Source organism: Streptomyces sp. NPDC051576, from assembly GCF_040681835.1.
Classification (GTDB): Bacteria; Actinomycetota; Actinomycetes; order Streptomycetales; family Streptomycetaceae; genus Streptomyces.
Map to the genome: position 1 here is coordinate 674,935 of NZ_JBFAZO010000004.1, position 55,450 is coordinate 730,384.

At 70.2% G+C, this 55,450-nt stretch carries 58 protein-coding genes (1 of these 58 cut by a window edge); 27 read left to right on the plus strand and 31 right to left on the minus strand.

The genetic code is table 11. From position 1 onward, the window contains the following. Positions 1-64 precede the first annotated feature (64 nt). Together AB0M63_RS16790 and AB0M63_RS16795 are read right to left on the minus strand one after the other, a co-directional pair. Entirely contained in the window at positions 65-1,324 is a 1,260-nt protein-coding gene (locus tag AB0M63_RS16790) for a GNAT family N-acetyltransferase (protein WP_366019867.1), read from the minus strand. A 123-nt stretch (positions 1,325-1,447) separates the two neighbouring features. Further along, positions 1,448-2,044 (minus strand): aerial mycelium formation protein, encoded by a 597-nt coding sequence (locus AB0M63_RS16795; protein WP_355910000.1) that lies wholly within the window; start codon positions 2,042-2,044, stop codon positions 1,448-1,450. A gap of 168 nt (positions 2,045-2,212) precedes the next feature. Here AB0M63_RS16795 and dtd point away from each other — a divergent pair, with 168 nt between their 5' ends. Beyond that, positions 2,213-2,638, plus strand: coding sequence for a D-aminoacyl-tRNA deacylase (gene dtd / locus AB0M63_RS16800; protein ID WP_355909997.1), 426 nt, complete (start codon positions 2,213-2,215; stop codon positions 2,636-2,638). A gap of 7 nt (positions 2,639-2,645) precedes the next feature. Here dtd and AB0M63_RS16805 read toward each other — a convergent pair whose 3' ends face one another. The 6 genes from AB0M63_RS16805 to AB0M63_RS16830 form a co-directional block, all read right to left on the minus strand. Then, positions 2,646-3,611: a folate-binding protein gene (locus AB0M63_RS16805; protein ID WP_355909995.1), complete on the minus strand. Its 966-nt coding sequence runs from the start codon at positions 3,609-3,611 to the stop codon at positions 2,646-2,648. A gap of 10 nt (positions 3,612-3,621) precedes the next feature. Then, a complete protein-coding gene (locus AB0M63_RS16810; protein ID WP_355909992.1) occupies positions 3,622-4,059 on the minus strand; it encodes a transcriptional repressor in 438 nt (145 codons plus the stop codon). 15 nt (positions 4,060-4,074) lie between these two features. Further along, positions 4,075-4,650, minus strand: a complete 576-nt coding sequence (locus AB0M63_RS16815) for an FABP family protein (RefSeq protein WP_355909989.1) — start codon at positions 4,648-4,650, stop codon at positions 4,075-4,077. Between the two features lie 182 nt (positions 4,651-4,832). Beyond that, entirely contained in the window at positions 4,833-5,681 is an 849-nt protein-coding gene (locus AB0M63_RS16820) for a hypothetical protein (RefSeq protein ID WP_366019868.1), read from the minus strand. Then, positions 5,678-6,484 carry a hypothetical protein gene (locus tag AB0M63_RS16825; protein WP_366019869.1) on the minus strand — a complete coding sequence of 269 codons (807 nt, stop codon included), beginning with the start codon at positions 6,482-6,484 and terminating at the stop codon, positions 5,678-5,680. Before AB0M63_RS16825 ends, AB0M63_RS16820 begins: the two co-directional genes overlap by 4 nt. Then, positions 6,481-7,257, minus strand: coding sequence for a hypothetical protein (locus AB0M63_RS16830; protein ID WP_366019870.1), 777 nt, complete (start codon positions 7,255-7,257; stop codon positions 6,481-6,483). Before AB0M63_RS16830 ends, AB0M63_RS16825 begins: the two co-directional genes overlap by 4 nt. Before the next feature lie 101 nt (positions 7,258-7,358). Here AB0M63_RS16830 and AB0M63_RS16835 point away from each other — a divergent pair, with 101 nt between their 5' ends. Continuing rightward, a complete protein-coding gene (locus AB0M63_RS16835; protein WP_355909977.1) occupies positions 7,359-7,721 on the plus strand; it encodes a DsrE family protein in 363 nt (120 codons plus the stop codon). On the opposite strand, the gene AB0M63_RS16840 is transcribed toward AB0M63_RS16835, so the two are convergent. Together AB0M63_RS16840 and AB0M63_RS16845 are read right to left on the minus strand one after the other, a co-directional pair. Next, positions 7,715-7,912, minus strand: coding sequence for a DUF397 domain-containing protein (locus AB0M63_RS16840; RefSeq protein WP_366019871.1), 198 nt, complete (start codon positions 7,910-7,912; stop codon positions 7,715-7,717). The genes AB0M63_RS16835 and AB0M63_RS16840 overlap by 7 nt on opposite strands. Then, positions 7,894-8,739 carry a helix-turn-helix transcriptional regulator gene (locus tag AB0M63_RS16845; protein WP_366019872.1) on the minus strand — a complete coding sequence of 282 codons (846 nt, stop codon included), beginning with the start codon at positions 8,737-8,739 and terminating at the stop codon, positions 7,894-7,896. The genes AB0M63_RS16840 and AB0M63_RS16845 overlap by 19 nt, the downstream gene beginning before the upstream one ends. Before the next feature lie 168 nt (positions 8,740-8,907). On the opposite strand from AB0M63_RS16845, the gene AB0M63_RS16850 reads away from it, so the two are divergent. The 3 genes from AB0M63_RS16850 (at position 8,908) to AB0M63_RS16860 (ending at position 10,819) form a co-directional block, all read left to right on the plus strand. Continuing rightward, positions 8,908-9,273, plus strand: coding sequence for a hypothetical protein (locus tag AB0M63_RS16850; RefSeq protein ID WP_355909971.1), 366 nt, complete (start codon positions 8,908-8,910; stop codon positions 9,271-9,273). After that, on the plus strand, positions 9,270-9,518 hold the full coding sequence (locus AB0M63_RS16855; protein WP_355909968.1) for a hypothetical protein: 249 nt from the start codon (positions 9,270-9,272) through the stop codon (positions 9,516-9,518). Before AB0M63_RS16850 ends, AB0M63_RS16855 begins: the two co-directional genes overlap by 4 nt. A 182-nt stretch (positions 9,519-9,700) precedes the next feature. After that, the gene (locus tag AB0M63_RS16860; RefSeq protein WP_366019873.1) at positions 9,701-10,819 is read left to right on the plus strand and encodes a class I SAM-dependent methyltransferase; all 1,119 of its coding nucleotides are present in this window, start codon (positions 9,701-9,703) and stop codon (positions 10,817-10,819) included. Here the strand turns inward: AB0M63_RS16860 and AB0M63_RS16865 are convergent. Then, positions 10,788-11,189 carry a VOC family protein gene (locus AB0M63_RS16865; protein WP_366019874.1) on the minus strand — a complete coding sequence of 134 codons (402 nt, stop codon included), beginning with the start codon at positions 11,187-11,189 and terminating at the stop codon, positions 10,788-10,790. The genes AB0M63_RS16860 and AB0M63_RS16865 overlap by 32 nt on opposite strands. Before the next feature lie 317 nt (positions 11,190-11,506). Here AB0M63_RS16865 and AB0M63_RS16870 point away from each other — a divergent pair, with 317 nt between their 5' ends. Then, a complete protein-coding gene (locus AB0M63_RS16870; RefSeq protein WP_366019876.1) occupies positions 11,507-12,244 on the plus strand; it encodes a hypothetical protein in 738 nt (245 codons plus the stop codon). Positions 12,245-12,257: 13 nt separating this feature from the next. Here AB0M63_RS16870 and AB0M63_RS16875 read toward each other — a convergent pair whose 3' ends face one another. From AB0M63_RS16875 to AB0M63_RS16905, 7 genes are all read right to left on the minus strand, one after another. Next, the gene (locus tag AB0M63_RS16875) at positions 12,258-12,518 is read right to left on the minus strand and encodes a DUF3099 domain-containing protein (protein WP_355909956.1); all 261 of its coding nucleotides are present in this window, start codon (positions 12,516-12,518) and stop codon (positions 12,258-12,260) included. A gap of 77 nt (positions 12,519-12,595) precedes the next feature. Continuing rightward, complete coding sequence (locus tag AB0M63_RS16880; protein ID WP_149509380.1) at positions 12,596-12,883, minus strand: DUF1416 domain-containing protein; 288 nt, start codon at positions 12,881-12,883, stop codon at positions 12,596-12,598. Between the two features lie 33 nt (positions 12,884-12,916). Beyond that, on the minus strand, positions 12,917-13,756 hold the full coding sequence (locus AB0M63_RS16885; protein ID WP_366019877.1) for a sulfurtransferase: 840 nt from the start codon (positions 13,754-13,756) through the stop codon (positions 12,917-12,919). A 406-nt stretch (positions 13,757-14,162) separates the two neighbouring features. Beyond that, a complete protein-coding gene (locus AB0M63_RS16890; protein ID WP_355910281.1) occupies positions 14,163-14,903 on the minus strand; it encodes a DUF2993 domain-containing protein in 741 nt (246 codons plus the stop codon). Between the two features lie 129 nt (positions 14,904-15,032). Continuing rightward, the gene (locus AB0M63_RS16895; protein ID WP_366019878.1) at positions 15,033-16,133 is read right to left on the minus strand and encodes a hypothetical protein; all 1,101 of its coding nucleotides are present in this window, start codon (positions 16,131-16,133) and stop codon (positions 15,033-15,035) included. An 8-nt stretch (positions 16,134-16,141) separates the two neighbouring features. Continuing rightward, positions 16,142-16,396: a MoaD/ThiS family protein gene (locus AB0M63_RS16900; protein WP_355909946.1), complete on the minus strand. Its 255-nt coding sequence runs from the start codon at positions 16,394-16,396 to the stop codon at positions 16,142-16,144. Between the two features lie 54 nt (positions 16,397-16,450). Further along, positions 16,451-17,335, minus strand: coding sequence for an alpha/beta fold hydrolase (locus tag AB0M63_RS16905; RefSeq protein WP_366019879.1), 885 nt, complete (start codon positions 17,333-17,335; stop codon positions 16,451-16,453). 204 nt (positions 17,336-17,539) lie between these two features. Between AB0M63_RS16905 and AB0M63_RS16910 the strand changes: the two genes are divergently transcribed. From AB0M63_RS16910 to AB0M63_RS16950, 9 genes are all read left to right on the plus strand, one after another. Further along, complete coding sequence (locus tag AB0M63_RS16910) at positions 17,540-18,340, plus strand: response regulator transcription factor (RefSeq protein WP_355909940.1); 801 nt, start codon at positions 17,540-17,542, stop codon at positions 18,338-18,340. Between the two features lie 96 nt (positions 18,341-18,436). After that, on the plus strand, positions 18,437-19,465 hold the full coding sequence (locus AB0M63_RS16915; protein WP_355909937.1) for a LacI family DNA-binding transcriptional regulator: 1,029 nt from the start codon (positions 18,437-18,439) through the stop codon (positions 19,463-19,465). 162 nt (positions 19,466-19,627) lie between these two features. After that, positions 19,628-20,821 (plus strand): trypsin-like peptidase domain-containing protein, encoded by a 1,194-nt coding sequence (locus tag AB0M63_RS16920; protein ID WP_355909934.1) that lies wholly within the window; start codon positions 19,628-19,630, stop codon positions 20,819-20,821. 50 nt (positions 20,822-20,871) lie between these two features. Continuing rightward, complete coding sequence (locus tag AB0M63_RS16925; protein WP_355909931.1) at positions 20,872-21,078, plus strand: hypothetical protein; 207 nt, start codon at positions 20,872-20,874, stop codon at positions 21,076-21,078. A gap of 113 nt (positions 21,079-21,191) precedes the next feature. Next, positions 21,192-21,929: a response regulator gene (locus AB0M63_RS16930; protein ID WP_019073726.1), complete on the plus strand. Its 738-nt coding sequence runs from the start codon at positions 21,192-21,194 to the stop codon at positions 21,927-21,929. Then, positions 21,926-23,377: a HAMP domain-containing sensor histidine kinase gene (locus AB0M63_RS16935; protein ID WP_366019880.1), complete on the plus strand. Its 1,452-nt coding sequence runs from the start codon at positions 21,926-21,928 to the stop codon at positions 23,375-23,377. The genes AB0M63_RS16930 and AB0M63_RS16935 overlap by 4 nt, the downstream gene beginning before the upstream one ends. A gap of 98 nt (positions 23,378-23,475) precedes the next feature. After that, positions 23,476-25,530 carry a pectinesterase family protein gene (locus tag AB0M63_RS16940; protein ID WP_366019881.1) on the plus strand — a complete coding sequence of 685 codons (2,055 nt, stop codon included), beginning with the start codon at positions 23,476-23,478 and terminating at the stop codon, positions 25,528-25,530. Positions 25,531-25,587: 57 nt separating this feature from the next. Continuing rightward, a complete protein-coding gene (locus tag AB0M63_RS16945; RefSeq protein WP_366019882.1) occupies positions 25,588-26,307 on the plus strand; it encodes a hypothetical protein in 720 nt (239 codons plus the stop codon). A 44-nt stretch (positions 26,308-26,351) separates the two neighbouring features. Next, the gene (locus AB0M63_RS16950; RefSeq protein WP_366019883.1) at positions 26,352-27,074 is read left to right on the plus strand and encodes a response regulator transcription factor; all 723 of its coding nucleotides are present in this window, start codon (positions 26,352-26,354) and stop codon (positions 27,072-27,074) included. On the opposite strand, the gene AB0M63_RS16955 is transcribed toward AB0M63_RS16950, so the two are convergent. The 3 genes from AB0M63_RS16955 to AB0M63_RS16965 form a co-directional block, all read right to left on the minus strand. Beyond that, complete coding sequence (locus tag AB0M63_RS16955; protein ID WP_366019884.1) at positions 27,067-28,905, minus strand: ABC transporter ATP-binding protein; 1,839 nt, start codon at positions 28,903-28,905, stop codon at positions 27,067-27,069. The two genes, AB0M63_RS16950 and AB0M63_RS16955, sit on opposite strands and share 8 nt — an antisense overlap. 1,078 nt (positions 28,906-29,983) lie before the next feature. After that, the gene (locus AB0M63_RS16960; protein ID WP_355909913.1) at positions 29,984-30,112 is read right to left on the minus strand and encodes a hypothetical protein; all 129 of its coding nucleotides are present in this window, start codon (positions 30,110-30,112) and stop codon (positions 29,984-29,986) included. Between the two features lie 241 nt (positions 30,113-30,353). After that, on the minus strand, positions 30,354-32,159 hold the full coding sequence (locus AB0M63_RS16965) for a bifunctional metallophosphatase/5'-nucleotidase (RefSeq protein ID WP_366019885.1): 1,806 nt from the start codon (positions 32,157-32,159) through the stop codon (positions 30,354-30,356). 156 nt (positions 32,160-32,315) lie between these two features. Here AB0M63_RS16965 and mshD point away from each other — a divergent pair, with 156 nt between their 5' ends. Beyond that, positions 32,316-33,245, plus strand: a complete 930-nt coding sequence (gene mshD / locus AB0M63_RS16970; RefSeq protein ID WP_355909908.1) for a mycothiol synthase — start codon at positions 32,316-32,318, stop codon at positions 33,243-33,245. A gap of 67 nt (positions 33,246-33,312) precedes the next feature. Here the strand turns inward: mshD and AB0M63_RS16975 are convergent, their stop codons facing one another. Then, a complete protein-coding gene (locus AB0M63_RS16975; RefSeq protein WP_366019886.1) occupies positions 33,313-34,740 on the minus strand; it encodes a DUF2079 domain-containing protein in 1,428 nt (475 codons plus the stop codon). A 150-nt stretch (positions 34,741-34,890) separates the two neighbouring features. On the opposite strand from AB0M63_RS16975, the gene AB0M63_RS16980 reads away from it, so the two are divergent. Together AB0M63_RS16980 and AB0M63_RS16985 are read left to right on the plus strand one after the other, a co-directional pair. Then, positions 34,891-35,586, plus strand: a complete 696-nt coding sequence (locus AB0M63_RS16980; protein ID WP_366019887.1) for a response regulator transcription factor — start codon at positions 34,891-34,893, stop codon at positions 35,584-35,586. Continuing rightward, entirely contained in the window at positions 35,579-37,132 is a 1,554-nt protein-coding gene (locus AB0M63_RS16985) for an ATP-binding protein (protein ID WP_366019888.1), read from the plus strand. The genes AB0M63_RS16980 and AB0M63_RS16985 overlap by 8 nt, the downstream gene beginning before the upstream one ends. Before the next feature lie 1,171 nt (positions 37,133-38,303). On the opposite strand, the gene AB0M63_RS16990 is transcribed toward AB0M63_RS16985, so the two are convergent. The 9 genes from AB0M63_RS16990 to AB0M63_RS17030 all read right to left on the minus strand — a co-directional run bounded on the left by AB0M63_RS16990 (position 38,304) and on the right by AB0M63_RS17030 (position 45,278). Further along, positions 38,304-38,969, minus strand: a complete 666-nt coding sequence (locus AB0M63_RS16990) for a contact-dependent growth inhibition system immunity protein (protein WP_355909896.1) — start codon at positions 38,967-38,969, stop codon at positions 38,304-38,306. 27 nt (positions 38,970-38,996) lie between these two features. Continuing rightward, positions 38,997-39,653 carry an RNase A-like domain-containing protein gene (locus AB0M63_RS16995; protein ID WP_366019889.1) on the minus strand — a complete coding sequence of 219 codons (657 nt, stop codon included), beginning with the start codon at positions 39,651-39,653 and terminating at the stop codon, positions 38,997-38,999. Between the two features lie 6 nt (positions 39,654-39,659). Continuing rightward, positions 39,660-40,286 carry a hypothetical protein gene (locus AB0M63_RS17000; protein WP_366019890.1) on the minus strand — a complete coding sequence of 209 codons (627 nt, stop codon included), beginning with the start codon at positions 40,284-40,286 and terminating at the stop codon, positions 39,660-39,662. Then, entirely contained in the window at positions 40,283-40,624 is a 342-nt protein-coding gene (locus AB0M63_RS17005; RefSeq protein WP_366019891.1) for a hypothetical protein, read from the minus strand. Before AB0M63_RS17005 ends, AB0M63_RS17000 begins: the two co-directional genes overlap by 4 nt. Positions 40,625-40,741: 117 nt before the next feature. Continuing rightward, entirely contained in the window at positions 40,742-41,410 is a 669-nt protein-coding gene (locus tag AB0M63_RS17010) for an ABC transporter (RefSeq protein WP_355910276.1), read from the minus strand. Positions 41,411-41,418: 8 nt separating this feature from the next. Further along, positions 41,419-42,945 carry an ABC transporter permease gene (locus AB0M63_RS17015; protein WP_366019892.1) on the minus strand — a complete coding sequence of 509 codons (1,527 nt, stop codon included), beginning with the start codon at positions 42,943-42,945 and terminating at the stop codon, positions 41,419-41,421. Beyond that, the gene (locus AB0M63_RS17020; RefSeq protein WP_366019894.1) at positions 42,942-43,802 is read right to left on the minus strand and encodes an ABC transporter ATP-binding protein; all 861 of its coding nucleotides are present in this window, start codon (positions 43,800-43,802) and stop codon (positions 42,942-42,944) included. The genes AB0M63_RS17015 and AB0M63_RS17020 overlap by 4 nt, the downstream gene beginning before the upstream one ends. Positions 43,803-43,884: 82 nt before the next feature. Then, positions 43,885-44,721, minus strand: a complete 837-nt coding sequence (locus AB0M63_RS17025) for a zf-HC2 domain-containing protein (RefSeq protein ID WP_355909881.1) — start codon at positions 44,719-44,721, stop codon at positions 43,885-43,887. Further along, a complete protein-coding gene (locus AB0M63_RS17030; RefSeq protein ID WP_355909878.1) occupies positions 44,718-45,278 on the minus strand; it encodes an RNA polymerase sigma factor in 561 nt (186 codons plus the stop codon). Before AB0M63_RS17030 ends, AB0M63_RS17025 begins: the two co-directional genes overlap by 4 nt. 124 nt (positions 45,279-45,402) lie before the next feature. Between AB0M63_RS17030 and AB0M63_RS17035 the strand changes: the two genes are divergently transcribed. The 9 genes from AB0M63_RS17035 to pstC all read left to right on the plus strand — a co-directional run. Continuing rightward, positions 45,403-45,789, plus strand: coding sequence for a GntR family transcriptional regulator (locus tag AB0M63_RS17035; RefSeq protein ID WP_355909875.1), 387 nt, complete (start codon positions 45,403-45,405; stop codon positions 45,787-45,789). After that, positions 45,786-46,679 carry an ABC transporter ATP-binding protein gene (locus AB0M63_RS17040; protein WP_355909872.1) on the plus strand — a complete coding sequence of 298 codons (894 nt, stop codon included), beginning with the start codon at positions 45,786-45,788 and terminating at the stop codon, positions 46,677-46,679. The genes AB0M63_RS17035 and AB0M63_RS17040 overlap by 4 nt, the downstream gene beginning before the upstream one ends. 427 nt (positions 46,680-47,106) lie before the next feature. Continuing rightward, a complete protein-coding gene (locus tag AB0M63_RS17045; RefSeq protein WP_366019895.1) occupies positions 47,107-48,135 on the plus strand; it encodes an ABC transporter permease in 1,029 nt (342 codons plus the stop codon). Beyond that, a complete protein-coding gene (locus AB0M63_RS17050) occupies positions 48,132-49,085 on the plus strand; it encodes a hypothetical protein (RefSeq protein ID WP_366019896.1) in 954 nt (317 codons plus the stop codon). The genes AB0M63_RS17045 and AB0M63_RS17050 overlap by 4 nt, the downstream gene beginning before the upstream one ends. 149 nt (positions 49,086-49,234) lie before the next feature. Beyond that, positions 49,235-51,604, plus strand: a complete 2,370-nt coding sequence (locus tag AB0M63_RS17055) for an RNA degradosome polyphosphate kinase (RefSeq protein ID WP_355909863.1) — start codon at positions 49,235-49,237, stop codon at positions 51,602-51,604. Beyond that, positions 51,585-52,676 (plus strand): CHAD domain-containing protein, encoded by a 1,092-nt coding sequence (locus tag AB0M63_RS17060; protein ID WP_366019897.1) that lies wholly within the window; start codon positions 51,585-51,587, stop codon positions 52,674-52,676. The genes AB0M63_RS17055 and AB0M63_RS17060 overlap by 20 nt, the downstream gene beginning before the upstream one ends. Positions 52,677-52,729: 53 nt before the next feature. Then, entirely contained in the window at positions 52,730-53,143 is a 414-nt protein-coding gene (locus AB0M63_RS17065; protein WP_355909857.1) for an NUDIX hydrolase, read from the plus strand. Positions 53,144-53,372: 229 nt separating this feature from the next. Continuing rightward, a complete protein-coding gene (gene pstS, locus AB0M63_RS17070) occupies positions 53,373-54,503 on the plus strand; it encodes a phosphate ABC transporter substrate-binding protein PstS (protein WP_355909854.1) in 1,131 nt (376 codons plus the stop codon). Between the two features lie 108 nt (positions 54,504-54,611). Further along, positions 54,612-55,450: the 5' portion of a phosphate ABC transporter permease subunit PstC gene (gene pstC / locus AB0M63_RS17075; RefSeq protein WP_355909851.1), read on the plus strand. It continues 172 nt past the right edge of the window; the window shows 839 of its 1,011 coding nt (coding positions 1-839); the start codon lies at positions 54,612-54,614; its stop codon lies off the right edge, out of view.

The window sequence follows — 55,450 nt, forward strand, 5'->3', positions numbered from 1 at the left end:
GAGCCCGGTCAGCCGGCACCACCACAACTGAACAGCTACAGCTACGGATGACAGGAAGGAACGTTCAGAAGATGTCCGGGCACCATGGCCGCCTGGACGTACGCAGCAGGGCGTCGGCCACTCGGGCGGCGCCCGCTCGTTCTTCCCGGACCCGGCCCAGCGCCGCGAGCCGTACGGCCGACTCGCCCCCGAGCCACAGTGTCCCCAACTCCCCCACATCCAGCGTGAGTTCCGCGCTCTGTGTGGTCGGCGCACAGGACGCCCCCTGCGCCGAGGCCTCCAACCGGTAGCGCCCGCCCGCCAGTCCGGCCCCGTCGGCCACCTCGAACACCAAGGTGCCCTCCCCCTCGTACGACCGCGCCTCCATGGCCCGTACGACATCCAGGATCCGCACCCACAGCCAGTCCGCCTGAGTCGTGATGGTGGCCGCGCGCGGGTCCGGGAGCAGGAGGGGCAGCAGGTCGTCGGGGGCACGCCAGCCCGACTTGACCTTCGCCACCCAGTCGATCGAGCAGATGTAATGCCACAGAGCGCGTTCGGCGGCCGGTGTGGTGGCGATCAGGCTCTTCACCGTGGCCGTGTCGAGCGGCTGCTTGGCGTCGTTCCAGGTGTCGTCGCAGACGTAGGTGGCCAGGCCCTGCACCTCGCCGTCGGCCGCGCGGTAGAGGGCGTAGAACGGCTCGGTCCATGGGGAGCGGTCCAGGTTCAGCACTCCGGTGGTGACCTGCCACCAGCGGTCGTCCCTGGTGACCGCGCCGGGCTGGGCACGGCGCAGCCGTTCGTACAGTTCGGGGCCGAGCTTGCGTACGTCCTCGCCGTCCACCAGGTCGATACGGCCGCCGTCCGCCGGGGCCGACCAGCGGGGGTCGAGGCCGGTCCGCGTGACGTCGATCTGCCACTCGGTCGCGGTGGTGGCGGGGCCGAAGCCGTAGCGGCCGTAGATGCGGTACTCGGCGGCGATGAGGGTGGCCACGACGTCGCCGCGTTCCTTCGCCGCGGCCAGGTCCTGGGCCATCATGCGGGTCAGGATGCCTCGGCGGCGGTGGGTGGCCGTGACGCTGACGTTCGTGATGGCGTCGGCGGGGACGAGGGTGCCGCCGACTGCCGTCAGCTCCTGGGGGAAGGAGCGGAAGGTCGCCACACAGCGGCCGTCGTCGAAGGCGCCCAGGGTGCGGGGCGGGTCGATGTAGGTGCTGCGGTCGGCGATCTCCTCTTCGGAGACGGCCGGGGTTCGCAGGAAGCCGGTGTTCAGGGCGCGGATCCAGTCGGGGATCTCGGGGGTGGTGATGGGGCGTACGGCGAGGTCGTCTTGGGCGCGGGTCATGGGGTCACGGTAGGTCGGTGGGGGTGGGGGTCGCGCGGGGATTTTTTTCGCCCGAACGCCGGACGGGCTGGATGATGCCGGCTCTCCACGAAGCCGGAGCGGACGACCTCGGCACCCCTCGCCTCACACCAGCAGGTCGTCCACCTGTGCCTCTCCCTCACGGTACCGGCGGGCGATCTCCGAGCTGCAGCCGTCGGCCGTGTGCTGCAGGAGTTGACGGCGCCGGGACACCTGCTGTTCGTACCGCACGAGCCGGCCCATCGCGGTGGTCAGCTCCAGGTCGGTGCGCGCCTCCAGGTCCGAGAGCTCGACCTCGGCGAGCATCTCGGCGGCCAGCAGCCGGGACTCCTCGCTCTGCGGGGTGCCCAGCGTGACGTGCCGGGCCGAGGAGCGGTGCCGGGCCGGCGCGTCGGTGAGGATCTCCGACAGCCGGTCGACCAGGTCGGCCCCGGACAGGTCGACCGCGGAGGCCGCGCCCGCCGGGGAGCGGCGCGCCAGCTCCGACCGCAGGATGTCGATCCGCCCCTGGAGGAGCCGTCGTACGTAACTGAGGTCGGCCTCGTCGCGCTGCGCGTCGCGGCGCAGCGCGCGCAGCTCCGGGAGCCGCAGCGCGGTCAGCTCGGGCGCGGTCGGTTCGGCGGCCAGCAGCGGGCCGCCGGTCTCCGTGCGCTGCACGGGCGGCCGGTGAAATCCCAGCCGCCCGGTGTTCGGTGTGCTCATGTGCTCTACCGTCCCCTCGACCGGCTTGTGGAAGCATCGTGCCACCCCAAGTGGCCCGTATGTGACCGAGTGCCCCCGAACGGCCCCAGATGGGGGGTTAAGGAACAAAAATGGGCTACCCTACGGCCCCTTCCGAGCCACTCCCGCCCGCACGGCATCATGGGTCCCATGCGTGCGGTGGTGCAGAGAGTGGACGGCGCGAGCGTCGTCGTCGAGGGCGAGACGGTCGGGTCGATCGACGGCGAGGGCCTGTGTGTCCTCGTCGGCGTCACCCACGAGGACACCAAGGAGAAGGCGGCCCAACTGGCCCGCAAACTCTGGTCGATCCGCATGCTGCACGAGGAGAGGTCGTGCAGTGACATCGACGCGCCCCTGCTCGTCATCAGCCAGTTCACGCTCTACGGCGACGCCCGCAAGGGCCGCCGCCCCACCTGGAACGCGGCTGCCCCCGGCGATGTGGCGGAGCCCCTGGTCGACGAGGTCGTCGCCCGACTCCGCGCCCTGGGCGCCACGGTGGCCACGGGCCGCTTCGGCGCCCAGATGCGCGTCTCCCTGACGAACGACGGACCGTTCACCGTCGTCATCGACCTCTGACAGACCTCTACGGTTCTACGACCGTCTCCTGCGCCGCCGCCGTCGAGTCGGCCAGCAAACGCGCGTCCAGGGGTACGTTCCGCTTCACCAGGGCCAGGGCGATCGGGCCCAGTTCGTGGTGTCGTACGGACGTCGTGATGAAGCCGATCTTCCGGCCGTCCGGCCCTTCGTCGGCGAGGCGCAACTCGACGCCGTGGCCCGGGAGATGGACCTCGCTGCCGTCCAGGTGGAGGAAGACGAGGCGGCGCGGCGGCTTGCCCAGGTTCTGGACGCGGGCGACGGTCTCCTGTCCCCGGTAGCAGCCCTTCTGGAGATGTACGGCCGTGCCGATCCAGCCCAGTTCGTGCGGGATGGTGCGGTGGTCGGTCTCGAAGCCGAGGCGGGGGCGGTGGTGCTCGACGCGCAGCGCCTCGTAGGCCAGGATGCCGGCCGGTGGGCCCGCCTTCTCGGCATAGGACTCCAGGTCGGCGCGCGGGAGGAACAGGTCGCGGCCGTACGGCGTCTCGCGTACGACGACGCCCTCCGGGACGTCGGCGATGGAGCCGGCCGGGACGTACACGACCGCGAACTCGCTTGTGCGGTCGGTGACTTCGACGCGGTAGAAGAACTTCATCGACTCCAGGTAGGCGATCAGCGCCTCCTGGGTGTCCGGCTCGGTGTGCATCCACACCGTGGTGCCGTCGTCGACGAGGTACAGGGCGTGCTCGATGTGGCCGTGCGCGGAGAGGATCAGTGCCTCGGTGGCGACGCCCGCCCGCAGGTCGCTGACGTGCTGGGTGAGCAGCAGGTGCAGCCAGCTCAGCCGGTCGTCGCCGGTGACCGCGACCACCCCGCGGTGCGAGAGGTCCACGAAACCGGTGCCGTCGGCGAGGGCGCGCTGCTCGCGGAACAGGTCGCCGTAGTGGGCGGCGACGCCTTCGTCCACTCCTTCGGCGGGGACGGCGCCGGGCAGGGACAACAGGGGGCTCTTCATACCCGTAAGCCTACGACTCGGTAGTTGAAGTCTTCATGGAACAGTCGCGGCATCTGCCGAAGATCGCGAAGTGCTTCATGTCCGTCTCGAAGCCGAAGGTGTCCCGCAGCTTGGCCCGGAACTCGGCGGCCACCTCCACGTCGGCCTCGATGACGTTGGTGCAGTCACGGCAGACGAGGTGGATGTGGTGGTGCCGGTCGGCGAGGTGGTACGTCGGCGCCCCGTGCCCGAGGTGGGCGTGGCTGACCAGCTCCAACTCCTCCAGGAGCTCCAGGGTGCGGTACACCGTGGAGATGTTGACCCCCGACGCGGTCTTCTTCACCTCGGTGAGGATGTCGTCGGGGGTCGCGTGCTCCAGGGTGTCCACGGCTTCGAGCACGAGTTGCCGCTGCGGGGTCAGCCGGTAGCCGCGCTGCCGCAGATCACTTTTCCAGTCGGTGCTCACCACACTGGAAGTCTAGAGCTACTTGAAGAAAGCGATCCCGTCGTCCGGCATGTCGTCCGGGAGGGCCTTCGCCCAGCGTTCGACGTCCTCCGGGGTGACGACCTTCTTCAGGTGGGCCGACATGTAGGGGCGCAGCTCGACCTCGGGGGTCTGCTTCTCGCCGACCCACATGAGGTCGCTCTTGACGTAGCCGTAGAGGCGCTTGCCGCCGGTGTAGGGGCCGGAGGCGGCCGTACGGGCGACGGCGTCCGTGACCAGGTCGATCTGGGGCTTCTGCTTGGCCAGCTCGCCGTACCAGATCTCGACCACGCCGTCGTCGCGCGTCATCGTGACCTCTACCTTGCGGTCGGCGTCGATGCGCCAGAAACCGGACTCGGTCTCCAGCGGGCGGACCTTGTTCCCGTCGTTGTCCAGCACCCAGGTGTGGGAGCGGTACTCCAGGAAGTCACGGCCGTCGTGGCTGAAGGTGACCTCCTGGCCGAAGTTGCACTTCTCGGAGCCGGGGAAGTCGTGCACCCCCGCGCCGGCCCAGTCGCCGAGCAGGAAGACGAGGGGGACCAGGTCCTTGTGGAGGTCGGACGGGATCTCGATCATGGGGTCTGCAGTTCCTCGATGGGGGTCAGCGCTGGCCCTGGTACAGCTTCTTCACGCTCAGTCCGGCGAAGGCGAGAACGCCGACGCAGACGAGGACCAGCAGGGTTTCGAAGAAGATCTCCACGGGTGCTCCTTGGTGAGCGCGGTGCGGTACGTACGCAGGGCCGGCCCCAGCTTAGTCGTCAGCCCAGGAGCTGGCTCTGCAGGGTGACCGTCTGCTGGAAGGGGACCTCCTTCGCGCCGCCCTTGCGGGACTGCACGATCAGCCCGAGGGTGTCACCGGCCGAGAGGTAGGCCTGCCGCACCTCCTCGGCGCCGTACGGCTTGTCCTCGGTGTACGCCGACACCTTGACGTTGTCGGCGAGGATCTCGTCGCTGACGGTGTCGTCGTAGCTGGTCTTCTCGGCACCGACCAGGGCGTAGACGGGGCTGTCGTACGAGATGAGGCCGGGCGAGAACAGGTCGTCCGCCGTCGCCGCGGTGTCGAACTGGAGCAGGTAGATCCGGGTGTGCGTACCGTCCGGAGTGGTCCAGCCGCGGGCCGCGATGTGCCTCAGGCCGTCGTCCTTCAGCTTCTGGGCCAGCTCCTTACGGTCGTCCGCGTCGGCGTACTGCGCGAGGAAGGTGCTGGTCGCCAGCCAGCCGTCCGTGCCGCGCAGCGCCGCGTCCGCCTTCGCGCCCTTGGGCGCGGGCAGGAGCAGCGCGCGCTGGTCGGCGTAGTGGGCGCTCGCCTTGTTGTCCGCGGCGAACGGTCCCGGGCTGCCGGAGGGCAGGGGCGCCCGGGTGATCGCCGGGTAGTCCCAGCGGCCGTCGGACACGGTCGACAGACCGGGTACGTCGGACCGCTTCATCTGCGTGATGCCGTACGCCGTCCCGGTTCCGGCCGCCGCGAACACCAGGACGGCGGCGGTCCAGCGCAGGGCGGCGCGCAGCGCGCGGCGGTCCTTGGGGGCGGCCGGGGGCATCGGCGGGGGTGCGTCCGGCATGGGCGGGATCACGGGCTGCTGCTCCTCGTGCTGCTGCTCGGTCATACCGCTTCCCCCGTCGTCTTGATGCGGTCGAGCTGCTCGCGCAGGAACGCCGCGACCCCCTTCTTGTCCATCGCCTTGGTCCCGGACGCGTCGAGCGTGATCAGGACGTCGCCCTCGTTGGCGAAGCAGAGCATCGTGTCGAGCTTCTCCCCGGCCTCCTGCTTCGGCAGGAAGCACAGCGCCTCCTTGTGGCCCGGGACGGTGGGCCCCTTGCGGAACAAGGTGACGGCGTCCAGGAGTTCGTTCTCGTCCCTGACGATGTTCCGCGCGGCCTTCTCGTCCATCTGGGCGAGCTGGACCTCGACGGTGTAGGCGTTGATGTCCGAGGAGGCGGCATAGAGGTAGCTGCGCATCGCGATGCCCTTGATCTGCTCCTGGTCGATCTGCTCCTCCAGCGCAAGCCGCTCGGCGCGTGGCAGACCGCTGAACTCCTCCTTGCGCAGGGCGGTCGCCTCGCGCCCGGTGAGCTGGGCGTCGGCACCGAACTCGGCGATGTCCGGGCCCTGGGTGTAGGCGTAGTCGTACGGCCGCAGCATGCCGCGCAACCCCGTCGCCGGCGCCGCCTTCTTCTCCGCCGCGGCCTTCGGGAACGTCCATACGGGGGCGCCCGCGTCCCGGTCGGCGCCGTTCACGGTCACGACGGTGTATCCGACCCCGCCGAGGACGAGGACGGCGAGGAGGGCTGAACCCGCGATCGCGGCGATACGGCCACGCCCCACACGTACGGGTTTCCCGGCCTCGGCCGGCTCGGTCGCCGGTACGGGCTCCGCGGAGCCCTGAAGGGGCTCGGGGTTCTCGGTCACAACCGCTCCATCTGCCGCGTGGCCAGATCCATGATCGTCTTCTTCGGGACCGGCTTCGTGTCGGAGACCCACATCTCCAGGGCGATGTCACCACGCCAGGCACGCGCCTCGGCCTGGTACTCGTCCAGATAACCGGCCTCCCGTTTCGGGGAGTTGTGGACGTACACCATCCCGTCGCCGGTGCCGGGGATCGGCCAGCTGTCGGTATGGGACTCACGTCCGGACAAGTAGTAGGCGTCCTTCGCCGCGTCGGCAGCCGCGAGATCGTTCTCCTGGCGGTACTGCACGAGCCTGATCTCGATGGAACGCGTGCTGGTCGCCTGCCAGGTGGTGACGGCGACGCGGCGGAACTCGGACGCGGTGAGTTCACCGAGGGCGGAGTCCGGCTTGTCGTACGTCTCGGCGTACTCCTCCAGGCTCATCCAGCCGTCGATGCCCACGGTGTAGTCCGCCGCCCGAGCACCGGCCGGCTTCTTCAGGAGCAGCTTGCGCAGGTCACCGTCGACCTTGACCTCGCGGTCCTGGGCGGCCGAGAGCGGCTCGGGAGCGGGCCCCTTCGCCTGCGTGAGCGTCTGCTGCGCGAGCGAGGGCAGCTTGTCGGGTGCGCGGTCGGCCTGCACGAGGAAACCCGTGCACGTACCGGCTACGACACCGAGGACGGCGGCGACGGCGATGAGGAGGGTGGTGCGCCCACGGCGGCGGGGCGGTGCCCCTTCGGGCGTTTCGGGCCCGGGTGTTTCAGGTTCGGGTGTTTCAGGTTCAGGTACTTCCACAACGTCCCCCACGGAACATGGCATGCGCATTCCATATGCGCGCGCACAGGAGACCCATGGCTGTTGCAGGGAGTTGTAAGGAAGTTGATTACGATTCGGTCATGGCGAAGAAGCTCGTGATCAAGGTGACCGCGGGGGCCGACGCCCCCGAACGCTGCTCGCAGGCGTTCACGGTGGCGGCGGTGGCCGTGGCCAGCGGGGTGGACGTCTCACTGTGGCTGACCGGCGAGTCCGCGTGGTTCGCGCTGCCGGGCCGCGCCGCCGAGTTCGAACTCCCGCACGCGGCCCCGCTGCCGGACCTGCTCGACTCGATCCTCGCGGCCGGCCGCGTCACGCTGTGCACCCAGTGCGCGGCACGGCGGGACATCACCGAGAAGGATGTGCTGGAGAACGTACGGATCGCCGGGGCGCAGGTGTTCGTGCAGGAGGCGATGGCCGAGGAGACGCAGGCGCTGGTCTACTGACCCTTGACCGAGCCCACGAACTCCGACCAGGCGCCCGCGCCGAAGAGGAGGGTGCCGTGGGTGGGGTTCTTGCTGTCGCGGACGGGGACGAGGGCGGGGAGGTTGGGGGCGACCTCGACGCAGTTGCCGCCGTCCGGGTTGCTGTAACTGCTCTTCCGCCACGTCACGTTGGTCAGGTCGATGGCTCGCAAGGTACTTCCTCCAGCATCCGCAGGATGAGCGACAGCGACTCGGCCGGAGACAACGCCAGGTCACGCATCGCATCGTACGCACGTTGCAACTTCTCAACCGAGGCATTTTCCTCGATGAGTTCGCCACGGTGCACGTTCTCCGTATACGCCACGGTAGTGCCGTCCAGCAGTCGCAGGAACATCACGTCGGTGCTCACCAGGCCGCACAGACCGGCGCTCTGCGCCAGGACCTGGATGGTGATGTCCGGTCGCTCCGCCGCCTCCGCCAGGTGCTGAAGCTGTTGCCGCCACGCTTTCGGGTCCCGTAGAGGCGTGCGCAGTACCGCCTCGGCGAGGAGCGCGCGGAACGGTGGCGAGTCATCCTGCCTCTCCAGCAACTTCCGCCGACCGGTGCGCGCTTCGACCTGCTGGTCCAGTTCCCTGCCCCTGTACCCGCCCATCGAGAGAACCTCGCGCGCGTACGCGTCCGTCTGGAGCAGACCGGGCACGATGCTCACCGAGTACTGCCACAGGCTCACCGCCTCCGCCTCCAGCATCATGTAGCGGCGATACTGCTCCTTGAACTGCGTCGGGTCCCCAACTGCCATCTCCCACAAGGTGAGTAGCAACGGCGACGTCCCGTAGTACTGATCCAGCGCCTGTACGACCTCGGGCCCGCCCAGCGTCGCCCCGCTCTCCATCTTGCCGAAGAGGGACGCGTCCCACCCGAGTACCTTCGCGAGCTCACGCAGACTCATGCCGCGCTCGTTCCTCAACCGCCGTAGCTCCTCGGGGAACCGCTTCCTGGGCTCATGGCTCAGCTCCGTGACCACCAGCCGTTGGGGCATCGCAACCTCCTGTGGAATTTGCCGCATTTCATTGACCGGCGCTGAAGTTGACCAGTTCAGCGCCGTGTCCGCCTCCGGCCTGGGGCATCCTCGTAACACCCAGGAATGCACAGAGTAGTTCAACTGTCGCATTCTGTAAGGAAGTTACACAAAAAGGAGGAGAAGCCGATGGAACCCGGAGCCCTGCTCTACGACCCCGCCACCAACAAGGTCGGCGAGTACCAGGACAAGTCGGGCCCCTACGCGCTGCTGCGTCCCGTGGGCGGTGGGAGGGAATGGCAGGCGGACCCGGCGTCGTTGCGGCCGGCGACGGATCAGGAGCGGCTGAGCGCGGGGGTCCGCGCGGCGAACAGCCGCGCGCGGACCGACGCGCCGTTCCTCGTCCTCACCCCGCCCCGGGCGGACGCCGGTTGCGCCACCTGCGCGAAACTCGCCGGACTCCGGGCCACCGCACGGACGGAGCGCGACCACAGCGCCGAGACCGACACGAACGTGCTGCTGCGCAAGCACCGGAGTGAGGCCCACCGCGCATGAAACGACCGCTCCCTCACCAGCTGATCCAGGTGCCCCCGAGCTGGGCCGTCCCGCCACCCCTCATGCCCCAGCCTGCGGCGCGACCACAGGAACCACCGCCCGAGCCGCAGGCCGTCCCCGAGCAGCGCACCCGGGGCCGCCGATTCCGGCCGCCCCGCGTGCTGCGCGAAGACTCCTTCTGGACAGGGGCGTTGACGGCACTCTGCATCGGCGGCCTGCTGATGGCGATCATCGCGGCGAGCTGACAGACTCGTACGTCTTCTCTCTGAAAGGCCCGGTCGTGACGCTCGGCATGGTTCTCGGCGACTTCTCCTCTCGCGCTTCGACGCGGGAGCGGTAGCCCTGCCGTAGTAACCCGGGCCATTTCTCCTGCTCCTCGTCGAAGTGCTCTTCGTGCCCCCGCACGTTCGATCACGAGGAGTACGTCGTGTCCACGATCCACTGGACCGAAGCCCACACCATCCGTTCCGCCCGTTGGCATTCCGAGAGCGCCGCACCGCTTCCGGGGCGGGTCGTCGTCGCCGATGACCGCATGAAAGCCGACAGCGCCTACCGCCTGGCCTGCGAAGGCACGGCGTTCCTGTGGCTGGGCGACTTTCACAACGCCCGTCAGCTACTGCGGGCGATGAGCCGACGCACCGACCGCAAGCCTCCCCGCCCGGGCGGCAGCCCGGCCGAGTCCTTCCATCTGCACCGGCGCGCCCGCGCTCACCGGGCGCGTGTGCTGAGCAGGCTCCTCGTGCTGTTGGAGGGCGACCATTCCCTGGCTCTGCGCAGAGCTCCCGATGTCCGTCAGGCGTGCACCGAGGCGTACGGCCCACCGCACGCTCCCATGGCCGTCTCTCTCACGGAACTGCTGGGCGTGATCGGAGCCCAGCAGTGGCGGGCGAAGGGCGTCGAGGTACCGGCGCTCGACGCCCGCATCCACCCGCACTACGGCGTGTTCTCCCCGCTCAGGGGCGAGTACGTGGACCTGGTCGCGCAGGCGAACCACGGTGGGGGTGCTCCCCGTACCGCGTTCGACCTCGGCACGGGGACGGGCGTGCTCGCCGCGGTCCTGGCCCGCCGCGGGGTCGACCACGTCGTGGCCACCGACATCAATCCGCGCGCACTGTCCTGCACCCGGGACAACGTCCGCCGGCTGAACCTCGCCGGGCGCATCGATGTCGTAGGCCCGTGCCTGTTTCCCGACAGCCGCGCCGACCTCGTCGTCTGCAACCCGCCCTGGATTCCCGGCCGTCCGATGTCTGCCGTCGAGCAAGGTGTCTACGACCCGGACAGCGCCATGCTCCGCGGTTTCCTGGACGGGCTGACCGCCCATCTCGCACCAGGGGGTGAGGGCTGGCTCATCCTCTCCGACCTCGCCGAGCACCTCGGGCTGAGGACGCGTGAGGAGTTGCTGACCGTCATCGAGGGAGCTGGGCTCCATGTGCTGGACAGGATCGACACGAAGCCGCGGCACCCGCGAGCGAGGGACACCACGGATCCCCTCCACGCCGCCCGCGCCGCGGAGGTCACCTCGCTGTGGCGCCTGGCCGGCGGCTGATCCACAGGCAGAACGGATGTCCCGCCGGATCGAAGAACACCCGTACGTCGTCCTGGGGTTGGTACTCGGCGAGCCTGGCCCCCTCCGCCAGCGCCCTCGCGGTCTCGGCCTCCAGGTCGTCGACCTCGATGTCGAGATGCATCATCATCTGCTGCTCACCGGGGTTCCGGGTGGGCCACAGGGGCGGGACGTACGCGGGCTCGGTCTGGAAGGAGAGGCCGGTGCCGGTGGCGTCGCCGGGCGGGCCGATGAGCACCCAGTCGGGTTCCTCCGCCCGCACCACATACCCGAGCAGCCGCTGATAAAAGTCGGCCAACTCGTGCGCGTCATACGCGTCGAGCACCACGGTGGACAGTCTCGTAGGCGACATGAACGCCTTCTTACTGGCCCCGCCTCTTGCCGTCCAGCCTGGCCCAGCACCACTCGGGCTTCACCCCTTCTGCGGTATGTCACCCGGGCCGTCTCCCCCTACGTTCAAGTGATCTGATCGGCTGAAAGGTGGACCACTTGATGGACAAGGGACTTCGACGCGAGCCGTCTATCTGGACATGGCAGGGCACGTCATATGTCCTGGCGCAACCACGTGGACGTCGATGTGCGAGATCGACACCGGCGAGAAGCCGATGAACCAGGCCGACGTCAACTGCCGGGTCTACTAGACCGGTAGACCGACAGGGAGAGCACAACGTGGTCGAGAGCTCGGGAACCCTATTCGCCGCTTTCTACGGCGAGTTCGCCCCGCACGCCTGGCACGACCCGGAGCACGACGCCTACCAACTGTTCCACCGGCGCTCGCAGGCCATGGGCTGGCTCGACCGGCTGTGGGGCATGAACGACGCCGGGCAGCGGCATCCGCTCGGTGTCGTGGGGACGCGGCTGGTGTCCTGGTTCCAGGTGGACGCGGGGGCGGTGGGTGATGAACTGCCTCTGCCTGTGCGGCCGTTCCTGTCGTGTGCGGAGAGTGTGACGGCTCGGATCGGGCGGGTCGAGGTCGACACTGTGCAGGTTCTGCTGCCCGTGCAGGCGATCGACACGGCGTCCCGGCCCGCGTACGCGAGGGTGCCGTCCCTGCTGACGGTCGAGTGGTTCGCCGGCGGGGACCCCCGGGCCCGGGTTCCGGTGCGGGTCGCCGTCAGCGGCGGCGGGGCGCCGGCCTCTCTCGCGGAGCGGGTGGCCGGCCTGGATCAGGATGTCTTCGTCTGCCGTTCCCACACCGGCACCGGCGCCGTCCCCGACGACCTCCCGCCGCCGCCTTTCGACGACAGCTTCTGGGGCGGCCCGGCGTCGGACACCCTCGTCCTGCGGGGCGAACTCGCCGAGTGGTCGTGCGACGCCGTGGGGTGGCTGGGTGAGGTCCTCGCCGAGTGTGCCGCGGCGGCGGGGGCGCGGGCGCCGCTGCTGGTCACCGTGGCCCGGGACCGTTGACACGTCGGTCGAGCTACTGGCGGCGCTTCTTGCCGTCCAGTTCGTCCCACCACTCGTCGGACTTCGGGTCTCCGGAGGGGTCGTCCCACCAGCGGTCGTCGGGGCCCCTGCGGTTGGCGACCATCGCGGCGAACGGGGGGATGACCATCGCCACCACACACATCGCCACGGCCGCCGGGACCGACCAGATCCGCACGACTCCCCAGGCCAGGACGAACAGCGTGATGCAGATGCCCATCATGACGAAGTAGGTGCGACGGCGGCGTGCCAGCATGGTTCAAGGGTAGGCCTGGGCACGCCAAAGGGCCGCACCAGGGAAAGGTGCGGCCCTCAGTGGTCAGGCGCCGGGCGTCAGACCGCGATCGCCACCTCGGAGAGGCCGCCCGTCTGGGCGACGACCGTGCGGTCGGCGGTGGCGCCCGGGACGAGGGCGCGGACGGTCCAGGTGCCTTCGGCCGCGTAGAAGCGGAACTGGCCCGTCGCGGAGGTCGGGACCTCCGCGGTGAACTCGCCGGTCGAGTCCAGGAGGCGGACGTAGCCGACCACGGGCTCGCCGTCCTTGGTCACCTGGCCCTGGATCGTGGTCTCACCGGGCTTGATCGTCGAGGCGTCGGGGCCGCCGGCCTTCGCTCCACACATGTGCTTCTCCAGAGGTCTTGAAAGGGGGCGGACTTACTTGTTGGCGCCGAGCTCGATCGGCACGCCGACGAGGCTGCCGTACTCGGTCCAGGAACCGTCGTAGTTCTTGACGTTCTCGACACCGAGCAGCTCGTGCAGCACGAACCAGGTCAGGGCCGAGCGCTCACCGATACGGCAGTACGCGATGGTGTCCTTGGCGAGGTCGACCTGCTCGTCGGCGTAGAGCTCCTTGAGCTCGTCGTCCGACTTGAAGGTGCCGTCGTCGTTGGCGTTCTTCGACCACGGGATGTTGCGGGCCGAGGGGACGTGGCCCGGGCGCTGCGACTGCTCCTGCGGGAGGTGGGCCGGGGCCAGCAGCTTGCCGGAGAACTCGTCGGGCGAGCGGACGTCGACCAGGTTCTGCGCACCGATCGCCGCCACCACGTCGTCGCGGAACGCGCGGATCGCCTTGTTCTGCGGCTTGGCCTTGTAGTCGGTGGCGGGGCGCGAGGGCACCTCTTCCACCAGCTCGCGGGCGTCCAGCTCCCACTTCTTGCGGCCACCGTCGAGCAGCTTGACGTTGTCGTGGCCGTAGAGCTTGAAGTACCAGTAGGCGTACGAGGCGAACCAGTTGTTGTTGCCGCCGTAGAGGATCACCAGGGTGTCGTTGGCGATGCCCTTGCCGGACAGGAGCTTCTCGAAGCCCTCCTGGTCGACGAAGTCACGGCGTACCGGGTCCTGGAGGTCCTTGGTCCAGTCGATCCGGATGGCGTTGCGGATGTGGTTCTTCTCGTACGCGGACGTGTCCTCGTCGACCTCGACGATGGCGATGTCGGCGTTGTCGAGGTTGGCCTCGACCCAGTCGGCGTCGACCAGGACGTCACTGCGGCTCATGTTCGTTCTCCTCCGGGGCAGTTGCGGCGGTGCGGTGCGGTGCGTGAGAGGGGGGTGCGCTCGCGTCCGAGTTCAGGGCAGCGCACAGGCGCGCTGTTCAGGGCGCGCGGGAATGCGGGAGTCTGCGCTTCCGCTCAGAAGGTGCGACAGAGCATGGCGGCGACGCGGCACAGGTCCACTGCCCGCCGCTTCGTGAAATCCGCCTGTTGCCTCATGGGGTCGATCGTAGGGACGGATAACCGGGCATGTCACCGGTGTGTCGTATTTTGAGACGCGATCGTCCGTGATGTGAGACGGAGTGAGGGTCAGGGGCGCCGTGGCGGGGGCTGCGGGCTTCCGTGGCCGTCGTCACACCTCAGCGCCGCCCCCGCTCCGGACGCGGGCGTCTCGCTCCTCGGACACGTCCCTACCCGGCCAGCTTGACGTTCGAACCCTTCACCTTGATCTCCACACCGCCCTGCCCGGCCTGCACACTGTCCAGCTTCACACCGCCCGGCAGTTGGTCGATCGTCTGCTGGAAGTCGGTGATCGAGCGGATCCGGGAGTCGGCGAGGTCGACGACCAGCTTGGGCAGGTTGTCGGCGTGCACCTTCACGGTGTCGCCGTCGACGGTGACCGTGCTGAGCACCGGGTACGTCGTCGTCCCGACGCCGGTGACCGTGACCTTCATGTCGGCCTTGATCTTGCCGTCGCCGCCGTCGGAGAGGCTGACGATCTGGGCCTTGACCCCGGTGAAGACGTCCGTCGGCTGGGACTTGGCGGCCTTGAGCAGCTCGTCGTAGGAGATGCTCGCGGAGCCGGTCGCGGTGGCCGCGGTGGCGGAGCTGTAGTCGCCGGAGAACTTGACGTCCTTCATGTCGGCCTTGAGGTCGTCGATCCGGATCGTGGAGGCGCCGCCGTCGGTGTTGCCCGTGGGCGCCTCGTAGGTCTTGATGCCGAGCTCCACGTCGTCCAGCTCACCGGAGGCGACCTGGGTGAGGAAGGGGAAGCCCTTGATGGAGACGTCGGGGGTGGTGGCCAGGTTCTCGGTGGTCTTCACCTTGGACGCCGCCTCGTCCTCGGCGAAGTAGACCGCGACCCGGTCCACGACCACGAACAGGATGCCCAGAACCACCACGACGATCAGAAGTATTCGTAGCCCACGCATGACGGTGATCCCCCACCTGGCGGTCGTCGAAGAAAGCGGTACGACGACCTGGTGGCCGCCGAGCGCGAGAGTAGTCCTGCGGAGCGGGTGCGACCGGGAATTGTCGATCACCTGTGACAGGGCTCTTAACTACGCCAGTGCGCGGCCCAGCACGTACACCGCCGGAGCCGCGACCGCCAGCGGCAGGGCCACTCCCGCCGTGAAGTGGACGAACCGGGACGGGTAGTCGTAGCTCGCCACCCGGTGGCCGATGAGGGCGCAGACCGCCGCGCCCGCGCCGAGCAGCGCGCCCTTCGCGCCGAGGCCGGTCATTCCGCCGGCCGCGATGCCCGCACCGGCGGCCGCGAGGAGGGAGACGACGACCGACGCGACGGTCGGCAGCGGGAGCGCGCGGGCCAGGATCGCGACCGCGACCGCCGCCGCTCCCACGGTGACCGCGTCCGGGTCGGCCGCGAGGTGGCCGGCCGCCACGATGGCCAGGGCCGCCGAGGCGACCGTCGCCATCAGGCTCTGGATGCGGGTGTCCGGGTCGGCGTGCGAGCGCAGTTGCATGACGAGGGAGAGCAGCACCCAGACGCCCAGCGTGCCGAGGATCGCGGCCGGGCCGTTCTCCCGCCCGGCCGCCAGCAGCACCACGTCCGCGACGAGCGCGCCCGCGAAGGCCAGCGCGATGCCCTGCCGGGCCGGCCACATGCCGTTCAGCCGGAACCAGCCCGCGGCCGTGACCGCCTGGAGCACGACGAGCGGGACGACGAGGGCGTACGACCCGATCTGCGCGGTGACGGAGAGCAGCAGCGCGAGGAGGGCGGTGAGGCCGGCGGGCTGCATCCCGGGCTCGATGATCGGCGAGCGGCCTTCGAGCCGGGCCCGCTGGGCGTCGGTGATGCGCGCGTTCCCGGAGAGGGTGGAGGGGCCGTAGCCCTCCTCGGGGGCGGGGGCGGGCGTCTCGGGTCTCGGAGCCTGCGCGTACGGGTCGTGACTCTGCGGCGGTGCTTGGTAGTTCTGCGGCGGCAGGTACGCCGTGTCGGCGGCCGCGGGCGTGGTCTGGTGGACCTGGGTGTCCCAGGTCTGGCCCTGCCACTGCTGGGTGTACTGCTGGGCCGCCTGCGGGTCGTCGTACGCCTGCTGCTGATGGCCGGGCCATGCCTGCGCCTGCTGCGGCTGCTGCTGCTGCTGGGCGGCGTAGGGGTCGTAGCCCTCGCCGTAGCCCTCGTACGGCTGGTTGCTCATCGGTGCGCTCATCCTCCTGCGAACGGCGGGAGCACCTCGACCGTGCCGCCCTCGGCCAGCCGTACCGTCTCATGTCCGCGGGTGCCCACGGGGTCACCGTCGACGAGGAACGAGCATCGCAGCAGTACGCGGGTGAGTTCCCCGGGGTGTCGCTCGCGTACCGCGCCGAGGGCCTCGTCGAGGGTGGCCGCTTCGTACGGCTCCTCGGCGGTCCCGGCCGCGGCCTTCGCGGCGGCCCAGTAGCGCACCGTGACCTTTGCCATCCGCTCTTCCTCAATCGATCGGGGTCGACCAACTCGGTATCGACAACCGCCAGGCTAGCTCTCCTGTGAACCGGCCCAGCGCCCGATCCTGGCCAGCAGGTCGTCGGTGGCCGCGTGTTCGGCGTGGCCCATGCCCGGCTCCAGCCAGAGTTCGGCGTGGTCACCGGCTGCGGCGGCCAGCATGCGGGGGTGGTCGAGGGGGAAGTAGCCGTCGATCTCGCCGTGCACGACGAGGAGAGGGGTCGGGGCGATCCTGGGGACCGCCTCGACCGGGGAGAGCGGGACCGGGTCCCAACCGCCGTGATCGATACGGGTCTTGAGGCCGTAGCGGCCCACGAGCCGACCCTCGGGGCGGGTCACCAGCCAGTGGAGCTTGCGCATGGGGGCCGTGCCCCGGTAGTACCAGCGGGCCGGCGCACTCACCGAAACCACCGCGTCCGTGTGCGCTTCCGTGCGCCCCCTGCGCCCCTGACCGTCCGGGTGCTCCTCGGGGCCGTAGAGCGCCGCGTGGTGCAGCACCACGGAACCGCCCATCGAGAAGCCCACAGTGGCCACACGCGTATGCCCCTGTTCCCGGGCCCAGGCCACCGCGGCGGCCAGATCGAGCACCTCACGGTCGCCGACGGTGGACCGTCCGCCGGACCTTCCGTGGCCCCGGAAGGAGAAGGTGACCACGGCCCCGTACTGGGCGAACGCCTCAGCCACCCGGCGCACGTGCGGCTTGTCCACATCGCCCGTGAAACCGTGGGCCACGACGAACACCAGGTCACCGGCAGGTGGCGGGGAGGCGTCGTATACGACCGCCCTCGGTTCGTATACGGAATCGATCGTCACACCGTCGTCGGTGTGCAGAAACGTCCGCAAAGGTGTACGTCTGATCGTCTCAGAGTTCGGACGAACGGTGGATCGTGCCACATGACCTGCCGTACCAGCGCTCATGTGGGCTATTCTGCTGGACAGAGGACTCGGGCAGCGAAGCCCCCGGGTCCTTTTGTGCTTTCAGGAGCGTCGTATACGACTCGGGAAACCTCGGGAAACCCCAGGTGACCGCCGGTGATACAGCGCCCCCGGGACCACAGAAGCAGTGCCGCAACGCCGCAGTGCCGCAAACGTCCTCGCAGGGACCGAGGAGGAACCAGACATATGAGTTCTCTGCTGCTCCTGACCAACGCCCTCCAGCCGTCGACGGAGGTGCTTCCGGCCCTTGGCCTGCTGCTGCACAACGTGCGCGTGGCACCGGCGGAAGGCCCCGCACTCGTCGACACCCCCGGTGCCGACGTCATCCTCATCGACGGCCGCCGGGATCTGCCTCAGGTACGCAGCCTGTGTCAGCTCCTCCGGTCCACCGGACCCGGCTGTCCGCTCATCCTCGTCGTCACCGAGGGCGGCCTCGCGGCCGTCACCGCCGACTGGGGCATCGACGACGTGCTGCTCGACACGGCCGGTCCGGCCGAGGTCGAGGCGCGACTGCGGCTGGCCATGGGCCGCCAGCAGATCGTCAACGACGACTCCCCCATGGAGATCCGCAACGGCGATCTCTCCGTGGACGAGGCGACCTACAGCGCCAAGCTCAAGGGCCGGGTCCTCGACCTGACCTTCAAGGAGTTCGAGCTCCTCAAGTACCTCGCGCAGCACCCGGGCCGCGTCTTCACGCGCGCGCAACTGCTCCAGGAGGTCTGGGGCTACGACTACTTCGGCGGTACGCGGACGGTCGACGTCCACGTCCGACGCCTGCGCGCCAAGCTCGGACCCGAGCACGAGTCGCTGATCGGTACCGTCCGGAACGTCGGTTATCGATTCGTTACGCCGGAGAAGGGTGACCGGGGCGGCGAGGAGGCCAAGCTCAAGGCAAGCGCCGCTATCGCCGGCGCAAAGCCGGAGGATGCGGACGAGAAGGCCGACTCGGCCGCCCTGGACGCGGCCGAGATCGCGGCCGAGGCGTAAGTCGTATCCGGGCAGGGCGTTGCTTCCGCACAGAGAAGCGGTGGAGAAGTTCCATACGCCCTGCCCAGAGCGGGTCCATCCGCGTAGACTCCGCGCGTGGCCAAGGTGACTCGGGATGATGTGGCGCGGCTGGCGGGTACCTCGACCGCCGTTGTCAGCTATGTCATCAACAACGGACCCCGGCCGGTTGCCCCGGCCACGCGCGAGCGTGTCCTCGCCGCGATCAAGGAACTGGGGTACCGGCCGGACCGGGTGGCCCAGGCCATGGCGTCCCGGCGCACGGACCTCATAGGCCTGATCGTGCCGGACGCCCGCCAGCCCTTCTTCGGGGAGATGGCGCACGCGGTGGAACAGGCCGCCTCCGAGCGCGGAAAGATGGTCCTGGTCGGGAACTCCGACTACGTGGCCGAGCGCGAGGTCCACTACCTGCGCGCCTTCCTCGGGATGCGCGTCTCCGGCCTGATCCTCGTCAGCCACGCGCTGAACGACCTCGCCGCCGCCGAGATCGACGCCTGGGACGCCCGGGTCGTCCTCCTGCACGAGCGCCCCGAGGCCATCGACGACGTCGCCGTGGTGACGGACGACCTCGGCGGCGCCCAGCTCGCCGTACGCCACCTCCTCGAACACGGCTATGACTACGTCGCCTGTATGGGCGGTACGGCGGAGACGCCGTCCGTCGGTGACCCGGTCTCCGACCACGTCGAGGGCTGGCGGCGCGCGATGGCCGAGGCCGGGCTGCCCACCGAGGGCCGCCTGTTCGAGGCGCCGTACAACCGCTACGACGCCTACCAGGTCGCCCTCGGGATCCTCGCCGGACCCCAGCGGCCGCCCGCGATCTTCTGCTCCACCGACGACCAGGCGATCGGCCTGCTGCGGGCCGCGCGCGAGCTGCGCATCGACGTGCCGCGCGAGCTGGGCGTGATCGGCTTCGACGACATCAAGGAAGCGGCCCTCGCGGACCCGAAGCTGACGACGATCGCCTCGGACCGCCCCGCGATGGCCCGCGCGGCCGTGGACCTCGTCCTCGACGACGGCCTGCGGGTGGCGGGCTCGCGGCGCGAGCGGCTGAAGGTGTTCCCGTCGCGTCTGGTGATACGGCAGTCCTGCGGCTGCGAGACGGCCTGACGCCTCCTGACACCTCTCGGATCGCCGGATTCCCCGAATTGATTCGCCGGATTCCCCGGATTCTCGGGGCTCCGGCTTCTTTATATCGGGCATACGAGGTTCTGTCGGGCTTCTCAGCGGGGACTCAGGTACCTCTCATGATCACGCGACAGTCTCTTTTCCATGACCGAGAGCTTCCGCCGCAGCGGCGAGTACGAGACCCCCCAGGGCGACCAGCCGCAGGCGTACCCCCAGCAGCAGCACGCCTCTTCTCCCGTGAACCCGGAGTGGCCGCCCCCGCCGGCCCACCAGCCGCAGCAGCCGGTCACCGTCGAGCCGGGTACGACGGTGTGGCCGGGCCAGACGGCCGCCCCCGCGCCCGCCCCGCAGGCCGCCTTCGGCGCCGACGGCGGTTCCTACGGTGGTGACGGCCACGGTGGTGGCGGCGACACGGCTCTCCTCACCCCTGTCCAGGCCGAGGCGCCCAAGCCGAGGAAGCGGACCCGCGGCCCGATCGCGCTGCTCGCCGCCGTGGCGATCGTCGCCGCGGCCGTCGGTGGCGGTACCGCCTACGCGTTCCAGCAGCTGACCGGCAAGGACACCGTCGCCACCTCCAGCACCACCACGGCGGTCGTGCCCTCCAGCAAGCGGGGCGACGTCGCCACCATCGCCGCGACGGTCAGTCCGAGCGTGGTCGAGGTCGAGGCCACCCTCAGCAACGGCACCTCGACCGGTGCGGGCGTGATCATCACCAGCAACGGCGAGATCATCACCAACAACCACGTGATCTCCGGCGCCACCTCGGTCAAGGTCAAGACGAGCGACGGCAAGTCCTACACCGCGACGGTCGTGGGCACCGACAGCAAGAAGGACCTCGCACTCCTCAAGCTGTCGAACGCCTCCGGCCTCAAGGCCGCCACGCTCGGCAACTCCGCCGGCGTCCAGATCGGCGACACGGTCGTCGCGATCGGCTCCCCCGAGGGGCTCACCGGCACCGTCACCAGCGGCATCGTCTCCGCCCTGAACCGTGACGTGACCGTCTCGACCGACGAGAGCCAGAGTCAGAGCCAGGGCTCGGACGGCAGCGGCCAGTGGCCCTTCCAGTTCGGCGGCCAGCAGTTCAACGGCGACACCGGCTCGTCCACCACGACGTACAAGGCGATCCAGACCGACGCGTCCCTCAACCCCGGCAACTCCGGCGGTGCGCTGATCGACGCGAACGGCAACATCATCGGCATCAACTCCGCGATGTACTCCTCCAGTTCGTCCTCGTCCTCCTCGTCCGACGCCGGCAGCATCGGCATCGGCTTCGCCATCCCGATCAACACCGTCAAGGCGGACCTGGCCTCGCTGCGGGCGGGCGGCTCCGACAGCTAGACCAAGGCTCCAACGCTCAGTTCAGCGATCAGTCCAGTAGGGAGTACGTCATGATCAAGCAGGTTTCGCACACGGTGACCGACACCGGAGCGGCCGGTCTCGGCCTGGCCCTCGGGGTGGCGTACGAACTGCACGCGCCGGCTGCCCGGGCCCCCGAGGTGGCACCGGCTCCGGAGCTGATGGGGCTGCGCACCAGCGCGGCCCGCCCGCACCACCGCAAGGTGCCGCTGAACCGGCTGACCGCGGTGCGGGGCTGATCTCACCTTTTGTCCGTCCCTTCCTCTTTACGCGCCAGCCGGGAAACATGCGAGGCTGATTGCGACCAGCCGATCGTTGTCTCCCTGTCCCACCGCACCCGAGGATCCAGCCCATGAGCCCCGCCGAAGGCGACCGTGACACCCAGCGCATCCTGATCGTCGACGACGAACCGGCGGTACGCGAAGCACTCCAGCGCAGCCTCGCCTTCGAGGGATACGACACCGAGGTCGCCGTCGACGGCGCGGACGCGCTGGAGAAGGCGACCGCCTACCAGCCCGACCTGGTCGTCCTCGACATCCAGATGCCGCGCATGGACGGCCTGACCGCCGCGCGCCGTATGCGCGGGGCGGGCACCACCACCCCGATCCTGATGCTCACGGCCCGCGACACCGTCGGCGACCGGGTCACCGGCCTCGACGCCGGCGCCGACGACTACCTGGTCAAGCCCTTCGAACTCGACGAACTCTTCGCGCGGGTACGGGCGTTGCTCCGCCGCAGCTCGTACGCGGCGGCGGCCGCGGCCGGCACGGCCCCCGAGGACGACTCCCTCACCTTCGCCGACCTCCGCATGGACCTCGCCACCCGCGAGGTCACCCGCAACGGCCGCCAGGTCGAGCTGACCCGCACCGAGTTCACGCTCCTGGAGATGTTCCTGGCCCACCCCCGGCAGGTCCTCACCCGCGAGCAGATCCTCAAGGCGGTGTGGGGCTTCGACTTCGAGCCGTCCTCCAACTCCCTTGATGTGTACGTCATGTACCTGCGCCGCAAGACGGAGGCGGGGGGCGAGCCTCGGCTTGTGCACACGGTGCGCGGGGTGGGGTATGTGCTTCGGCAGGGTGGCGCGGAGTGAAGAAGCTCGTACACCGGTTCCGCACGCTGCCGATCCGGTCGCGGTTGGCGATGCTGGTCGCGGCGGCGGTGGCATTCGGGGTCGCGGCGGTCTCGGTGACCTGTTGGTTCCTCGTGCAGGGGAAACTGTACGAGCAGCTGAACAACGACCTGCAGAGGTCCGCGATGAGGGGGCCCGATCAGCGCCGACAGGTCCAGATCGCTCTCCTCAACTGCTCGACGACTCCGCAGAACACCAACAGCTTCGTCCGGAACGCCTACTCCCAGGTGGTCACGGACACAGGAAAGATCTGCGTCCAGGACAACTCCACGGGAGTCGTCAAGGTCACCAAGTCCGACAAGGACGAGATCAAGAAAGCGAACGCCAACCGGGTCTATTACCGCAACGGCACGGACACGGATGGCAACCAGGTACGCGTGATGACGGCCTTCGTGGCCCCCACCGCCACTACCTCCGGGGCTGTCGGACCCAATGTCGGACTCGTCGTCGCCGTCTCCCTGAAGGGCACCCAGGACACCCTCAACGAACTCGCCCTCATCCTCCTCCTCGTCTCCGGGATCGGAGTGATCGGCGCCGGAGCCGCAGGCTTGGCGGTTGCCCGCGCAGGGCTCCGCCCCGTCGACAAGCTCACCGAGGCCGTCGAACACGTCGCCCGCACCGAGGACTTGACCATCCGCATCCCGGTCGAGGACGACAGCGACGACGAAGTGGCCCGCCTCTCCCGCTCCTTCAACTCGATGACCGCGTCCCTGGCCAACTCCCGCGAGCTGCAGCAGCAGCTCATCGCCGACGCCGGTCACGAACTCCGCACCCCCCTGACCTCTCTCCGTACGAACGTCGAACTCCTCACCCGCAGCGAGGAGACCGGCCGCCCGATCCCCCCGGCGGACCGCAAGGCCCTGCTCGCCTCGGTGAAGGCGCAGATGACCGAACTGGCGTCCCTGATCGGCGACTTGCAGGAGCTGTCCCGGTCGGAGGGGCAACGGGGTGAGCGCGTCCAGATGGTGTCGCTCCAGGACACCGTCGAAGCGGCCCTGCGCCGAGCCCGTCTGCGCGGCCCGGAGTTGACCATCACGGCGGACGTACAGCCGTGGTACGTCCAGTCGGAGCCCTCTGCGCTGGAACGCGCGGTGGTCAACATCCTCGACAACGCGGTGAAGTTCAGCCCCGAGGGCGGCACGATCGAGGTCCAGCTCACACGCGGTGTCCTCACCGTCCGCGACCACGGCCCCGGCATCCCCGCCGAGGAACTCCCGCACGTCTTCGACCGGTTCTGGCGCTCCCCGAGCGCACGGGCGCTACCGGGCTCGGGGCTCGGTCTGTCGATCGTCGCGCGGACGGTCCAGCAGGCGGGCGGCGAGGTGACTCTGGCGCACGCGCCGGGGGGCGGGACGGTGGCGACGGTACGCCTGCCGGGGACGGCGACGGCGCCGCCGGAGACCTCGTAGCGCTCGGGGCAGATGTATTTCTGGCGCGGCAACCTTTCCGCCCCCGGCTGCGACCACCAAGTGATCTCTCTCCACCCTCACTTGATCGGACGCAGCCCGTGAGCAGAACCCGCAGCAAGGCCCGTCACCGCAGACGGAACACGGCACTGATGGTCGGTATCCCGCTGGCCCTGGCCGCCGCCGGAGTCGTGGCCTACCAGAGCGGCGGCACGCAGAAGGCCTCCGCCGCGACCGCAGCCGCCCCCGCCTGGGCCACCGCCACCGCGGACGGCTTCGCCTCGGTCAACGCCCTTGGGCAGAACGGGACTTACGGCGGGCGGGACGGCAAGACCGTCACCGTGAAGACCTTGGCCGACCTGGAGAAGTACGCGACCGCCGCCGACCCGTACGTCATCGTCGTCGCGGCGACCATCGACATGGACCCGGTCGGCAAGGAGATCAAGGTCCAGAGCGACAAGACCATCGTCGGGTCGGGGACGGCCGGGCAGATCGTCGGCGGTGGGTTCTTCCTCGGGGAGGGCGTCCACAACGTCATCATCCGCAACCTCACCATCCGCGACGCCTACCAGGGCGTGTGGAACGACAAGGTCCACGACTACGACGGCATCCAGATGGACGGCGCCCACCACGTCTGGATCGACCACAACGACATCCGGCACATGGCCGACGGGCTCATCGACAGCCGCAAGGACACGACGTATCTGACCGTGTCCTGGAACAGGCTGAGCACCGAGAACAAGGCCTTCGGCATCGGCTGGACCGACAACGTCACCGCGGACATCACGATCCACCACAACTGGATCCGCGAGACCGAGCAGCGCAACCCGTCCACCGACAACGTCGCCCACGCGCACCTCTACAACAACTACCTGGAGGACGACGCCGGTACCGACATCACGTCCTCCTACGGCAACTACGCACGCGGCAAGACCAACATGCTCCTGGAGAACTCCTACTTCCAGGGCATGAACAACCCGGTGATCCGCGACACGACCGCCACCCTCGTCCAGCGCGGCAACGTCTTCTCCGGGACCAGCGGCAGGAACGAGAGCGGGGGCACCGGCACCGCCTGGGACCCGAAGAGCTACTACGGCTACACGCTCGACAAGACCGCCGACGTCCCGGCGCTGCTCAAGTCCGGTGCGGGCCCGCGTTCCACCATCGGTACGGCGTCCACGACCGCCGCGACCACCTCGGCCACCACCCTCACCGTCGCCAAGGACGGCAGCGGGAAGTACGCCACCGTGCAGGCCGCCGTGGACGCCGTACCGGCCGGCAACACCTCGCGGGTCGTCATCTCCGTCAAGCCCGGCACGTACCGCGAGACCGTCAAGGTCCCGGCGAACAAGCCGCACGTCACCATCCAGGGGTCCGGCAGCAGCCGTAAGGACACGGTGATCGTCTACAACAACGCGGCCGGTACGCAGAAGCCCGACGGTTCGGGGACGTACGGCACTCCGGGCAGCGCCACCGTCTCCGTCCAGTCGGACGACTCGCAACTGCGCAACCTCACCGTCACCAACGACTTCGACGAGGCCGCGCACCAGGACATCTCCAACCAGGCGGTGGCGCTGCTGACTTCGGCCGACAAGATCTTCCTCGACGGGGTCATCGTCAACGGCGACCAGGACACTCTGGAGATGGAGACCGCCGCGGCCGACAAACTGGGCCGCGTCTACATCAGCAACTCCTACATCACCGGCAACGTCGACTTCGTCTTCGGACGGGCCACCGCGGTGATCGACAGGTCCGTGATCACGCTGAAGAAGCGGTGGAACGGCACCTCGGCGGGGTATGTCACCGCTCCCTCCACCCCCGCCGACCGCAAGGGCATCCTCATCAACCGCTCGACCGTCAACGGTGACGTGGACGCGAAGAGCTTCTACCTCGGGCGCAACTGGCACCCCGGCGGCAGCACCACGGTCGACCCGCAGACCACCGTCCGCGACAGCACCCTCAGCGCCGCGATCAAGTCCACCCCCTGGTCCGACATGGGCGGCTTCTCCTGGAAGGACGACCGCTTCGCCGAGTACGCCAACTCGGGTGCGGGCGCCGGGAGTTCCAGCGCCGACCGACCCCAGCTGACCACGGCACAGGCCGCCGACCAGGAGGTCGCGGACTGGCTCGGGGACTGGACGCCCACAGCACAGTAGAACGGTGGAGACGTCCCCGCCGTACGATCACTCCCGGACAGACTCTGGGGAGGGTCGATGGGCGGGGACGACGGGGGCGGGCGCGGGGTCGAGCGCGAGTACCGCAGGCGGCGGAAGCAGTCGCGGCGGCGGCTCTTCTACATGTGGCTCGTGCTGGGGAACTTCGCGCTCCAGATGACGCGACCCGACAGCATCCCCGTGCCGTTCAAGCTGCTCGCCGTGACACTCATGGTCCTGTTGTGCGCCTGGGCGATTCTCCTCGCACGACTGGGGCACACCGTCGTCGGAGCCGACGGGGTCGCCGTCCACGGTGTGTTCCGCGTGCGCAGGCGGGCCTGGCACGACATCTACGATCTGCGCGTCGAGCCCCGTCCGAAGCAGACCCGCCACGACGTCCAGTTGCTCACCTGGCTCTACGACAACGACGGCCGCAGGTTCCTCCTCCTCAACGTCAACGACTGGCAACTCCCGGACGTCCGGGCCGAGATCGACGATCTGCTGACCGCCGCCGCCCACCACCGGGGCATGGCCTGGGAACCACGGCCCGAGGTCGAGGCGCGGATCGCGCTGCGGGCGGGGCATCGCAAGGCTCAGGAGAGAGCGACCGTCGGGGCCATGCTCGTCTTCTTCGCCGCCATCGCGTATCTGGTGTGGGAGCTGTCCGGCAACGGCGAATCCCACCCCTTCCTGCTGCTCCTCTGCGCTCCGCTCACCGCCTACGCCCTCCTCGCCGTCCTCTTCCGCCGACGCGCCTCCCGAGCCCCAGCCCACACATAACCCCCTGCCAGCCCAGCCACAGCCGCCCGTCCCACCGTGTTCGGATGGCGCGGAAGACAACGGTTCTGCTGGCCGACGACGACGTGGACGTACGGGAAGGGCTCGGGCGGCTGCTCAGATTCGAGGGGTACGAGACCGTCCTCGCCGGGGACGGGCGTACCGTCCTGGATCTTGTCGGCGTATCCGAGGACGCCTCCGCGCCCGATCTGGTGCTGATGGACGTCACCATGCCGGAGCTGGACGGGCTCGCCGCCACGCGGCGTATCCGGGCCTCGGGGTGCACCGTGCCGATCCTGATGCTCACCGGACGGGACGCGGTCGGCGACCGGATCGTGGCCCTCGACAACGGTGCCGACGACTATCTCAGCAAGCCGTTCGCCGTGGAGGAACTCCTCGCGCGGGTACGGGCGTTGCTGCGCCGCAGCAGCTCACGGCGGGAGCCGGAGAATCAGTCTCCCGAGCTCGAACGGCTCGTCTTCCACGATCTCGTCATGGACCTGCGCGGCCGGACCGCCACCCGCTCCGGCCGGCCGCTCGACCTCACCCGGACCGAATTCCTGTTGCTGGAGTACTTGTTGAGGCATCCGACGACCGTGCTCACCCGGTCCCGGATCCACCGGCACGTGTGGGGCTTCGACTTCGAGCCCGCGTCCAACACCCTCGACGTCTACGTCATGTACCTGCGCCGGAAACTGGAGAGCCGCGGCGAACCGCGGCTCATCCACACCGTGCGGGGGCTCGGGTACAGCCTCCGTACCGTTACTTGAGGGGAAGCCTCAGGATCATCGTCTCGTCCGAGGCCGGTGCCTGCGGCCGGATCGGACGCAGGGTCATCGTGTCCTCCAACTGCCTGCCCGTGATGGCCATTTCGGGGAGCGGGCCGGCCAGGCGGGCATACGCGCCGCCCCTGGCCACCAACTCCGCGTGCGTGCCGGTCTCCACGAGCCGTCCGCCGTCGACGACCAGGATGCGGTCGGCGTCGGGGGCGAGGCTCAGGTCGTGGGTGATCATGATGGTCGTACGGCCGGACATCAGGCGGCGCAGCGGCTGGATCACCTGACGGGCCGCCACCGAGTCGAGACCCGCGGTCGGTTCGTCGAGGACCAGGACCGGTGCCTCGCGCAGCATGGCCCGGGCGATCGCGATGCGCTGCAACTGGCCGCCGGAGAGCGCCGCCGTGCCGGGGGCGATCTCGGTGTCGTAGGCCTCGGGAAGTGCGGCGATGAAGTCGTGCGCCGCCGCCGACCTCGCGGCCCGCTCGATCTCCGCGTCGCTCGCGCCCGGGCGGCCGCACTCGATGTTCTCCCGGATCGTGCCGTTGAGGATCAGGGTCTGCTGGGGCAGCAACGCCACGTTCTCGCGCAGGAATTCGAGGGGTACGTCCCGGAGGGGGACGCCGTCCAGGCAGATCACGCCCTCGGAGGGGTCGTAGAAACGGGTGAGGAGTTTGGAGAGCGTGGACTTGCCGGCTCCGCTCTCGCCGGTGACGATGACCAGTTCACCGGGGCCGGCCCGGAAGGTGACGTCGTTCACCGAGTCGCGGCGCGCGCCGGGGTAGCGGAAGGTCACGCCGTGGAAGCTGACCCAGCCGTGGACGGGCCAGGCGGGGACGGGTTCGCGGGGGTCGCCGACGGACGGGGTGGCGTCCAGGATCTCATTGATGCGGGCGGCGCCGGCCGTGGCGGCGGTGAGGGTGAGGCCGAGCTGGCCGAGGTTGCGGACCGGGGGGTAGAGGTAGCCGATGAAGGCGGCGAAGGCGAGGAGCGCGCCGAGGGTCATACGGTCGGCGGAGATCTCCCACACACCGAGACCGATGACGGACAGGACGCAGAGGGTTTCGACGACCTCGACGAACTGCTCGTACATCTCGCTGAGTCGGGCGCCCCGGACGGACGCCTTCATCCAGGCGCGGGCCTCCACGTCGAGGCGCTTCTCCTCGTCGCGGCGGCGGTTGTACGCCTGGGTGAGGACCACGTTGCCGAGGGACTCCTCGACCACCGAGGTGATCGCGCCGTCCGCGACCCGCTCGTCCTGCGAGGCCTGCTTGATGCGGCCGGAGAAGCGGCGGGCGGCGAGGAGGAAGAGGGGCGCGAGGACGAAGGTGGCCAGGGCCAGGTCCCAGCGGAGGTAGAGGGCGGCGCAGGCGTAGAAGACGGCGGAGAACGCGGCCGAGACGGTGCCGACCACGCCGGACACGACCATCTGCTCGATGGCCTCGACGTCTCCGGTGAGGCGTTCCACCAGGTCGCCCTGGCGGTGCTTCTGGAAGAAGTGGGGTGGCAGGTCCTGGACGTGGCGGAAGACGTTCGCGCGCAGGCGCAGGACGAAGCGTTCGGCGGTCCAGGTGGCCAGGGAGTTGCCGAAGTAGCCGACCAGCGCGCCGAGTGCGGCGACACCCAGCCAGGCGGCGGCCGGGCCCCAGAACTCGGACAGCGAACCGGCCTTGAGGGCGTTGTCGGTGAGGTCCGCGAAGAGCAGGATCGCGGCGGTCTCGGCGAGCGCCGACACGATGACGCACGCGATGATCACCGCGAGCCACTTGCGGTCACCGCGGGTCAGCGGCCAGAAACGGCGGAAGGCCTCACGGGCTTCCCTCATGGTCAACAACTCCCTTCAGAGCGTGGGTCGGACGTGGCCGAGGCGAGGCCACCGGAGCGAGCGTGCTCACTAACCGGTGACCTCGCCTCACGATGTGACGGCTCAGCCCTTGTGGGCGACAGGACGCTTGGCCGGCGCCTTGCCCTTGGGCGCACCCTTCGGCTTCGGCCCGATCGGCTTGCGGTGCTTGACGGGGGCGATCTTGTGGAAGCTCATGGCAGGGTCCCTCCCTGGAAGTGCCGCTCTGCGGCGGCTTGTTACGTGGTTGCGCTGCGAGTGCAGCGGGCGACGCGAATGCGGGTGCGGGTGCTACGCGTCTTCTACGGCCGGCCCTGCGGCTTACTTGTGGCCCACCGGGCGACGCTTCGGGGCGTGCGCCGGCTTCTTGGGGGCGGGCTTCTTGGGCGCCGGAGCGGGCTTGCGGGTCTTCTTGACGGGGACGATCTTGTGGAAGCTCATGGTGGGTTCCCTCCCTGGGGGTTCGGCCCTGGGGCCGGGTGTCGGGTGCTGCGGGTCTTCTGCGGCTCGCGGGACTGCTTACTTGTGACCGACCGGGCGACGCTTCGGGGCCGGCGCCGGCTTCTTGGGCGCCTTCTTCGGGGCCGGAAGCGGCTTGCGGGTCTTCTTCACGGGGGCGATCTTGTGGAAGCTCATGGTGGGTTCCCTCTCTGCTGCGGTCTGGCTCGGGTGCTGGTCTGCGGCTTACTTGTGGCCCACGGGGCGACGCTTCGGGGCCGGCGCCGGCTTCTTGGGGGCGGGCTTCTTCGGGGCCGGGGCCGGCTTGCGGGTCTTCTTCACCGGGGCGATCTTGTGGAAGCTCATGTCTGTGTCCCTCTCTGCTGCTGCGGTTTTGCAACAGTTCCTCTACCGATCTGCTGCAACTGCCTTTGAATTACGCCTGTAAATTCTTTGTCAGCCCTTGTGGGCGACGGGGCGACGCTTCGGGGCGGGCTTCTTCGGCGCCGCCTTCTTGGGGGCCGGAGCGGGCTTGCGGGTCTTCTTGATGGGGTGAATCTTGTTGAAGCTCATGATTAATTCCCTCCCAGGATTTATTTATCTACGACTTACAGCGGACTGCTTACTTGTTGCCGACCGGGCGCCGCTTCGGGGCCGGGACGTGGGCCTTCTTCTTCGGCGCGGGCTTCTTGGGGGCCGGGGCGGCGGGCTTGTGGGCCTTCTTCACCGGGGCGATCTTGTGGAAGCTCATCGTGCTCTCCTTTGTCTCGTTCGGCTTGCTGTCGTTTGCGCCGTTCGCTTTCGACATGGAAAACACTACTGGACTTCCGACGCAGAAAAAGCCTTTTCCGCTTAGACCTTCCTGAGCGATTGCTGTGGAAGACTCTTAGGTAATTTGCGGAACTGAAACCGGTCTTACACAGAATTTAGAACGGGAAAACAGCGGGGGCCCGGCGCCGACCTGCGGCACCGGGCCCCCGAAGGGTCGGCAACTAGTGCACGACAGTGATCCGATCAGCCGCCGGAGGCACCAGCGGGCTCGCCGCCGACGAGTGCGCCGTCAGGTACTGCGCCAGCGCGGACAGGTCGTCCGCCCCGACCAGGTCACCGGTGCCCTGCCCCAGCGTCGTGAAGCCGTCACCGCCGCCCGCGAGGAAGCTGTTCGTCGCGACGCGGTACGTGGCGGCCGGGTCGATCGCCGCGCCGTTCAGACGAATCGAGTCCGTCACCACGCGGTCCGCGCCCGTCTTCGTCAGGTCCAGCGTGTACGTCAGCCCGGACGACACCTGGAGCACCTTCGGCGCCGCCGCGTTCACCCCGCTCACCTGTTCCTTCAGCGCCTGCACCACCTGCGCGCCGGTGAAGTCCTGGAGGTTCACGGTGTTCGCGAACGGCTGCACAGTGAAGCCCTCGGCGTACGTCACCACACCGTCGCCCTCGGCACCGGATGCCTTGTAGGTCAGCCCCGCCCGCACCCCGCCCGGGTTCATCAGCGCGAGGTCGGTCTCCGGGTCCAGCTCACGGCCGTAGGCGAGTTGGGCGTCGGCGATGAGGTCGCCCATCGGGGACTCGGTGCCGGTGCTGTTGACGTCGGCGGAGATGTAGCCGATCGCGCGATTGCCGATGGGGGCCGCGAGGGTGTTCCACTTGCTGATCAGGGAGGTCATGTCGGCGGCCTTGGGCACGTCCCGGGTGACCACGTGGTTCGCCGACTTGACCGCCGTACGCGCGATGTCGCCGGTCCTGCGGTCGTACGTGAGCGTGGTGTCCGTGTAGAGGCGGCCGAAGGAGGCCGCCGAAGTGACCATACGGGGCTTGCCACTTGGGTCGTCGATCGTGCAAACGTACGCGTTGTGGGTGTGGCCGGTGACGAGCGCGTCGACGGCCGGGGTGACGTTCTTCGCGATGTCGACGATCGGGCCGGAGATGCCGGAGCCGCCGCCGGACGCGTCGCAGTCGTAGTTGTAGGACGCGGAGGCCGGGAAGCCGCCCTCGTGGATCAGCGCGACGATCGACTTGACGCCCTGCTTCTGCAGCTCCTTGGCGTACTTGTTGATCGTCTCGACCTCGTCCTTGAACTGGAGGCCCTTGACGCCGTCGGCGGAGACGATCCCCGGGGTGCCCTCCAGGGTCACACCGATGAAGCCGATCTTGACGTCCTTCTTCTTCCACACCCAATAGGGCTTGAGGATCGGCTTCTTGGTCTTCTCGTCGAGGACGTTGGCCGCGAGGTAGGGGAAGTCGGCGCCCTGGAACTTCTTGTCGGTGTAGCAGCCCTCGGTGGGGTGGCAGCCGCCGTTCTGGAGCCGCGCCAGTTCCCTGGCGCCCTCGTCGAACTCGTGGTTGCCGACCGAAGTGACGTCCAGGTCAAGCTTGTTGAGGGCCTCGATGGTCGGCTCGTCGTGGAACAGACCCGAGATCAGCGGGGAGGCGCCGACCATGTCGCCGCCGGCCGCGGTGATCGAGTAGGCGTTGCCCTTGCGGGCGTCCCGCAGATGCGTGGCGAGGTACTCCACCCCGCCCGCGTCGATCGTCTTCGTCGTGCCGTCCGCCTGGAGTTCGCTGACCCGGCCGGAGGAACCGGACGGCGGCTCCAGGTTGCCGTGCAGGTCGTTGAAGGAGAGGAGCTGGACGTCCTGGTAGCGGCTGGGCCCGGACCCGTGGCCGGGCGGGTTGCCGTGCGCGTCGGCGGGCAGCGCTGCGGCCAGCGCACCGGCCGTGGCCAGGCTCGCGGCGGCGGCGAGCAGGCCTGCGACACGGCGTCTGCGCGGGCGGTACGGCTGGGAAGTGGCTGGCATGAGCCCCCCTGTGAGTCGGCTTCGAGTCGGCTGAGAAGTCACCACGTTCCGGCGCAGCCTAGGGTCAACGCGCGTAGCACGGCAGGGGGTTCTTGGTTACATCCTGGTTTCTTCTTTGCCGCCACTTTGCCGGTACCTCCGCTTACCCTGATGCCCATGACCAGCGACGACACCGCACGGCCCGCGCCCGCCTCCCGCTCCATCGAGACCTACTCCGCGCTCTCCCCGGACCAGGCGGCGGCCGTCCTCGCGCTGATCGCCGAGGCCGCCCGGACCGACGGACAGCCGGCGGTGTCCGAGCAGGGACGGCTCCAACTGCGCGGCGGCGCACGGCAGGGCGTCTCACATCTGCTGCTGACCCTGGGCGACGAACTCGTCGGCTACGCGCAGTTGGAGGACACCGACCCGGTGGAGGCGCCGGCCGCCGAACTCGTCGTCCGTCCCACGCAGCGGGGACACGGACACGGGCGGGCGCTCGGTACGGCGCTGCTGGCCGCTTCGGGCAAGCGGCTGCGGGTGTGGGCGCACGGGGGACACTCCGCCGCCCGCCATCTCGCCCAGGTCCTCGGCCTCGCCCTGTTCCGTGAACTCCGCCAGCTCCGGCGGTCGTTGACCGATCTGGAACTGCCGGAGCCGGTCCTCGCGGCGGGCGTGACGGTACGGACCTTCGTGCCCGGACAGGACGACGCGGCCTGGCTCGCGGTCAACGCCGCCGCCTTCGCCCACCACCCCGAGCAGGGCTCCCTCACCCAGCGCGACCTCGACGACCGGATCGCCGAGCCGTGGTTCGACCCGGCCGGCTTCTTCCTCGCCGAGCGCGCCGGCGAACTCGTCGGCTTCCACTGGACCAAGGTGCACGCGGAGGAACAGCGGGGCGAGGTGTACGTCGTCGGAGTGCTCCCGGACGCCCAGGGCGGCGGCCTCGGCAAGGCCCTGACGACGATCGGCCTACGGCACCTCGCGGCACAGGGGCTGCCGACGGCGATGCTGTACGTCGACGCCGACAACAAGGCGGCGGTGTCGGTGTACGAGCGGCTGGGGTTCACGACGTACGAGACGGATCTGATGTACCGGTCGGAGTCGTGAGGCTCGCCTCGGTGACGTGAGGGTGTCGGGGACGTGAGGGTGTCAGGGCAGCCGTTCCAGGGCGGTGTCAGGGCAGCCGTTCCAGCAGGACGTATCCGTCCTCGTCGGCGACGGTCCGGTAGCCGTGCGCCCGGGCGTCGTCGAGCAGGGCGCGGTCCTGCTCGGGGGAGACGGGCCAGCCCTGCGGCTGCCCGGTGTCGTCGATGATCCACCGCGGGTCGGGGCGGCTGCCCGGCATGCCGAAGACGGTGACCTCGGCGCGTGAAGTGAGCTGGGGCGCAAGGCGGTTGGAGGCGGCCACGGTCGCGTTGTCGGGGATCTTGTCCATCAGCCGCCGGGCCGTCGCGAGACGGGGTTCGGTGCGCCAGGTGGCCGGCTGGGTCAGCTGCCACAGCGGGTACTGGGGCAGCAGGATCACCGTGACGGCCGCGCTCACGGCCAACGCGTGGCGCACCGGTCCGGGCCGGCCCAGCGCGTCGGTGAAAGCCGCGAACACGATCGGCATCAGCACCGCGCTGTAGTGGTAATCGGTGCCCCAGAACGCCGAGTTGTCGGACGCGAACCGCCACAGCAGCGTCGGCAGGGCGGCCCACAGCAGCGGAGAGCGCACCGCCAGACATCCGGTCACCGCCAGCAGTGCCAGCAGGGTCTGCGCCTTGGCGTCCGGGGTGATCAGGCCCACGGTGTAGTGGAGCAGGAGGTCTCCGGTGCCCTGTCCCGTGGCGCCGGGCACGCTGGAGGCGTAGGTGAAGGAACCGCCGGGGTTGAACGCCGGTATGACGACCAGCATCTCCAGGGCGGAGCCGAGCACCCCGGTCAGCGCCAGGGCGATACCGGTCCGCCGCTCACCGGTGCCGCGGGCGATCAGCAGGCCCACCACGGCCACCGTCAGCCCGAGGTCCTCCTTCACCAGCAGCAGCGGAAGCGCCCACAGGGCCGCCGCCCGCGCCCGGCCGCGTCCCAGTGCGGTGAGGGAGAACGCCAGCAGCGGTACGGCGAAGCACACCTCGTGGAAGTCGAACCCGACCGCCCCCGCGATCCCCCACGAGGCGCCGTACCCGAGGCCGACGACCAGTGCCGCGCCCCGCCCGTGCGCCTCCTCCGCCCACCGGGTGAGCGGTATCGCCGCGCTCGCGAGCAGCGCGGCCTGCGCCACCAGCAGCGTCACCGGGGTCGGGAACATCCGGTACAGCGGTGCCAGGAGCGCGAGCACGGGCGAGAAGTGGTCGCCGAGGAGGGGGAAGTCCGGCCCCTTGAGCTCGGCGACGGGGAGGTGCCCGTGCGCGTAGGAGCGCACCGCCTGCTCGAAGATCCCCAGGTCGTAGCCGGTCGTCAGCATGCGCTGGTGCAGCCGTACGGAGAGGGCCGTGTACACCGTGAAGAGGAACAAGGACACGGACAGGGCCGTCCGCCACCCGCCCCGGCCCGGCAGCGGCGGGACGGTCTTGGCGACGGCCCCTGTGGGCTTCGCAAGGGTGGTCGAGTCGTTCGGCACGGGGACGCCTCTCGTACGGCGAGCTCCTCGGTACGGCGGTCGCCGTGTGAGCTGGGCCCGGTCACCGTGCCGTAGGGCCGCTGACCGGGCGCTGACCGAACCTGACGATCGGGTCAGGAAGCCGCCCGGGCGCTGTGCGAGGCTGACGGCGTGCGGATTCTGGTGGTGGAGGACGAGCGGGAGCTGGCTCAGACGCTGCGCCACGGCCTGACCGCCGAGGGCTTTCGCGTCGACGTGGCCCACGACGGCCGGGAGGGGCTGTGGAAGGCACGGACCGGTGACTACGCCGTGATCGTGCTGGACCTCATGCTGCCGCTGCTCAACGGCTACCGGGTCTGCGCCCAACTGCGCCGCGAGGGCATCACCACGCCGGTGCTGGTCCTCACCGCGAAGGACGGCGACTGGGACCAGGCCGAGGCCCTCGACACCGGCGCGGACGACTACGTCACCAAGCCGTTCACCTACCTGGTCCTGGTCGCGCGTCTGCGGGCGCTGATGCGCCGGGCGCGCGGAGCGGCCTCACCGCTGCTGGTGGTGGGCGATCTGGTGCTCGACGTGGCGGCCAGGACGTGCCGAAGGGCCGGCGTCGCGGTACCGCTCACGCCCCGGGAGTTCGCGGTCGCCGAGGTACTGGCCCGCCGTCCGGGCGAGGCGGTCACCAAGTCCGAGATCCTCCATCACGCCTGGCCGGACGACGTGGAGGAGGCCAACCTCGTCGAGGTCCGGGTCAGCGCGCTGCGCCGGAAGATCGACACCGGCTTCGGGCGGCGCTCCCTGCTGACGGTGCGCGGGGTGGGGTACCGGCTGGTCGACGACCGGGAAAACGAGCGGGAACAGGATGGGTGAGGCGCGGGCCGGCCGGCGGCGCGGGCTCGGGGCGGCAGTCGTCCACTGGGCGCACGGGCTCAGGGCGGTCGTCGTCCGCCGGGCGCGTGCCGTCCTCCCGCTCCCGCGCTCGGTGCGGGCCCGTTCCGCGCTCGCCGCGGGCTGCGCGGCGGCCCTGCTCTTCACCGGGGCGGCGCTGCTGATGCGGCACCAGTTGTACGAGGAGAGGCTGAACACCGCCTCGTCGGTGGCCCGCGCACAGGTCGACACCATCCTCGGGGCCACCTACAGCGGATCGATCGGCGGTCCGTGGGGAGCGCCGTACGAGATCGTCGCCGACGACGGCGTGCTCCTGGCGTCCAGTCCCGACATGGCCCCGTTCGAGCGGGGTGGCCGGGCCTTTCTGCCGGGACCCGGCAGGGGCGGGAGCATGCCGCTGTACACCGAGCGCCGCTTCCGGTTCCCCGTGGTGACCGTGACCGATCCGGCGGCGCGTGCCCTGTCCGGCCGGACCCTCACCACCGTGGACGGGACGGTGCCCGCCACCTCGATGCCCGCCCAGACACTGGGCCACACGCTGCCGACCGGCGCACGGGCCCGCGTCTACGTCGTGATCCTCCCGGAGGACGCCGAACGCGCCGTGGCCTCGCTCGACCGTGAACTGCTCGCGGGGGTACCGGCCGCGACCCTGCTGGTGGCGTGCGTCGCCTGGTTCGCCACGCGCCGGGCGCTGCGTCCGGTCGAGGCGATCAGGGCGCGTACGGCGTCGGTCACCGCCACCGATCCGCGCGAGCGGGTGGAGGTCCCCGACACCGGGGACGAGGTGCAGGAGCTGGCGCTGACGATCAACGCCACGCTGGAGCGGCTGGACGAGGCGGCCCGGGCGCAGCGCAGATTCGTCGCGGACGCCGCGCACGAACTGCGCAGCCCGCTCGCCACGTTGCTGGCCGGCCTGGAGGTGGCGAGCGCCTACCCCGACCACGCCGACTGGCCCGCCGTGGTGGCCGCGGCCTCCGGCCAGGCCCGGCGCCTCGGCAACCTCGCGGAGGAACTCCTCCTGCTGGCCCGACTGGACGCCGGCACTCCCCCGCCGCCCACCGAACCCGTCGACCTGGCCGCGCTGGCGGCCCGGCTGGGCGAGGAGTACACCGGGCCGACCACCAGGGTGGACGTCTTCCTCGACACTCCAGGCCCCGCATGGGTCCTCGCCACCCCCGGCGACCTCGAACGCATCCTCCGCAACCTCCTCGACAACGCCGCCCGCCACGCCACCGGCCACGTCCTGCTGACGGTCGCCCGGGACCGGACCCCCTGGGTCCTCTGCACCGTCCGCGACGACGGCCCCGGCATCCCCCTCCCCGAAACCGACCGCGTCTTCGAACGCTTCACCCGCCTCGACGAGTCCCGCACCCGCACGGACGGCGGCACGGGCCTCGGCCTGGCCATCGCCCGGGACCTCGCGGCGCGGCATGGGGGCGGGGTCGAGCTTGCGGTGCAGCCGGTGGGGGTGGGGGCGTGTTTCGTGCTGCGGTTGGTTGCGGCCGAGGGTGTTACGGGGGCGGGGTGAGCGACGGCATCTCCGTCACCGCAGTGGGCACCTCGGCCCAGACGGTCAGGCCATCGCGTGTCCGCCGTGTTCCCCATCGGGCGGCGAGGGTGCCGGTGACGAGGAGACCTCGCCCGCGTTCCTGCCCCGGTCACGCTGACGGTGGCCGTTTCGGTGGTGAGCGTGAGGGAGACCGCGACGGTCTGACTGTCGGTGTGCTCCAGGGCGTTGGCCACCAGCTCTCCTGTGATGGACTCCAGGTCGTCCACGACACCCGGCGCCAGACCCCGCAACCGCGCCGTCGCTCTCACGTGGCAGCGGGCGGCACGCGCGGAGGCGAGATCCCCGCCCGGCAGCGAGAGCAGGCTCAGCGGCCGGGTTCGGCCCGCGCCACACACAACCAGTAGGTCGTGAGGGTCCTCTGCCCGTGACGGCATCGTGCGATCTCGGTCGAGCGGGCGAGCGCCTCTGCACTCCGCGATGAGCAGTACGTCCCGGAGCGCGTCCGACAACTGCGTTGTCAGCCAGCGGAGTTCGGCGCCCGTGATGTCCTCCGAGGCCGTGACGGTCTCCCGCGCACGCCCGAGAAGCCCGTTCGCCAGGCCTAGTTGAACCGTCTCGACGCGATCGACGATCCGGGAGACCGGGCTGACGCCGACGTCGGCGCCGTCCGAGATGAGCACGCAGGGCCGGCCGTCGTCGCCGGTCCAGGGCAGGAGCCGTACGCGTTCCGCTTCCTCGCTCATCACGCTGCCTCCAACTGGCGGTGGATGTCAGGGGTGTTGGGGTCGATTCCGAGCGCCGTGAGGTAGGGGCGGACGAGCCGGGTCGCCGTGCCGTCGATGGGCTCGTACCAGTGTGGGTGACGGTCGGGGCGACGGGAATGCGGCGAGGCCCAGGGTGCGACAACACGGGGACGGCCGACCGAGTCGGCCTTGCGGACGTGCTGCCGCAGAGCGACGTTCCCGGGGTGCCGGTGCTAAGCCGTCCGTCGCCGACCTCTTCGACTCCGCCCTGAACGCGCGAACCGTCAGCTGACGCTCATGCCCCGATGCGGCTATTGTCCGCGTTCCTCGAACAGGGAGCGTGCGGTCCATATCCGCGGGGTCCTCGCCGAAGGAGTACTGAATGGAGCCCGGCTGCTCGGACAACTTCTTGAAGTAGACCAGGGAGGCCATGAACACGAGCAGGCTTATGCGTTGGGGCGGTGGTGGGTGAGGATGCCCCGGATGTCGAGGAGCCACTGGCGGAGCGAGATCCCTGCCGGGGGCAGGATGCGCAGGTCGAGGGCGCGAGCTGCTTGCTGCAGTTCGTCAGGTGTCGGGTTCATCGCGAGGAAGCTCTCGATGTCGTGGGCCGCGGCCTGGTGGTCTTCCGGGGCCTCTTGGGCGAGATAGTCATTGATGGCCTCGGCGTGTGATCCGTATTCCCGGGAGAAGTCCTGGTGGAAGTACGACCCCAGCAGGTGGGAGAGGCCAGGGAATCGCTCACGCCATTCCCAGCGGGTCTGCGGGCGCGGCACCGCACCGTCGGTCGGCGGTTTCGCGAGGAACTGGCAGAGGTGGTGGCGGACGACGCGCAGACAGTCCTCGACGGATGCACCTGTCGGCGGCTCCAGATGGGGCAGGAGGTCGACGTCGTCGGCGATCTCGTCGCTGAACAGGCCCACGGTGAGCAGGTCGTCGATCTCACGCACTGCGGCCGCGGCCCGCTGAGGGGTGGGCGCGATGACGCGCAGATAGGAAGTGAGGCCGGCGCCCGGTGCTTCCATCGTGTCGTCGAAGGCGTGGCCGCCAGTCCATTCGTATGCCTGCAGGAGTACGTGCAGTTCCGTGAAACGGTCGTGAGGTGACGTCATGGGCTGTGAGCCTGTCTGGTTGCGGTGTTACGGGGCGGCGACGGGATAGGACGTCAGGACCCGGTAGCCAAGCGGGGCGGTGGGGTCCTTCTTGAGGACCACCTTCGCTGCCGTCACCCATTCTGGGGGAAGCCCGTTCTTGAAGTTGGTGCGGGACATACTCAGCCCGGTGCGCTCTCCCAGTTCGGCGGAGAAATCCTTCGTCCCCGTCGGTTTGCCGTTGTTGAGCCAGTCCTCGATCTGCTTCTGCTGCTTGAGCATCACTGTCTGGCTGTGCTTCTGAGCGGAAGCCTGGTCGATGTACCGGGAGGCATCGTCCAGATCCGGATCGGAGCGTAGGCGGGCACGGAGGTCCTGGGTGGTGACGTCGACGTGCTTCTCCAGCGTGTGGGAGTGACTCTCGGGCGTCCCCTTCCCTTCGTCACCTGCCAGGTCCGCCCCGTATTTCGGCTTCTGCGCGCCCTTGCGCTTGCTGCGCGGCCAGGCATTGCTCTCCCCGTCGCCCTTGATCAGCAAGCCGAGGTCGTCGAGGCTCGTCGATCCACCACCGGCCATCGCGATCTGCGGTTCCAAGCCAGGTATCCGTACGCCGCCGAGCAGTTCGGTCATCCCGCCTGCGCTGTTCACGGCCTTGTAGGTCGCGCCCGCCCCGCCCAGCAAACCGCCGGTGAGCGCCCCGTACACCCCCGCCTACCGCGCCTCATCAAGGCTGAGCCCACCGTCCTGCTCACCCGTCGCCATGGCGATCGGCTGGGTGACGGCGAGGTCGACGGTGATGGACTCGACGCCGGCGAAGGCGGCCGTGGCCAGTGTGGTGCCCGCGATGGTGGCGATCTCGGTGGAGACCGCGACGCCCAGGGTGCCGGCCAGCTCGGTGACCGTCGCCGCTGCGGCCACGGCCGCGCCCTCCGAGATGCCCGCGGTGAAGATGGCCAGCGCGGTGCCCGCGACGATGGTCGCGCCGACGATCTCCAGCTCGTGTTCGAGCTTTTTCTTCGCGCCGTGCACGGCGTCCGCGTACGCGTCCAGCGCCTTGGCCATGTCCCGGGCCGCGTCGGAGAGATCCTTGAGCCAGCCGTGCTTGTCGTAGTAGTAGCGCCGCCAGAACGGGTCGTCGAAGGCGGAGATCGCCTCGCCCTTGTTGTTCTCGATCAGGGAGCGGGCCGCCTTGTCGGCCGCGGCGGTGACGTCCTCGACATCGTCGGCGAAGTCCCGCCACGCTTTCGCGGCGTCCCGCAGTCCGCCCTCGTCCGCGTCCGGCCACCACATGCCCGTGACGTCCTGGACGACCTTGCGGGCCTTGTCGGCGATGCTCATTTGGCGTCGTGCGGGACGTCGATCCTGCTGAACATCGCGCGGACCAGCTCTTCGTTGTCGATATGGCCGTCCGCCATGTCCGTCATCGCCGCGTGGATGCTCGCCAGGCCGTCGACCAGGATCTGCGTGGACTGCTGGAGCTGCTTCACGTGCGGGCCGTACGCCTTGTGGAAGTCGGTGCCCTGGTCGTCGTCGCCCCAGGGTTTACCGGCGGCCGACAGTGCGGTCTTCAGCTTGGTGAGCGCGTGTGCGAGGGCAACGCTCTGGTCGCTGAAGTGGGGTGCGGTCCGCTTGATGTCGGCGATCTTTATGTCGAGTATCTCGCCCTTGTCACCCATGACTTGGCGCCTTCCCCCTCCGTCGACTGCACGGCCACACAACGCTAGTTGCCGACCCTGATGCGCGACCGCGCACGACGCAAAGGCAAAGTAAAGATCCTTTCAGGCGCGGTGACCTTACTCACTGACCTGGGTTCGGGGACGGACCCCGGACCCACCCGGCCGCCACCACCCCCGCCGCACCGGCTCCGGCCCGCACCCCGCCCACACCGCCGCCGCGCCCGCCAGGACGAGCGCCCAGTGCTGGTGGCCCGGGGTCCACCACTTGTCCTGCGGGGTGGCGAACAGGCCCCAGTGCTCCGGGAGGAGCAGGGCCGCCGCCATGGATGTGGCCAGGAGGGCGATGGCCACGCGCTGGCCCGGTTCCGGCTCGTCGGTGAGGCGTACGGCGGTGGCGGAGGCGGCGAGGGCGACGACCGCGGCGGCGGCCGCCTCCAGGGTGATGGCGCCGACCGGGGGGCGGGCCTGTGCCGGGATCAGCAACAGGGCGGCCGTCCACCACAGTGCGGCGAGCGGGGCGACCAGCGCGGTGCGCAGGGCGCCGCGGACCATGCGCCGGGTCGGCACCGCGGCGGTCACATGGCGGGCCGGGTCGTCCAGGAGGAACGTCAGGCCCAGGGCGAAGACGAGCGCGGCGCCGCGCAGCACGAGCAGCGCCGTCCACGGGTTGGGATGGTCCGCCAGCAGGCGCGGCAGCGAGGCCAGCAGCAGTCCCGCGGCGGTGCCCGCGCCGAGGGCCCGCCGGGGCAGCGCCCGCAGCACCGGGCGCACCAACTGCCCCAACATCTCTGTACTCACTCGCACTTGTCCGCCCCCGTCGGCGCCTTGACACCGAGCAGCTCGGCCACGCGGGCGGTGGTCACCTTGGGTGCGGTCAGCTCCGCCCAGTGCGCCTTGACCTTGGGGGCGACCGCTGCCCGGCCGGCCGTGAACAACTCCCTTACGACCGTGGTCTGTTCGGCTGTCATGGCGAAGGAGCTGGTCGGCGAGAGGACGGTCGAGGGACCGGTCACGGTGTCGTCGAGCCGGACCGTGCGCAGTTGGGCCACCGGGTCGGACTGCCAGCCGAGGGCCATCCACATGATGGTGACCGTGCGTCCGTCGCAGAGGGACTCGGTCGCCTTCTCGCTGCCGGTGACCAGCACGGAGGAGACCGCGGCCGCGAACTCCGGTACCCGCGACCCGCCCCAGCGGGTGCCGACCGTCACCTGGTACGGCACGGCGGACGGCAAGATCGCGCCGTCGCCGTCCACGCCGTAGCGGGCCTCGATGCGCTGGCGTACGAGCAGCTTCTCCTGGGCGGCGGTGCCGCCGGCCAGGGACTGCACGGAGTCGGTGACCTTCGCCCACGTACTGGTACGGGGCATCCACTCGGGGAACGCGCAGTACGTCGACCGGCCGATCCGGATGCAGGACTGGACCTTCTCCGGGGTGAGCGTGGCCACTTTGCGGGCGGCGACGGTCGCCGCGGGCACCTCGCCGGCCTGGCCGACGGCGCCCCACGCGCCCAGGCCGATCGCCACGGCGAGCGCCGCCGCCACGGTCTTCGTACGGCCGCCGTTGACCAGTACCGCGGCGAGGGCCAGGGTCAGCGCGAGACCGACCAGATACAGGGCGTGCCAGGCGGCGGGGCGGCCCAGCAGGTCGGAGGGGAGCGGCTTGCTGCTCGCGTCGCCGATGACCGGGACCAGCCACCTCGTCGCGTTGCTGTCCGAGTCGTCCGTGAGCGTGCCGAAGAAAGTCGACGCGATGAACGCCAGCACCAGGAGCATCGGTGCCGCGAACGGCCACCGCACCACCCGGGCCAGCAGCACCCCGCCCATCCCGGCGAGCAGCACCGTCAGCGGTCCGACGAGCAGTTCGGCGACCGAGCCGGTGCCGACCGAGCCGGGCGCCAGCACCGCCCAGGTGAACTGCGCGGCCACGAACAGCGCGGTGAGCACGGCCACCGGCACCACGGACAGCGCGAAGGCGATCGTACGGCGCCAGGGTTCGAGGATCAGGACCGCGAAGTGCCGGTCGGTGTCCTGCCGTTGGGAGCGCAGGACGGCCTGGTTGGCGCAGAGCAGTACGGCCAGGGCGGGCAGCAGCGGGCCGGTCTGGGTGGCGCGGTCGACGTCCTGGAGCGCCGGGTAGCTGGTCCAGGCGTTGCGCATGGTCCAGCCGATATAGGCGGCGTAGAGGGCGAACATGAACAACACCGGGAGCCGCAGCAGGAGTTGGCGGGCCTCGAAGCGGGCCAGCGCGAACACCGCCGCCCAGGACTGCCGTTGGTCCTCGGTGCGTTCGGCCGGGAGTGCCTTGTCGAGTACGGCGCTCATGCCGCCACCTCCGCGGCCATGCCGTCGAGGGTGATCAAGTAGCCGTCCTCCAGGGTCGGTTCGACGAGTTGGGCGCCGGGCGGCGGGTCGCCCACGTTGCGGAAGGCGCCCAGGCCGGTGCGCCAGCCCGCCATCGCGGCGGGGTCGCGCTCCGTGCCGCTCCACACCCGGCCCTCGGCCCGGGCGGTGAGCTCGGCCGGGGTGCCCTCGAAGCGGATGGTGCCGCCGGCCATGACAATGACCCGGTTGCAGAGCATCGCGACGTCCTCGGTCTGGTGGGTGGAGAGCAGGACTGTGCGGCCCTCGCCCGCCCGCGCGATCAACTCCCGGAACCGCATGCGTTGTTCGGGGTCCAGGCCGACGGTCGGCTCGTCGAGGACCAGGAAACCGGGGTCGCCGACGAGCGCCGCCGCGAGCGCGACGCGCTGCCGCATCCCGCCCGACAGCTTCTTGATGCGCTTGCCGCGTACGTCGGAGAGGTCGACCTCCTCCAGCACCCGCCGCACCTCGCGATGGCGTGCCTCGCGGTCGGTGATCTCCTTGAGGATCGCGACGTAGTCGACGAACTCGAAGGCGGTGAAGTCCGGGTGGAAGCCGGGCGTCTGCGGCAGATAGCCGAGCACCCGCCGCACCTCCTGCCGTCCGCCGGTGGTGGACGGGTCGTGGCCGAGCACGCCGAAGGTGCCCGAGTCGGCGGGCAGCGCGGTGGCCAGGACCCTCAACAGGGTGGTCTTTCCTGCCCCGTTGGGGCCGAGCAGCCCGGTGACGCCCTCGCCGAGCCGCAGCGACACGTCGTCGAGGGCGTGCGTCGTGCCGTAGCGCAGGCTGAGCCCGGCCGCGGAGACGGTGGTGGTCATGTGCGGAACTCCAGTCAGGGTTCGGGAGAGAGGTTCAGAGTTCGAGAGATCGAAGGGTTGAGAGATCGAGGGTTCGGGAGGTTCAGGCGAGGGGGCCGTAGGCGGCCGGCCTCGTGTCGAAGCGGTCCCGGAGCAGATAGAGGAGCCCGGCCGCGAGCGCGGCCACCGCGGCGGCCACTCCCTGCCCGGCCGCGGTGAACGGCGCGAGTGTGCCGCCGTGCACGTTCTGGGCCACCAGCAGGAACGCCACCCAGCCACCGCCGACCAGCGACGGCGCGAGGACCGGTCCCAGGCGGGTGGTCAGGGCCAGAGCGGTCGACGTCAGGGCGAGTGCGGGCAGCAGCCAGCCGAGGGCGGCCAGGCCGTACGCGGGCATGGCAAGGGACGCCAGGCCGTTGAGGCCGAGGCCGGCCACCAGCACGGCGACCGTGCGGATCATCAGGAGGCGGAAGCCGTGCAGCGGGGCGACGACGGCCATCTCGTAGGTCGGGTCGAACTTCGGGCCGTACGACAGGGCGACGCCGCCGAGCGGGAGCAGCGGGGCGAGCCCCAGGAAGAGGCTCGGGGACCCGGTGTTCTTCAGGGAGTTGGTCACGAGCACGGTCATCACGAGCAGCGCGACGACCGCGCCGAGCCACGAGCGGCGCAGTACCGGTGTCGCCGCGAGCAGCCGTGCCGTGTGGTCGGCGACGCCGAACCGCACGAGCAGCGACTCCATCAACCCCCGTTTGGGCGCGTCGAGTTCGGCGTCGAGCCGCTCCCAGCCCGCGTCCAGCGCCACCGGGTCGGTGACCGTCGCGAGCAGGGCCCGGCACTCGGCGCACCGCGCGAGATGGGTGTCGGCGGACCAGAGCAGCGGAGCTGCCAACTCGCCCCGCGCATAGGCTCGTACGTCGTCCTCGGCCATGTGCCAGGTCATGCCAGCTCCTCCCGCAGTTGCTTGCGGGCCCGCATCGCCCGCGTCTTGACCGTGCCGGCCGGGATGCCCAGCAGGACGGCCGCCTCCCGGGTGGTCAGCCCGTCGATCACGGTGGCCTGGAGGACCGCCCGCAGCTCCGGCGAGAGCCGGACCAGGGCGCCAGCGAGGTCTCCGTGCTCAACCCCCGCGAGCACGCGTTCCTCCGCCGACACCTCGTCGCGGTGCCGCAGCCGCGCCAGCGCCTGCCGCAGCCGGCCGCGCGCTCCGTCGCCGCGCAGCACGTCGATCAGCCGCCGCGACCCGATCCGCCACAGCCACCCGGCCACATCGCCGTCCTCGCGGTAGCGGGCACTGCCCCGCCACACCGCGAGAAACGTCTCCTGTACGACGTCGTCGACCATCCCGGCGTCGGCGCACCGGCCGCGCAGCCGCGCGGTCAGCCATGGCGCGTACCGCCGGTACAGCTCCTCGAACGCGCGTCGGTCGCCGCGCGTCGCGATGGCCCGCAGCAGGTCACCGTCGCTTGCGCCGGTTCCATCGGTTCCCGTTTCGCTCACGTCTCCTCATCGCACGAGCCCCACCGATCGGTTCACGGATCAGCATGCGGATCCGTCTTGACTTTCCGCATCTCCTTCCACCACCCTTTCACTACTCAATTAGTGAAAGGGTGGTGGAACCCCAGTGGTCGACTTCCGCATCGACCGGCACAGCGGCGTGGCCACCTATGTCCAGATCGTCCAGCAGACCAAGCAGGCGCTGCGCCTGGGCATGCTGGAGCCCGGCGACAAACTGCCGACGGCCCGTGAGGTCGTCGAGGCCACCGCCATCAACCCGAACACGGTCCTCAAGGCCTACCGCGAGCTGGAGCGCGAGGGACTGGTGGAGGCCCGCCGCGGCCTCGGCACCTTCGTCCGCAAGAGCCTGAGCACCACCCCCGCCGACTCCCCCCTGCGGCTGGAGCTCGACGACTGGGCCGAGCGGGCCCGGGCCTCCGGACTCGGCCGGGAGGACATCGCCGCGCTCTTCACCGCCGTACTCGAAAAGCACTTCCAAGGAGAACCTTCATGACAGGCACCGCCGCGATAGAGGCCGCCGCGCTCGGCAAGCGGTTCGGGCGACGGGGCGGGTGGGCGCTGCGGGACTGCGCCTTCCGGCTGCCCGTCGGGCGCGTCTGCGCGGTCGTCGGGCCGAACGGCGCGGGCAAGTCCACGCTCCTCGCCCTGGCCGCCGGCCTGCTCGCCCCCACCGAGGGCGAGATATCCGTCCTGGGCGAGCGCCCGGGCCTCGCCCGCGAACGGGTCGCCTACGTCGCGCAGGACAAGCCGCTCTACCCGCAGCTCTCGGTCGCCGAGACGCTCGCGATGGGCGCCGACCTCAACACCGACCGCTGGGACGCGGCCGTCGCCGAGCGGATCGTGGCCGACGGCGGCCTGAACCCGAAGTCCCGCATCCGCGCCCTCTCCGGCGGTCAGCGCACCCGCGTCGCGCTCGCCCTCGCGCTGGCGAAGCGGCCCGAACTGCTGCTCCTGGACGAGCCGACGGCCGACCTGGACCCGCTGGCCCGGCACGACATGATGGGCACGCTCATGGCGCAGGCCGCCGAGTTCGGCACGACGATCGTGATGTCCTCGCACGTGGTGGCCGAGCTGGAGGACTCCTGCGACCACCTGCTGCTGATCGGCGGCGGCCAGGTCCGCGTCGACGGCCCGATCGACGACCTGCTGGCCGCCCACGCGCGCGTGTCCGCCCCCGCGCAGACCGACCTCGCCCCGCACACCGTCGTCGAGTCCCGCACGACCGGCCGCCAGCTCACCGCCCTGCTCCGCCCGGCAGCCCCCCTCCCCACCGACTGGCGCACCACCCCACCCACGCTGGAGGAACTGGTCCTCTCCTACCTCCGCAACCCGGAGGCCGACACGACGACGGCCCACGCCGGCATCCGGAAGAGCGCGGCATGACCGCCCCCGCCACCCCCTCCCGCCCGGCCACCAGCCACCACCAGGCCGCACCACACGCCACCACCCGGCGCACCGACCCGGCCGCGGAACACCTACGCACCCCGAACCCTCACGCCCCGGGAGTGCCCGACCCAACCGCCTCCACCGGCCCGGCCCCCGACCACCACCTGGCACACCGACCCACCCGCCAAAAACCAGCCGACCCTCTCCCACCCGCGCATCCCCACCCGGCAGAGACCCGCATGACCGGTCCCCGCCGCCCCCGCACGCCCGGCCACCGACCACCGGCCCACCCCACTGCCCCACCCGGCGACACCTCGCCCCACCACTCGGCACACCGACCCGCCCGCCCAGGACCACCCGCCGAACACCCATCGGCCCCCTCCCACCCACGCACCCCGAACCCCCTGATCCCGGAGCGCTCCGCATGACCGCCCTCACAACGCCCACCACCCGGCCCGCACCCACCCGGCGATCCAGCACCCTCGACCTCGTTCGCTGGCTCGTGCGGCTGCATCGGCCGGCCCTGCTGGTGTGGGTAGGGCTCGTGCTGGTCCTCGGTGGGCTGCTGCTGTGGCTGGGTGGGCCGCTCACGGACGCCTCGGCCGACGCGTGGAAGCAGTACGACGCCTGCAGAACGAGCTCCTGCCATTACGACCAGGACGCGATCGGCCGGTACAAGGACTGGTACACCTACACGACCGTCGCCGTCCTCGTCCTGCCGTTCGTGGTCGCCGCCTGGTCCGGTGCCGCGCTGATCGGGCGTGAACTGGAGCGCGGGACCGCCCAGTTGGCCTGGACCCAGTCGATCTCCCCGGCCCGCTGGCTCGCCGCGAAGCTGACCGCCCCGGCCGCCCTGGTCGCCGTAGGGTCGGGGCTGCTCGTCGCGCTGCATCACTGGGCCTGGTCCGCAGGGCAGGGGCGGATCGACACCGCCAAGCGGTGGTACGACACCGGGACCTACGCCGCCAACGGCACGATCGTCGTCGCCCTCGCCCTCGCCGGTCTCGCCGCCGGCGCCCTCATCGGTCTCGCCCGGCGCGAAGCCCTCAGCTCGCTCGTCGGCGGACTGGGCGCCACCGGCATCCTGTGGGCGGCCATCGACCGGGTGACACCCCGCCTCTGGCCCACCGTCACCCACGTCAGCGGCCTCAGCCACGAGCGTCCGACCGGCAACGGCATCAGCGTCACGCAAGGACTGCTGACCTCGACCGGCGCCCGTATCCACAACCCGGACTGCGGCAGCGTCACCTACCTGCCGTGCAAGGACGTCTACGCGAAGCTCGACGCCGTCAGCTACTTCAACGACTACCACCCCCAATCCCACTACTGGCCACTCCAGTTGACCTCGACCGCGATCGTCCTCGCCGTCGCCGCCGCCCTGACCGTGGCCGCGTTCCAGATCCTCCAGCGCCGGACCGTCTCCGTGCCCGCCCGCAAGGAGTCCGCCGTATGAGCGCGCAGACGATCCCGCTGACCGTCCGCCCGCGACCCGTCCGCGTCTGGCGCACCATGCTGCGGCTGCAACGCGGGCCGCTGGTCCTCTGGGCGGTCGTCGTCACCGGCGTCTCCGGGATCCTGCTGTGGGCCTACGGGCCCGGAGCGAGCGCCGCCCGGGCCGCACTGCAAAACACCTGCACCGCCACCGGCTGCGACTGGAGCGCCGCCGTCTCGCTCTACGAACTGGCGTACACCGCCGCCGAGATCGCGATCGGTGTGCTCCCCTATCTCGCCGCCGCCTGGGCGGGCGCGGTCGTCGGCCGCGAGCTGGAGAGCGGCACCGCCCACCTCGCCTGGACCCAGTCCATCCCTCCGGCCCGCTGGCTGGCCGGCACCCTCGCCGTGCCCGGCGCGCTGCTCACCGCCGGCACCACGGTCCTGGTACTGCTGCACCGGCTGCTGTTCGACGCCAACAAGGTGCCCGTCGCCTGGAACTGGTGGAACGACGCGACCTACAACGCCGACGGCCCGGTCGCCGTAGCCCATGTCCTGCTCGGTCTCGCCGTGGGCGCCCTCGCCGCCCTGCTGCTGCGCCGCGCCCTGCCCGCGCTCGGCGCCGGGATCGTCGTCACGGCGGCGCTCGTCGCCGGTCTGTTCGCCGCCCGCCCGCACCTGTGGGCCCAGTCGACCAGCCTCGGCACGCTGGCCAACGGCCCCAGAGCCCCGTCGAACGTCCTCCTCGGCGACGAGGGCGCCGTCACCTCCACCGGCGCCCACATCGCCGACCCGGGATGCGGCAACAGCACGCGCTGCCTGAAGGAGCACGACATCACCGGCTACTTCAGCCACTACCACCCCGCCGCTCACTTCTGGCCCCTCCAGCTCGTGGAGACCGGCATCCTCCTGGCCGCCACCGCCCTCCTCCTCGCCGCCGCCTTCACGGTCCTGCGCCGCCGCACCGCCTGACCGGATCCCTCCTCCCGGTGGCTCCCGGGCATCCGTTACGTTCGTTTACGTTGCTTCTGGCGCCGTAGACCCCCGGGAGCCGCTCCCCGATATCCCGCACGCCATGTCGCCGTAACCATCGGTTCAGACGGGCTTGCGACGCTCGGCGAATGAAGCCCGCCGCGCCCGAGCCTTCGCCGCCGCCCGAGGGAAACGGAGGGAACGGAGCCTCTCCTCTCGCGCTCACGCTCCCTCCGGCACTCTCCGACGCGCCCGTATCGCCCGTGGCGCGGAAGAATGGGTCCATGAGCAGCCAGCCCAACGCCCAGGCACAGGTCCAGCACGCGCAGCCCTCCGTGGGCTCCATAGCCGCCCACCGCCCGCACACCGTGTCGGCGGCGGTCTCCGACCTGGAACCCGACATCGACGCCGACCTCGACGAATACGAGGAGTCGCCGTACGACGGGCCCCAGCTCCCGCAGGGCCGCTTCCTGGACCGGGAGCGGAGCTGGCTGGCGTTCAACGAACGGGTCCTGGAACTGGCCGAGGACCCGAACACCCCGCTGCTCGAACGGGCGAACTTCCTCGCCATCTTCGCCAGCAACCTGGACGAGTTCTTCATGGTCCGGGTGGCCGGCCTGAAGCGCCGTATCGCCACCGGTGTCGCCACCCGCTCCGCGTCCGGTCTCCAGCCGCGCGAGGTGCTGGAGATGATCTGGGCCCGCTCGCGCGAGCTGATGGCCCGGCACGCCGCCTGCTACCACGAGGACGTCGCCCCCGCGCTCGCGGAGGAGGGCATCCACCTGGTCCGCTGGAACGAGCTGACGGAGAAGGAGCAGGCGCGCCTCTTCACCCTGTTCCGGCACCAGATCTTCCCGGTGCTGACCCCGCTGGCCGTCGACCCCGCGCACCCCTTCCCGTACATCTCGGGACTCTCGCTGAACCTCGCGGTCGTCGTACGGAACCCGGTCACCGGCCACCGCCACTTCGCGCGCGTCAAGGTGCCGCCGCTGCTCTCCCGCTTCCTGGAGGCCTCCCCGGGCCGGTACGTCCCCCTGGAGGACGTCATCGCCGCCCATCTGGAGGAGCTCTTCCCCGGCATGGAGGTCCTGGAGCACCACGCGTTCCGGCTCACCAGGAACGAGGACCTGGAGGTCGAGGAGGACGACGCCGAGAACCTGCTCCAGGCCCTGGAGAAGGAGCTCATGCGGCGCCGCTTCGGACCGCCGGTGCGCCTGGAGGTCGAGGAGTCCATCGACCGCGAGGTGCTCGACCTGCTGGTGCGCGAGCTGAAGATCAGCGAGGCCGAGGTCTACCCGCTGCCGGGCCCGCTGGACCTCACCGGCCTGTTCCGGATCGGCGGCCTGGACCGGCCCGAGCTGAAGTACCCCAAGTTCATCGCGGGCACCCACCGCGACCTGGCCGAGGTCGAGTCGGCGTCCGCGCCCGACATCTTCGCCGCCCTGCGCAACCGTGACGTGCTGCTGCACCACCCGTACGACTCGTTCTCCACGTCCGTGCAGCGGTTCCTGGAGCAGGCGGCCAACGACGACGACGTCCTCGCCATCAAACAGACCCTGTACCGCACCTCGGGCGACTCCCCGATCGTGGACGCGCTGATAGAGGCGGCCGAGGCCGGCAAGCAGGTCCTCGTCCTGGTCGAGATCAAGGCCCGCTTCGACGAGCACGCCAACATCAAGTGGGCGCGCAAGCTGGAGGAGGCGGGCTGCCACGTCGTCTACGGCCTGGTCGGCCTCAAGACCCACTGCAAGCTCTCGCTCGTCGTCCGCCAGGAGGGCGACACGCTCCGCCGCTACTGCCACGTCGGCACCGGCAACTACCACCCGAAGACGGCCCGCCTCTACGAGGACCTCGGGCTGCTGACGGCGGACCCGCAGGTCGGCGCCGACCTCTCGGACCTCTTCAACCGGCTCTCGGGCTACTCGCGCCGCGAGACCTACCGCCGGCTGCTGGTCGCCCCCAAGTCCCTGCGCGACGGCCTGATCGCCCGGATCAACAAGGAGGTCCAGCACCACCGTGCCGGCCGCCCCTCGTTCATCCGCATCAAGGTCAACTCGATGGTGGACGAGGCGATCATCGACTCCCTCTACCGCGCGTCCCAGGCGGGCGTCCCGGTCGACGTGTGGGTCCGCGGCATCTGCGCGGTGCGGCCCGGCGTCCCCGGGCTCTCCGACAACATCCGCGTACGGTCCGTCCTCGGCCGCTTCCTCGAACACTCCCGGGTCTTCGGCTTCGGCAACGGAGGCGAGCCCGAGGTGTGGATCGGCAGCGCCGACATGATGCACCGCAACCTCGACCGTCGGATCGAGGCCCTGGTCAGGGTCACCGACCCGGCCCACCGCGCCGCGCTCAACCGGATGCTGGAAACCGGTATGTCGGACACCACCTCCTCCTGGCACCTGGGCCCGGACGGCGAGTGGACCCGGCACGCGACCGACGCGGAAGGCCAACCCCTGCGCAACGTCCAGGAGATGCTCATAGACGCCCGGAGGCGCCGGCGTGGCACAGCAACACCTTGACCCGACGGATCCCACGGCCGGAGCCGTGACAGGTGACGCCCTCGCGGGCTACCTGCGCGGCCAGGCCACGGAGTTCCTCCGTGCGCTACGGCTGCACCGGGAGACCGGCGGCGGCCAGAACGGCACGGAGGAGTCCGTCGACGCGGCGCGCGCCCTGCGCCACTCGGCCCGCCGGATCAGCGGCAGCCTGCACACCTTCCGGCCGCTCCTGGACGCCGACTGGTCCGAGGAGATGCGCCCCGAACTGGCGTGGCTGTCGGGCACGTTGGCCCTGGAGCACGCCTGCGCGGCCCGGCTGGAGCGGCTGCTGCTGGCCCTGCACCGGCTCTCGGGCTCGGCCGCGTTCCCCGTGCAGTCGGTGGCCTCCGCGGTCGGCGGCCGGGTCACCGGCGCGGGCCGCGCCACCGGCACCGGACCCGTTCCGGCGGCGACGGCGACCGCCGAGCGCGGCAACCTCACGGTGGGCGCGGCGAAGGCGGGTGCCCTGCTGGAGCGCCAGCTCACCCTGGCCAGGACCCGGGCCCACTCCACCGCCCTCCAGGCCCTCGGCTCCTCCCGCTTCCACGCGGTCGCCGACAAGGTCGCCGTGCTGGCCAGCGAGGTCCCGCTGACCCCGGCCGCGGCCACGGCCGACCTGCGCCCGCTGGCCGCCGCCGCAGGGGAGCGCCTCACGGACGCGGTCACCGCGCTGCCCCTGGTCACCGCCGGGCATCCGTACAACGCGGAGGCCCTGATCCACGGCCTCTCCCCGGACCCGGCCCCGCACCCCCAGGACGGCCCCTGGCACCAGGTCCGGCTGCTGCTGCGCCTGCACCGCTACGCCGGCGAGGTGCTGCGCCCGGACGGCGCACCGACGGACGTACGCCTTCTGGCGGCCGGCCAGGCCCTCAATCTGCACCGGGACGCCTCGGAGGCCGCCGCGGCGGCCGCGGCGGCGGCCCGGACCCCGCGTATCGCCCCGGCGACCGCGTACGCGCTCGGAGTGCTGCACGCCGACCAGCGCCACGAGGTGGAGGCGGCCAGGTTCGCCTTCCAGCGGTCGTGGCAGAAGCAGGCGGTGGGCACACCCTGACGCCCTGAACCGACCCGCGTGGAGGAGACGGTGAACGACCAGTGACTGCTCCCATGAACGACAGCACCGTCCAGGCGGCCGGCTGCGTCCTGTGGCGCCGCTCCCCGATGGACGGAGGGCTGGAAATCTGTCTGGTCCATCGTCCGAAATACGACGACTGGTCCCACCCGAAAGGCAAGCTCAAACGCGGCGAGGACCCGCTCACCGGCGCCCGGCGCGAGGTCGCGGAGGAGACCGGGTACGCGACCACACCCGGTGCCGTGCTGCCCACCGCGCGTTACCTCGCGAACGGGCGGCCGAAGCAGGTCCGCTACTGGGCGGCCGAGGCAGGCGAGGGCGCTTTCGCGCCGAACACCGAGGTCGACCGGATCCTGTGGCTCCCGCCCACGGCCGCCCGCGACCGCCTCACCCAGCCGAGGGACCGCGCCCTCGTGGACGCGCTGCTGACCTCGCTGCGGCTGGCATAGTCCGGAATCACCTCGTGTCCTCGACGTGAGCGTTCCGTGACCTAACCACACCGCCCACAGGGGTTCACCCTCCGTTCACTTATGCCCATAGGCGCCTTCACCTGTTCTGCCTAATTTCGGCCTTACGCGATGCGGACCGCCGACCCGGGGGTCGTACCCGCATCACCCAGTCTTCGTCTTCGCACGCCGCCGGAATTCAGGACGGCGGCTCCTGGAAGGAACTCCCTCAGTGAAGCTTCAGCGCATGAACCGGCGGGCCCTCACCCTCGGTGCTCTCGCCGTCTCCGGCGCCCTGGCCCTCACGGCGTGCGGCTCGGACGACAACGGCGGCTCGGCGAGCAGCAGCAGCTCCTCGTCGACCAACGCCAGCGCGGTCAAGTGCGGCGACGCCAAGAAGGGGCAGCAGCTCCTCGCCGACGGCTCGTCCGCGCAGAAGAACGCCATCGCCGCCTGGGTCAAGGAGTTCACCCAGGCCTGTGGCGTCCAGATCAACTACAAGGCCGGCGGCTCCGGTGCCGGTGTGACCTCCTTCAACCAGGGTCAGCTCGCCTTCGCCGGCTCCGACTCGGCGCTGAAGCCCGAAGAGGTCACCGCCTCCAAGAAGGTCTGCTCCGGCGGTCAGGGCATCGACCTCCCGATGGTCGGCGGCCCGATCGCCCTCGGCTACAACGTCCCGGGTGTCTCCAACCTGGTCCTGGACGCCGCGACGATCGCCAAGATCTTCAACGGCAAGATCACCAACTGGAACGACGCGGCGATCAAGAAGCTGAACCCGTCCGCCACGCTGCCCGACCTCAAGATCCAGGCGTTCCACCGCTCGGACGAGTCCGGCACCACGGACAACTTCACCAAGTACCTGCTCGGCACCACCGCCGCCAACTGGCCCTACACGGGCGGCAAGGCCTGGCAGGCCAAGGGCGGCCAGTCCGCTCCGCAGTCCTCGGGTGTCGCCCAGCAGGTCAAGGCGACCTCCGGTGCCATCGGCTACTTCGAGCTGTCGTACGTCACCGACGGCATGAAGGCGGTCAGCATCGACACCGGCGCCTCCGCGCCGGTCGCCCCGAGCACCGACAGCGCCACCAAGGCCATCGCCGACGCCAAGGTCGTCGGCACCGGCTCCGACCTGTCGCTGAAGCTGAACTACACCACCAAGGCCGACGGCGCCTACCCGATGGTCCTCGTCACGTACGAGATCGTCTGCGACAAGGGCAACAAGGCCGACACCCTGGCCGCCACCAAGTCGTTCCTGACCTACATCGCCAGCGAGGACGGCCAGAAGGTCCTCTCCGAGAACTCCTACGCGCCGATCCCCGACGCGATCATCACCAAGGTTCGCAGCACCATCGCGAGCATCAGCTAGTCCGAGTGTGCGGCCGGGTCCCGCTCCAGGGACCCGGCCGCACCGTCCGGTGCACCGCCGCCACGGACCGCACACAGCCTGTGCGGACCCGCAGACCGGAGAATCTCCATGGATATATCGACAAAGAACCCCGCAGAAGCGCCTCCCCCCACCCCCGAGCCCTCCACCGCCGAGCAGAAGCGCGCGGCCCGTGGCGCCACCCGACCCGGTGACCGGATCTTCCTCGGTCTCTCCCGCGGGTCGGGCATCCTGCTGTTGGTGATCATGGCCGCCATCGCGGTCTTCCTCACCTATCGCGCCTCGCTCGCGATCAGCAAGGACCACGCGAACTTCCTCACCACCTTCGAGTGGAACACCAACCTGGTCCCGCCGAAGTTCGGCATCGCCGTCCTGGCGTTCGGCACCGTGGTGTCCTCGATCATCGCCATGGTCATCGCGGTCCCGATCGCGGTCGCCATCGCCCTGTTCACCACGCACTACGCCCCGCGCAGGCTCCGCGGCCCGGTCTCCTACGTGATCGACCTGCTGGCCGCCGTACCGTCCATCGTGTACGGCCTGTGGGGCGCCCTGATCCTGGTACCGCACATGGTCGGGCTCTACGGCTGGCTGAACGACTACTTCAGCTGGACCGGGCTCTTCTCCTGGGACGGCCTCGCGCCCCGCTCGATGCTCACCGTCGGCATCCTGCTCGCGATCATGATCCTGCCGATCATCACCAACGTGAGCCGCGAGGTCTTCCGCCAGGCCCCGCAGATGATCGAGGAAGCGGCCCTCGCCCTCGGCGCCACCCGCTGGGAGGTCATCCGCATGGCGGTGCTCCCCTTCGGCCGCTCCGGCGTGATATCCGCATCGATGCTCGGCCTCGGCCGCGCGCTCGGCGAGACGATGGCCGTCGCCACCGTCCTCTCCCCGGACTTCCTGATCCACGGCAGCCTGCTCAACCCGGG

Excerpts from the sequence above, each read along its gene's own strand:
- AB0M63_RS16875 (WP_355909956.1), bottom strand. The coding sequence starts at position 12,518 with ATGCTGGCACGCCGCCGTCGCACCTACTTCGTCATGATGGGCATCTGC.
- AB0M63_RS16815 (WP_355909989.1), bottom strand. The coding sequence starts at position 4,650 with ATGATCGAGATCCCGTCCGACCTCCACAAGGACCTGGTCCCCCTCGTC.
- AB0M63_RS16805 (WP_355909995.1), bottom strand. The coding sequence starts at position 3,611 with ATGAAGAGCCCCCTGTTGTCCCTGCCCGGCGCCGTCCCCGCCGAAGGA.
- AB0M63_RS17010 (WP_355910276.1), bottom strand. The coding sequence starts at position 41,410 with ATGTTGGGGCAGTTGGTGCGCCCGGTGCTGCGGGCGCTGCCCCGGCGG.
- dtd (WP_355909997.1), top strand. The coding sequence starts at position 2,213 with ATGCGTGCGGTGGTGCAGAGAGTGGACGGCGCGAGCGTCGTCGTCGAG.
- mshD (WP_355909908.1), top strand. The coding sequence starts at position 32,316 with ATGACCAGCGACGACACCGCACGGCCCGCGCCCGCCTCCCGCTCCATC.
- AB0M63_RS16965 (WP_366019885.1), bottom strand. The coding sequence starts at position 32,159 with ATGCCAGCCACTTCCCAGCCGTACCGCCCGCGCAGACGCCGTGTCGCA.
- AB0M63_RS16820 (WP_366019868.1), bottom strand. The coding sequence starts at position 5,681 with ATGACCGAGCAGCAGCACGAGGAGCAGCAGCCCGTGATCCCGCCCATG.
- AB0M63_RS16835 (WP_355909977.1), top strand. The coding sequence starts at position 7,359 with ATGGCGAAGAAGCTCGTGATCAAGGTGACCGCGGGGGCCGACGCCCCC.
- AB0M63_RS17020 (WP_366019894.1), bottom strand. The coding sequence starts at position 43,802 with ATGACCACCACCGTCTCCGCGGCCGGGCTCAGCCTGCGCTACGGCACG.
- AB0M63_RS17000 (WP_366019890.1), bottom strand. The coding sequence starts at position 40,286 with ATGAGCATCGCCGACAAGGCCCGCAAGGTCGTCCAGGACGTCACGGGC.
- AB0M63_RS16950 (WP_366019883.1), top strand. The coding sequence starts at position 26,352 with ATGGCGCGGAAGACAACGGTTCTGCTGGCCGACGACGACGTGGACGTA.
- AB0M63_RS17050 (WP_366019896.1), top strand. The coding sequence starts at position 48,132 with ATGAGCGCGCAGACGATCCCGCTGACCGTCCGCCCGCGACCCGTCCGC.
- AB0M63_RS17005 (WP_366019891.1), bottom strand. The coding sequence starts at position 40,624 with ATGGGTGACAAGGGCGAGATACTCGACATAAAGATCGCCGACATCAAG.
- AB0M63_RS16865 (WP_366019874.1), bottom strand. The coding sequence starts at position 11,189 with ATGTCGCCTACGAGACTGTCCACCGTGGTGCTCGACGCGTATGACGCG.
- AB0M63_RS16845 (WP_366019872.1), bottom strand. The coding sequence starts at position 8,739 with ATGCCCCAACGGCTGGTGGTCACGGAGCTGAGCCATGAGCCCAGGAAG.
- AB0M63_RS16955 (WP_366019884.1), bottom strand. The coding sequence starts at position 28,905 with ATGAGGGAAGCCCGTGAGGCCTTCCGCCGTTTCTGGCCGCTGACCCGC.
- AB0M63_RS16945 (WP_366019882.1), top strand. The coding sequence starts at position 25,588 with ATGGGCGGGGACGACGGGGGCGGGCGCGGGGTCGAGCGCGAGTACCGC.
- AB0M63_RS17015 (WP_366019892.1), bottom strand. The coding sequence starts at position 42,945 with ATGAGCGCCGTACTCGACAAGGCACTCCCGGCCGAACGCACCGAGGAC.
- AB0M63_RS16910 (WP_355909940.1), top strand. The coding sequence starts at position 17,540 with ATGAGTTCTCTGCTGCTCCTGACCAACGCCCTCCAGCCGTCGACGGAG.
- AB0M63_RS16925 (WP_355909931.1), top strand. The coding sequence starts at position 20,872 with ATGATCAAGCAGGTTTCGCACACGGTGACCGACACCGGAGCGGCCGGT.
- AB0M63_RS16905 (WP_366019879.1), bottom strand. The coding sequence starts at position 17,335 with ATGAGCGCTGGTACGGCAGGTCATGTGGCACGATCCACCGTTCGTCCG.
- AB0M63_RS17055 (WP_355909863.1), top strand. The coding sequence starts at position 49,235 with ATGAAGCCCGCCGCGCCCGAGCCTTCGCCGCCGCCCGAGGGAAACGGA.
- AB0M63_RS16920 (WP_355909934.1), top strand. The coding sequence starts at position 19,628 with ATGACCGAGAGCTTCCGCCGCAGCGGCGAGTACGAGACCCCCCAGGGC.
- AB0M63_RS17025 (WP_355909881.1), bottom strand. The coding sequence starts at position 44,721 with ATGACCTGGCACATGGCCGAGGACGACGTACGAGCCTATGCGCGGGGC.
- AB0M63_RS16855 (WP_355909968.1), top strand. The coding sequence starts at position 9,270 with ATGAAACGACCGCTCCCTCACCAGCTGATCCAGGTGCCCCCGAGCTGG.
- AB0M63_RS16930 (WP_019073726.1), top strand. The coding sequence starts at position 21,192 with ATGAGCCCCGCCGAAGGCGACCGTGACACCCAGCGCATCCTGATCGTC.
- AB0M63_RS16990 (WP_355909896.1), bottom strand. The coding sequence starts at position 38,969 with ATGACGTCACCTCACGACCGTTTCACGGAACTGCACGTACTCCTGCAG.
- AB0M63_RS16790 (WP_366019867.1), bottom strand. The coding sequence starts at position 1,324 with ATGACCCGCGCCCAAGACGACCTCGCCGTACGCCCCATCACCACCCCC.
- AB0M63_RS16885 (WP_366019877.1), bottom strand. The coding sequence starts at position 13,756 with ATGAGCCGCAGTGACGTCCTGGTCGACGCCGACTGGGTCGAGGCCAAC.
- AB0M63_RS17045 (WP_366019895.1), top strand. The coding sequence starts at position 47,107 with ATGACCGCCCTCACAACGCCCACCACCCGGCCCGCACCCACCCGGCGA.
- AB0M63_RS16900 (WP_355909946.1), bottom strand. The coding sequence starts at position 16,396 with ATGGCAAAGGTCACGGTGCGCTACTGGGCCGCCGCGAAGGCCGCGGCC.
- AB0M63_RS16850 (WP_355909971.1), top strand. The coding sequence starts at position 8,908 with ATGGAACCCGGAGCCCTGCTCTACGACCCCGCCACCAACAAGGTCGGC.
- AB0M63_RS16895 (WP_366019878.1), bottom strand. The coding sequence starts at position 16,133 with ATGAGCAACCAGCCGTACGAGGGCTACGGCGAGGGCTACGACCCCTAC.
- AB0M63_RS16960 (WP_355909913.1), bottom strand. The coding sequence starts at position 30,112 with ATGAGCTTCCACAAGATCGCCCCGGTGAAGAAGGCCCACAAGCCCGCC.
- AB0M63_RS16880 (WP_149509380.1), bottom strand. The coding sequence starts at position 12,883 with ATGTGTGGAGCGAAGGCCGGCGGCCCCGACGCCTCGACGATCAAGCCC.
- AB0M63_RS16795 (WP_355910000.1), bottom strand. The coding sequence starts at position 2,044 with ATGAGCACACCGAACACCGGGCGGCTGGGATTTCACCGGCCGCCCGTG.
- AB0M63_RS16890 (WP_355910281.1), bottom strand. The coding sequence starts at position 14,903 with ATGCGTGGGCTACGAATACTTCTGATCGTCGTGGTGGTTCTGGGCATC.
- AB0M63_RS17040 (WP_355909872.1), top strand. The coding sequence starts at position 45,786 with ATGACAGGCACCGCCGCGATAGAGGCCGCCGCGCTCGGCAAGCGGTTC.
- AB0M63_RS16985 (WP_366019888.1), top strand. The coding sequence starts at position 35,579 with ATGGGTGAGGCGCGGGCCGGCCGGCGGCGCGGGCTCGGGGCGGCAGTC.
- AB0M63_RS17065 (WP_355909857.1), top strand. The coding sequence starts at position 52,730 with ATGAACGACAGCACCGTCCAGGCGGCCGGCTGCGTCCTGTGGCGCCGC.